Source organism: Agrobacterium sp. DSM 25558, from assembly GCF_900100825.1.
Lineage (GTDB): Bacteria > Pseudomonadota > Alphaproteobacteria > Rhizobiales > Rhizobiaceae > Agrobacterium.
On the sequence record NZ_FMUD01000019.1, the window covers coordinates 1 to 56975 of the forward strand.

The following is a 56975-nucleotide window of genomic DNA, read 5'->3' on the forward strand; positions in this document are numbered from 1 at the left end:
CCATTGCAGCCCTTCTGGGCGTTGCTCCCCATGCGCCATTGCAGCCCTTCTGGGCGTTGCTCCCCATGCGCGCCAATCCGGCAGTTCGAACCGCAGAGGCAAATGCTCTGGAGGACGCAAGCATCTGCGCGACATTGCCTACATGGCCGCGCTGAGCGCAATCAAGATCAAGGATCCCATTCTCGGCACTTTCTACCAGCGCCTGCGCAGCAACGGAAAAACCTTTAAGATCGCCATCGTCGCAACAATCCGAAAGCTCATAACCATCCTCAACGCAATCGCAAAAACAGACCCTGCTTTTACTTGATCGTCAACGGTTGCTTGATGCGGGGTCAAGCAGACGCGCGCCTGCGCGTCGAGAAGAGTTCTTTCAGCCCAAGGACTTGGGCTTGCTGCGGGATGACGGAAGGAGGATATGTCCCAGACCTTCGAAACGAAGAAGGGAAAGGTACGCCTTTCCAAACAACGATCAATGTTCAGATTTGGCTGGCTCTTGTGCTTTGTCAGGTGCGGCTTCGTCATGCGCGGCAGGCTCTTCCGCAACTGGTGCCTGCCCCTGAGCTGGTTCTGCGGCCACGGCCTCTGTCGGGCCTTTACCGAAGATCAGCGACTTTACATAGGCTAAACTGAATATGCTAACGCTATCATGTTCAGGCGTTGAGGTCAGAAGTGCGGGATCGTCCACTGCCGCAGGCGCTGCTTCATGCGGTGCACCCTCGGCGGATTCAGGGGCGTGCTCGGCCTTGGCGGGTGGCGTTTCTCCGTGACCGCCAGCTTCACTCTCCGGTTTGTCGTGACCCTTGGCAGGGGCATCATGACCAGACGGCGTTTCTTTTGCGGCGAGATCGATGCAATCGGTAAACTCGTTCAGACCGGTCGCCAGTTTTTCAGTGTCTTCCAGCGGCAGATCGACCCGCAATCCGTAGAAAACGCCATCGGCGCTGGGCGCGCCATCGTAATAATAGGCGGAATAGGTTTTCGCACCCGCATCATCGGGCAGCTTCTTCACGTCGGGAATGAAAACGATCTGTGCAGCAACGGCCCGCCCACGCATATCCGAGCGCATGGTTGGACCTTTTTGGTCCAGGACGGACACCTGCACGAGATCCGGCTTCTGCTTGTCATAGACGGCTTTCGCCACGCGCAACGCTGTCTTTATGCGCTCAGGACCATCCCCGCCATCCGTGCGAATGAATTTGCGGACCCAGACGGAGCCGTTTTTCTTGATGCTGACGGATTGCACCAGCGTGCACTCCAGACCGTTGAGAGATACGCTGGAGGTGCCGAACAGGCGCTCTTTACCGACAAAAACGGCGGCCATGCCGGATGCTCCCCCGAGAAGGAGGACAACACTGCCAATCAATACGAACTTGCGAGAAAACCGTATTCTTTTGAACACTGCTTTCACGTCGAACGTTCCGACATTCACTACCTCGTTTCATGTCCATCATCCCAACATCGCCAAAGCAGCCGTACTGGCGAGCGATATCGGGTACACCAGCGGGTAAAACCACCGACATGCAGGGATCAATTCTGACGTGTTGTTGTTGAAGAAGATTTAACTCAGGCAAGAATCCGCCGCTAGGAGTGGACCATTTTTGGACTCCGTCAAAATTCATCAAAGTTTTTATTTTTGCGAACGATTTGCAATAGCGTTGACAAGGGCTAAAAATGCTCGCAAATTGATATTGCGAATTAATCGCATTAGGAGTTTGATTGGGCGATGATAGTATCGACACTTCGCAACGTCCTGGCCGCAGCGGCGCTTTTCCTGCCTTTTTCAGCCATGGCTGCTGAGAAACCGAAGGTCGTAACCACCTTCACCATCATCGCCGACATGGCGCGCAACGTGGCTGGTGATGCAGCCGAGGTGGACAGCATCACCAAGGCTGGCGCCGAAATTCACAACTACCAGCCTACCCCGCGTGACATCCTCAAAGCCCGTAATGCCGACCTTGTTTTGTGGAACGGCCTCAATCTGGAATTGTGGTTCCAGAAATTTCTGGCAAACCTTGCCGACGTGCCGAATGTGACGGTGAGCGACGGCATCAAGCCGATGTCGATCAGCGGCGGTGCCTATCAGGGCAAGCCCAACCCACATGCCTGGATGTCTCCAGACAATGCGCTCATCTATGTCGAGAACATTCGCAAGGCTTTGGCGCAGATCGATCCTGACCATGCCGATCTCTACGCCGCCAATGCCAAGGCTTACTCCGACAAGATCAAACAAGAGATACAGCCGATGCGCGATGCTATTGCCGCGCTGCCGGAGAATAAGCGCTGGCTGGTGACGAGCGAAGGCGCATTCTCCTACCTCGCCCGCGATTTCGGGCTGAAGGAACTGTTCCTGTGGCCGGTCAATGCCGACAGCCAGGGCACGCCGCAACAGGTGCGCGGCGTGATCGATGCCATGCGCGAACACAATATTCAGGTCATTTTCAGCGAAAGCACGGTGTCTCCCGACCCGGCCAAGCAGGTGGCCAAGGAAACCGGCGCTGCCTATGGCGGCGTCCTCTATGTGGATTCGCTGAGCGAAGCCGATGGCCCGGTGCCGACCTATCTCGACCTGCTGCGTGTAACGACGGAAACTGTTGTGAAAGGCCTTTCCAAATGATGATGGGAAAGCGAAAGGGCGCGGAAACCGGACTTGCCGTCGATGATGTGACCGTGACCTACCGCAATGGCCACACGGCGCTGCGCAGCGCCAGTTTTTCCATTCCGCGCGGCACGATAACCGCCCTTGTCGGCGTCAATGGCGCGGGAAAATCCACCATTTTCAAGGCTATCATGGGTTTCGTGCCGCTGGCAGCGGGCAATGTTTCGATCTTCGACCTGCCCGCCCGCGATGCGCTGAAAAAGAACCTCGTGGCCTATGTGCCGCAGGCCGAAGAGGTGGACTGGAGCTTTCCGGTTCTGGTGGAAGACGTGGTGATGATGGGCCGTTACGGCCATATGAATTTCCTGCGTATTCCCTCCAAGCGCGACCACCAGATGGTCGATGAAGCCTTGGCCCGCGTCAACATGGTGGATTACCGCAAGCGCCAGATCGGCGAACTCTCCGGCGGGCAGAAGAAGCGCGTGTTTCTGGCGCGTGCACTCGCACAGGAAGGCCAGGTTATTCTGCTGGACGAGCCCTTTACCGGCGTCGATGTGAACACCGAAGAACAGATCGTCACGCTGTTGAAGGCGCTGCGCGACGAAGGCCGCATCATGCTGGTTTCCACCCACAATCTGGGCAGCGTGCCGGAGTTTTGCGACCGGGCGGTTTTCGTCAAGGGAACCGTCATTGCCTCCGGCAAGACCGAAGACACGTTTACCGAAGAAAATCTGCAAAAAGCCTTTGGCGGCAGCCTGCGTCACTTCATTCTCGGCGGTGCCGACCTGCATGACGATGCCGATACGCGCCGCGTCAAGGTCATCACGGATGATGAGCGGCCTTTCGTGATCTACAGCAAGGACGGCACGGCGACCACGACACCGAGAGCGAAGAGCTATGATTGATACTCTTCTCGAGCCCTTTACCTATTCCTATATGCTGAACGCCATCTGGGTCAGCGCTCTCGTGGGTGGCGTCTGCGGTTTTCTGTCGTCCTATCTCATGCTCAAGGGCTGGTCGCTGATCGGCGATGCGCTGTCCCATGCCATCGTTCCCGGCGTGGCCGGTGCCTATATGCTGGGCCTGCCGTTCTCGCTTGGCGCATTTCTATCGGGCGGGTTGGCTGCGGGTGCCATGCTGTTTCTGAACCAGAAAACGCGGCTGAAGGAAGATGCGATCATCGGCCTGATCTTCACTTCGTTTTTCGGTCTTGGCCTGTTCATGGTGTCGCTATCGCCCACATCGATCAACATCCAGACCATCGTGTTGGGCAATATTCTGGCGATCACGCCAGAAGACACCATTCAACTGGCGCTGATCGGCGGCATCAGCCTGTTGGTGCTGGCGGTAAAGTGGCGCGATTTCATGGTGGTGTTTTTCGATGAAAACCACGCCCGCACCGTGGGCCTCAACCCCGAACTGCTGAAGATCATCTTCTTTACCTTGCTCGCCGCCTCCACGGTTGCGGCATTGCAGACCGTCGGCGCGTTTCTGGTGGTCGCCATGGTCGTCACGCCCGGTGCCACGGCCTATCTGCTGACGGACAGGTTCGAGCGGCTGATCGGCATGAGCTTCGGCATTGGTGCTGCTACCAGCTTCGTCGGCGCGTATCTGAGCTACTTCCTCGATGGTGCGACCGGCGGCATTATCGTCGTGCTGCAAACGCTGATCTTCCTGACAGCCTTTGTTTTTGCGCCCAAACACGGCTATCTCGCCTCCCGTGCGAAAGCGAAGTCCGCATTGGAAACCGCACCATGAGCGAGAACCTGCAACTGGCAATCCTGCCGTTCCAACTACCCTTCATGCAATACGCCTTCATCATCACCCTGATGATTGCCGTGCCGATGGCGATGCTGTCGTGCATTCTGGTGCTGAAAGGCTGGTCGTTGATGGGCGATGCGGTGTCCCATGCCGTGCTGCCGGGCGTGGTGATCGCTTATATCGTCGGCATTCCCTTTTCCATTGGCGCTTTCGTCGCGGGCATGATCTGCGCGCTCGGCACCGGCTTTCTGAAAGAAAACAGCCGCATCAAGGAAGATACCGTTCTCGGTATCGTCTTTTCCGGCATGTTTGGTCTGGGGCTGGTGCTTTATGTGAAAGTGCAGAGCGACGTACATCTGGATCACATTCTGTTTGGCGACATGCTGGGCGTCGCCGTGGGCGACATCATCGAGACCGGCCTGATTGCACTGGCAGCGACGCTGTTTCTTGTCATTCTTCGCAAGGATCTGCTGGTTCACGCCTTCGATGCGCAGCATGCAAAGGCCATCGGCCTGCCAGTGCGGCTGCTGCATTACGGATTGCTGGCAGTGCTGTCTCTAACGGTGGTTGGCGCTTTGCAGGCCATCGGCATCATTCTCTCGGTCGCCATGCTGGTGGCACCCGGGGCGATCGCCTTTCTGATCACTCGGCGCTTTTCCAGCATGCTGATTGCAGCCGTCATCATCGCCGTTTTCTCATCGGTGACAGGCATATGGGCCAGTTTCCTGATCGACAGCGCGCCCGCCCCGACCATCGTTCTCGTTATGACAGCGCTATTTATTCTGGCATTTTTACGCACGACGACAGAGGCGCGCGCCACCAACCGGGTGGAAACTGCGATTTGAAAGACAATTGTGCGCAATTGAAAAGATTCTTTCAGAGTCCGCGGAACCATAGGGGCGGGATTCGCGTCAATAGATGCAGGTCGATGGCGTGTGCGCTCGACCGCATCAATTGACGCAAAGGGAATGGCCATGCTGAAGTGGGCTCTCATATTTTTCGTAGTTTCGCTGATCGCCGGCGTATTCGGCTTTACCGGCATTTCAGCGGCGACCGCGGGCATCGCCCGTATTCTGTTCTTCATCGCCGTGGTGGTCTTCGTGATCTTCCTGGTGCTGGCACTGATGGCTGGCCAGGCTATCCTCTAAGTACAAGACTATGACCGAAAACGGCGGGCCTCAGGGTCCGCCGTTTTTTTGTTGTATCATGCCAAAGACTTCCGTCATGCTCGGGCTTGTCCCGAGCATCTACTACGTTGCGATTGCGGAGACGTGAGTGGATCCTCGGGACAAGCCCGAGGATGACGGAGTTCGGGATAGTTCTCCAAAATATCAAGCGTTTACGCCGTCCAACCGCCATCGATCACATTCGCCTGTCCGGTCGTAAAACCAGCCTCATCCGAAGCCAGATACGTCACCAGCGCTGCGATCTCTTCTGTCTTGGCGATGCGGCCCATGGGTTGGCGGGCGATGAAGTCTGCGAGCGCCTGTTCGTAATTGCCAGTGGCGCGCAAACGGTCGTGCAGGGACGGGCTGTCCACCGTGCCAGGGCAGATGGCGTTGCAGCGAATGCCTTTGGTGACGAAATCAGAGGCGATGGATTTCGTCAGGCCGATGACGGCAGCCTTGGATGCGGTATAGGCAAAACGGTTCGGCACGCCCTTCACGCTGGAAGCAACCGACGACATGTTGACGATGGCACCCTTGCCCTTTTCCAGCATGGCGGGAAGAAAGGCGCGGCAGGTTCGGTACATGGCCTTGACGTTGAGGTCGAAGGAAAAGTCCCAGTCTTTCTCATCGCAATCGAGAATGGTGCCGGAGTGTACGAAGCCGGCGCAATTGAACAGCACATCGGTATGGCCGACCTCTGTTGCAAAGGCTTTGACGGCATCTCCATCCAGAACGTTGAGGACGCGGGTCTCCGCCTGTGTCAGAGTGGCAAGCGCCGCCTCGTTGATATCCGTCGCGATGACGCGCGCGCCCAGTTCAATGAACCTTTCCGCCGTGGCACGGCCAATGCCCTGCCCCGCAGCGGTAATGACGACTGTCTGGCCGGTAAAATCCTGCGCCATGGTATTTCTCCTCCCGCCCATAGGGCACGTCTTCACGCCGAATATGGATCGACAATTCATATGTAAACAGTGTATTTATATTGCGTCAAGTAAACTCGGTAGCGGCGTGTTCGCCGTACCATGCAGAGGTCCGATGATCGAAGACGACAGCGATAAATACCGCGCGCCAGCCCTGGACAAGGGCCTGGATATTCTCGAGCTTCTGGCCAGCACGGATGGCGGCCTGACGCAGGTGGAAATCGCCAAGGCCATCGGCAAAAGCCCCAATGAATTCTACCGCATGCTGGACCGCCTCGTCCGCCGCGGTTATGTGGAGCGGCAGGACGGCGACCGGTTTTTTCTCACCTTGAAAATGTTCGGCCTTGCCCATTTTCATGCGCCGCTGCGCAGGCTCGTATCCTTTGCGGCCCCTGTCATGCGGGAATTTTCCAATAGCGCCCGGCAAGCCTGCCATCTGGCAGTTTATGATCGCGGCGTCGTGGCGGTGATTGCGCAGCAGGATTCGTCCACCTACTGGGCGCTGTCGATCCGTGTTGGGGCGCAGATGAGCCTGTTCAACACAGGCTCCGGCCATGTGCTGCTGGCCTTCCAGACGGATGCGCAACGCGAGATCATGATTGCCGAACAGCTTCGAGGTGGCGATGAAAAATCCGTGCCGGAAGGGCTGTTCGAGCGCCTGACACAGATCAGGACCGATGGATACGAGAGCATGAACAGCCTTCAAACCGCCGGTGTTCGAAATATTTCTGCGCCGATCCTGACGCTCGATGGAACGGCACTTGCCGTTGTGACCTGCCCCTACATTACGCCCCTGAACAGCGATGCGCCGAGCGCGGATGATTGTGCTGAGCTTATTTGCGACGCTGCCCGCAAAATCTCCGGAGTGGCTGCCGGACAATAAAAAACGCGACCGGCAGGGGACCGATCGCGTTTTCTTGACTGGAGGTATTATACTTTAATAACGAGCAACCATCGCTAAGGTTCCAGAATTCTTTAAGCGACCAGTTGCTTGCGGATGATGCCACGCAGGGATTCGAGATCCTTGGCGAACTGACGAATACCTTCCGACAGCTTTTCAGTTGCCATGGCGTCTTCGTTGAGGTGCCAGCGGAAGGCCTTCTCATCGAGAGACTGCAAGGGCTCGGCTTTGGCATCGTCAGCAGACAGCTTGCGCTCAAGCGTGCCGGTGTCTTTTTCCAGCTCTTCCAGCAGCGCCGGGCTGATAGTCAGGCGGTCGCAACCGGCCAGTGCTTCGATTTCGCCGACATTGCGGAACGATGCGCCCATGACAACGGTGGAAATGCCGTTTGCCTTGTAATAATTGTAGATTTTGCGAACGGAAACGACGCCCGGATCGGTCTCAGCCGTGTACTCTTCGCCGGTGGACTTCTTGTACCAGTCCAGAATACGACCGACGAAGGGCGAGATGAGGAAGGCTTTGGCTTCCGCACAGGCAATGGCCTGAGCCTGCGAGAAGAGCAGCGTCAGATTGCAATCGATGCCCTCGGCCTGAAGCACTTCGGCCGCCTTGATACCTTCCCATGTGGAAGCAAGCTTGATAAGGATGCGATCACGCTCGATGCCGCGTTCCTTGTAACCGGCAATGATCTGATGCGCCTTGGCGATGGAGGCTTTGGTATCGAAAGACAGATCGGCGTCCACTTCGGTCGAGACACGGCCTGGAACGAGTTCGACAAGCTTTGCACCGACGGAAATCGCCAGACGGTCAGCAATCGCGCCAACCACGGCATCGGAATCACCGCCCTGCTTTTTACCCCAGGAAACGGCTTCCTTCACGGTATCGGCAAACATCGGCGTGCCGAGCGCCTTCAAGATGATCGACGGATTGGTGGTGCAATCCACCGGCTTCAGGCGCGCGACGGCCTCGATATCGCCGGTATCGGCAACAACCGTCGTGATTTTACGGAGTTGGTCAAGTTTGGATGTCATGCTGATTGATCCTCGTCATCTTTGAAAACCGTTTCAGCCGGGTTTCGTTCCTGCCCTCGCTTGCGCGCGATGTCGGAACCAAGCTGTTTTCTCATTGTTAAGTATCGCGCGGTGCCAATCCCAAAGTCAAGACATTTGCGCAATGCAATTGACATAAGTTTCACGCCTGCCATAGTGACGGCTTCCTCCAAGCATGGCGAAAACAGTGGCGAAACTGCGAAGAGACACCCATACAGCCTATTCTGAAGCTGCATCCCTGCGGCTGCGGGCGGCGTGGCTCTACTACAATCAGGGCATGACGCAGAAGGACGTGGCGGAAAAACTCGGCATCAGCCGCTCCACCGTCATCCGCCTTCTGGACGAGGCGATGAAGCGATCCGAGGTGCAAATCTGGATCAATGAAGGCATCGAGGACTACGTCGAACTGGCGATAAAGCTGGAGGCTGCCTACGGACTGGATGAGGCGATCATCATTCCCTCAGCCTCCGCCAAGGCAGAGGATATCGCCAAGGCCGTGGGCCTGGCACTCGGCCAGTTTCTGTCGGAAGCCGTACCAGACAATGCCACCATTGGCGTCGGCTGGGGCCGCACCATGACGGCATCGCTCTCCAGCTTCCGCCCGCCGCGCCGGGAAAACTGCAAGGTGGTGTCTTTGCTGGGTGGCATTGTAGCGGTCCATCAGACCAACCCGCTGGATTATACGTGGCGGCTGGCCAGCGCGCTGGGTGCGGAATGTTACATGTTCCTCGCGCCACTTCTGGTGGATAGCGCCGAGACCCGCCGCGCCCTGATAGAAAAATGCGGCCTCAACACGCTGTTCGAGCTGGCCGAAAATCTCGACCTCGCCATCGTCAGCTGCGGCGATATCGGCCCGCATTCCACCTCGCTATCGGAAGGCTTCATTTCCAAACAAACGCATGACGAGTTGGTGGCGGCGGGTTGCGTCTGCGACACCATGTTCAATTTCATCGACGCTGAAGGCCGGTCCGTCGATCATCCCATCAACCAGCGCGCCATGGCCATTGGTCTGGACACACTGAAGAAGGCCAAACACATCGTTCTCGCCTCCGGCGGCGCACACCGCGCCACCGCCATCCGCGCCACGATAAAACGCATTGGGTGTAATACGCTGATTACGGATGAGGCGGCGGCACGGGCATTGCTGGAGTTGGGGGAAAGTGCAGTGGCATCATCAACACTTTAGCTCCATATCCGGCCTCTCTTCCCTCATTCCTGTGCTTGTCACAGGAATCTAGTCAGCCCAAGTCCTTGGGCTGAAAGGGGTCCTACGCCGCGCAGACGCGCGTCTGCTGGATTCCTGTGACAAGCACAGGAATGAGGGTCCGAGGCGTAACATCAAACCTTACCCGTCTCCCACCCCAACATAGCCCGTTTGCGGGTTAGCCCCCAATGATACCCCGTTAGCGCTCCGCTTTTGCCCACTGCCCGGTGGCAGGGGACAACGAAGGAGATGGGGTTGGCGCCGATGGCGGCACCGACGGCGCGGGATGCCGTGGGTTGGCCGATATCGGTGGCGACGTGGGAGTAGGTCACGGCTTTGCCAAGCGGAATTTTTAAGAGGCTCTGCCAGACGCGGACCTGGAAATCCGTGCCGAGCAGGACGACGCGCAGGGGCTGCTCGCTTTTCCATTTGGCCGGATCGAAGATGCGGGATGCGTAAGGAGCGGTGGCGGCGCTGTCTTCGACATAGTCGGCATTGGGCCAGCGGCGCGACATGTCCTCGAAGCAGGCTTTTTCTTCGCCCGCATCGGCAAAGGCGCAGCCGGCCAGCCCGCGATCCGTGATCATCACGAGCGCTAAGCCGAAGGGAGACGGGTGGAAGCCGTAGCGGATTTGCAGGCCCGCACCCTTGGCTTTCCATTCCCCCGGCGACATGGCCTCATGGGTCACGAAAAGGTCATGCAGGCGGCCGGGTCCAGACATGCCGACCTCGATGGAGGCTTCCAGCAGCGGCAACCGCTCTTGCCCCAGCAGCCGCTTGGCATGATCCAGCGTTACCGCTTGCAGAAACGCCTTCGGAGACAGGCCCGCCCAGCGAGTAAAGGTCTTCTGCAACTGGGTTGGCGATTGCGAAAGTTTCGCCGCGATGGTTTCCAGTGATGGCTGATCGCGATAGTCGAGTGTCAGAATTTCGATGACCTGCCGCACGGTCTCATAGTCAGACCCAACCGGGGTAATGTCTTCCTTCAGCATGATATTGGCGTTCATGGCGTATCTCCTTGGGGGACACAAAACCACGACGCCTCGCCCATCTCCACCCGTTTCTTGCACGACCAGCTAGATTTTCAACCGAACCGTTGCGAGCGCACCGCGAAACGCCTTGGCAAAACTTTCGCGATCATCCGGATTGAGGAAGGAGCCGATGTCGGTCACCCGCCCCTCACCTGAAACATGCATGGAGGTAATGCCAATGTCATCGCGGCGCTGGACCTGAAACCGCGCCCAGAACGGGTTGAAGCGATGCTCCACCATTTGGCCTGCCGGGGAGAATTTACGGATGGAGAGGTTGGTGCGCGACACGGTGACTTCTTCGCGCGCTTTGGCAGCCCTGTAGTTCGCGCGGAAGGCAACATAAAGCAGCAGAAAATCCAGGCCTAGAAACAGGCCGATCGGCCATGCGCCAGTGACCATGAAGAAGATGCCGTAGAGAAGGCAGACGGCACCCGTGAGCACGAGAAGAATGCGAAAGCCCTTGCGTCCAAGGGAGCGATGAGGAACAAGTTCCGCTGCAAAAACCGGCTGCTCGTTTACCCTGTCCACGTTGCCGTCCTCAATAGCGCGAAACCACAGCTGACCATGACAATTGCCAAGAAGAAATCCAGCACCCAAATTGTGAAAAAGTCAAATACGACGTCACGTCGCAAGCCGGCGCGCGTCAAGACGCTCTATTCGCAGGACGAACTCAAGGAGATTTTCCGGCGTTTTTCCATCCAGCGGCCGGAGCCGAAGGGGGAACTGGAACATTCCAACCCATTTACGCTGGTGGTGGCCGTCGCATTGTCGGCGCAGGCCACGGATGTTGGCGTCAACCGGGCCACGCGCGGCCTGTTTGCTATCGCCGATACCCCGCAGAAAATGCTGGAGCTGGGTGAAGAGCGGCTGATCGGCTACATCAAGACCATCGGTCTTTACCGCAACAAGGCAAAGAACGTCATCGCGCTCTCGCAGATGCTGATCGATGATTTTGGTGGCGAGGTGCCGCGCACCCGCGAAGAGCTGATCAAGCTGCCGGGTGTCGGCCGCAAGACCGCCAATGTGGTGATGTCGATGGCCTTCGGCGTACCGACCCTGGCGGTGGATACGCATGTGTTTCGCATCGCCAACCGGCTCTGTCTGGCACCGGGGAAAACCCCGGATGAGGTGGAAGACCGTTTGGTGCGAATCATCCCGGACGACTATCTTTTTCACGCCCACCACTGGCTGATTCTGCACGGGCGTTACTGTTGCAAGGCGCGCAAACCGGAATGCGAGCGCTGTGTGATTGCAGATCTATGCAAATCACCTGAAAAAACCTGCGATATTCCAGCCCCGCTTGTCGAGCTACCGGCCCAATTGACGGGTGAATGACGGGTCGCGGCGGCTGATGGATTTGTGCAGATGGACCATCAGAGATGCGGCGAAAAGCGGCGTCAAAAGGTTGAGAAACGGGATTGCGAGGAAGGCCGCGATGACCAGACCGGCCATGAAAACCGTCGTGCCGTGCTTTGAGCGGAAGGCGCGTGCATCCTCAGGTGTGCGGAAGCGCATGGCCGCGAATTCGAAGAATTCCCGACCCAGCAAATAGCCGTTGACCAGAAAAAACGCGATAAGATTGACGCCGGGAACCAGCAGCAGCATGAGCGCGATCAGGTTGCCCAAAATGACGATGCCGAAGAACTTCAGGGATGACGGAATGGCCTGCGCCAATGGCATGGCGGTGCCCTGCGGGTCGTTGGGATAATCTTTCTTTTCAATGACTTCGGCAACATCATCCAGAAACAGACCGGCGATGACGGCAGTGACCGGCGAGATCAGCAGAGCCAGGGCGAGCGCAAGCCCGATGCCGGCGATGATGGCCAGAATGAAGCTCATCCAGCCCACCCATTCCGGCATGCTGGGAACGAGCGAATCAAGCCATGGCAATGCGAGCCATATGAAGACGCCACGGATGGCAAACCAAAGGCCTACAAGCACCAAAATCGTCAGTCCGAGAGACTTCCAGAACACCGATCGTGTCTCTGGAGCAAAAAGATTCGTGAAAGCATCTCGCGCCGCACCAAAAATCATCAACTGCCTCCCTTTTGGCGGATTTACAGGCGATCCCGATTCGCTTGCATGTGGACGTGGAAATAGGGGCCAATGCTCCATTTAACAAGAATCCACCACTTTCCCGCAAAGAAAAATTTCAACCCGTCATTTTGCACTTGAAGGAAAGCAACTACTAAACTATAAAAACAAACAGGCAAAAAGTCGTATATTCTCGTCGGAGTGGGGATCAACGGGATGACACTTGGCCTTTTGTACAACCTAGTCGTCACGAATGGCAGCGGGAAATCTCGCTTGAGTACCATCGTCCGCTAAAGACAAGAAAAAGAGGCGTCGTTGGAAAAATTGCTGATTGATCTCACCCGTTCGCTCAAGACCGGCACACCGTCTGAGCGACGTATTGCGAAATACCTTATCGAGCATCTGGCCGAACTGCCGTTCGAAACAGCCGCGACACTGGCAGAAAAGCTGAGCCTCAGCCCGATGACCGTTGGTCGTTTTCTGCGGTCCTTAGGTTACAGACAGTTGAGCGACATTCGCGAACATTTGCGCGACGAATCGCACATTGCCGACACAGCCCCGGCTGTTGCGCAGGAAGCGCCGCAAACACCGCTGTCATCGCTGATGCTGCAACAGATTCAAGCGGTTCAGGCGGTCTATGATCTGGCTGGCCAATCCGTTTGGAAAACCGCGCTCAACAACATTGCCGAAAGCAAGAAGGTGTTTGTGGCCTCGTCGGCGGAAAGTTTCGGCATCTGCCGTTACTTCTACACCAAGCTTTTGGAATCGCGTGAGAGCGTTCATTATCTGCAACGTGATGGCGCAACCTACATCGCGCTGATGGATGAGCCCGTCGAAGGCACACTTCTGATCCTGATGGACTGTGGTGGCAATCTCGCCGCTTTGCAGCGCCTGGCGAAGATGGCTATGAAGGCTGGTTACAAGACGGTGCTGATCACCACCCGGTTTTACGAGTGGGGACCTGACAGCGCAGACATCTGCCTGACCATTCCGCTAGCGCAAAATGGCGGACACAGCATGCTGCAACTGGTGGCGATTACCGAATTCATGCTGCACTCGCTGTCTCAGAAAAGCGAAACCGGCCGCAGAGACCGGAACCGCCGCATCGGTGATATGCAGCGCGCGCTGAATGGCTGAATGACCCGGAGCGGCGCTTGCGCCGCTCTTTTTTTGTGTCGTCAGATGGCTTCGAGTTCGGTCCTGTGGCGGTACATGGCGAGAAAACGCTGATAGTCTCGCTCATAACGCTGTTTGCGTTCGCCACTCGATGTCTTCTCTTCACCGCCCGAATACATGGCCGCACCGGCAGCGGCGAGCCCTTCATGCACCCCGCCAGCAGACGCCGCCGTCATGGCCGTGCCGAGCAGAACCGCGTCTGCGGTGGCGGGAATGACGATGCGTTTTCCGGTGACATCGGCGTAGAGTTCCATCAGCAGCGGATTGTGCACGTGACCGCCCGTTACATGCAGCGTTTCCACCCTATAGCCAAATCCCTCCATGGCATCCAGCACATGCCGTGCGCCGAGCGCGATGGCGACGGCCGTGCGCCAATAGAGGCGGCAGAGGCTGTCGAAGGAGGTGTCGAGCGTCAGGCCGCTGACGACACCACGGGCATGCGGATCGGCCAGCGGTGAGCGATTGCCGTGAAAATCCGGCAGGACGTGCAGGTGATCGGCGAAGTCCTCACCTTCCGTGCGGCGCAAATCCAAAACGCGTTCCACGATGCGGGCATGGAGTGCCGAGGTCGGCTCGCCACCTGCGGCATGCATGCGCACGACGTGGTCAAGAAGCGCGCCAGTGGCCGATTGCCCACCTTCCACCAGCCAATGACCGGGCAACACCGCCTGCCAGTATGGTCCCCATAGGCTGTGGCCGGGCATACGTTTCGGCGTCAGCGTCACGAGGCAACTGGATGTCCCGGCAATCAAAGCGACATTGCTGCCGACATCCGATTGCAGGCTACCGCCGAGAGCGCCGAGAGCACCGGCATAAGCATCAATCATGCCTGCTGCGACGTCGCAGTCCGTATCGAGGCCTAACTCTTCAGCCGCTTGCGCTGAAAGCTTGCCGACGCTCTGGCCGGGCGCTACGGTTTCTATGGGCAGGTTGCCGCGTTGCAGGAGGTCGCCAAGGCCTGCCATTTCAAGATAATCCTGGCTCCAGCCCTGCCCTTCATGCGCCAGAAAATTCCATTTGGCCGTCAGCGTGCAGTTGGAACGCTGGGCACTGCCGCTGGCCTTCCAGGTCAGAAAGTCAGCCAAATCGAAAAAATATCCGGCCTTGGCCCAGCTCTCCGGCAGATGTTTTTTGAGCCACATCAGCTTTGGCATCTGCATCTCAGGCGAAATCGATCCGCCTGCGAAATCCAGCACGGGGTGGCCGGAGCTGCTGAGAAAATCCGCTTGCGCGATGGCGCGATGATCGAGCCAGACGATGGTATCGAAGCGCTCTTCACCTGTGGTGGACACCGTGACCTGCTCGCCCTGCGGCCCGCGCACGACCAACGAGCAGGTGGCATCGAAACCTATTGCCGCAACCGAGGATGCCGGGATATTGGCATCCGCCATGGTCTGGCGCACGGCGATACAGACAGCGTTCCAGATATCGGCGGAATCATGCTCGGCGTGGTTTTCCTTCGGCCTTTGCATGATGATGGGGTGGGTCGCGCGCGCAATCAGCCTGCCGCTCGCATCGAAAACGCCAGCGCGGGCGCTGCCCGTGCCGACATCGACAGCAACAAGATGTTGACGCATGCCCCTCATTCCTGTCCTTGTGACGGGAATCCAGTCGACGCGCGTCCGCGCGGCGGAAAGAGTCCTTTCAGCCCAAAGACTTGAGCTGGCTGGATTCCTGTGACGAGCACAGGAATGACGGAAGAGTATGTGTCATTGCGCACGTCAATCAGCCTTCATTCCAAAACCGCCGGGTATCTTGTGGTCCTCCACAAGTTGGACCAAATCCGGCATGGCGTCAAACACCAGATCGGGTTTCAGGCTGGCAATATGTTCACGAAATGCCGGGAAACGGGCATGCGAGCCGCCGGTAAAGGCAAACACGCGCATCCCCGCCGCCTTGGCAGCGGCAATTCCGGCGGGGCTATCTTCGATGACGATGCAGTCTCTCGGATCGACCTGCATCTGGCCTGCCGCATGCAGAAAGAGATCCGGTGCAGGCTTGCCGTTTTTGACCATTGTTGCGCTGAAAATGTGAGGTTCAAGTTTATCCAACAGACCCGTCAGCCCCAGGGAATAACGAATGCGCTCCGGCTGACTGGAGGAGGCGACGCAGCGCGGCACCGACAGACGATCCAGCGTCTCGGCCATGCCATCGATTGCCTTCAGCTCATCGCGAAAACGCTGGAAAAGTTCGCTGCGCATATGTTCGAGGAAATCGATATCGGTTTCGATACCATAGTCGTCCCACAACGTCGCCGTCATGCTGGCGACGCTGCGGCCGAGGAAACGCTGATAGGCTTCCTCTTCGGTGATCTGGACGCCCTGATGGGCGACCATGTCGATCAGCACCGCGATCGAGACCGGCTCGCTATCCACGAGAACGCCGTCGCAATCAAAGATCAGCAGAGGCGCGTTCCCGGTTTGCATGGCACATCTCTTTTCGTCAGCTGACGAGTTTGTTTTGCAGGTAAAGTTCAAGCGTCTCGGCTGTACCCTTCTCCCACAGCGTCTTCAAGGCATGGGCGAAGCGTTTGCGGAAGAGTTCAGACTTGGCGACCTCGCCGAAAATATCGTCCAGCGCGAGAAACGCCATCGGATCGTCCTTGGCCTTGATGGCAGCGGCCTGAAGACGCTCGGCGCTGGCATCGTTGAAGACGATTTTCGCGCCGCTATCGGATGTGCCTGCAAAATAGCGGCACCAGAGCGCAGACACCAGCGAGAGACCGACGATGTCATCGCCCTTTTCAAGACGATCCGCCGTGGATGGCAGGATGAATTTCGGCTGGCGGTTGGAGCCATCCTGCGCCAGGCGCGGAATGGTATCGCCGATCTTGGGGTTAAGGAAACGCCGCTCGATCAGATCAAAATACTCGTTGAGGTCCGTATTCGGCACCGGCGGAATGATCGGGATGATCTCTTCCTTCTCCAGCTTGGCGAGGAAAGCGCGGATCAGCGGATGCTCCATCGCCTCATGCACGAAATGGATATCGAGAAGGGCTGCCGGATAGGCAATCGCCGCGTGGCCACCGTTGAGAATGCGGATCTTCATATGTTCATACGGCGCAACTTCGGGCACGAACTGCACACCGACCGTTTCCAGTGCCGGACGACCAGCGGGGAAATTGTCTTCCATCACCCACTGCTTGAACTCTTCGCAGAAGACCGGCCAGTTATCGTCGATGCCGAAATCGTCTCGGGCGATATCGCGTTCGCGATCACCCGTGGCAGGCGTGATACGGTCCACCATGGAATTGGGGAAAGAAACGGTGTCGCTGATCCAATTGGCGAAAGCGGGATCGGAGAGTGCCGCGAGCCCGACGACGGCGTTCTTCGTGACCTTGCCGTTATGCGGAATGTTGTCGCAGGACATGACGGTGAAAGGCTGGATGCCCTTATCCTTGCGGGCTTTCAGGCCAGCGACGATGAGGCCGAAAACCGTCTTGGGGGATGCAGGGTTCTTGCCGTCTTCGGCAATGGCCGGGTGCTGCGGATTGAACGTGCCCGAGGCATCGATGAAATATCCGCCCTCGGTGATCGTCATCGAGACGATGCGGATTTTCGGATCGGCCAGTGTCTCGATGGTGGCGGCGGTGTCACCGATCTTCAAGATGTCGATCATCGGGGCGGTGACGCGCGCGCTGGTGCGGTTGTTGTCCTGCTCCACCACGGTCGTCAGAAAATCCTGTGCCGCAAGCTTCTCGCGCATGACGGTGTCCGACGGCAGAACGCCCGCGCCGATAATGGCCCAGTCATGATCGGCACCGGTGTTGAACAGATCGTCCAGATAGATGGCCTGATGGGCACGGTGGAAATTGCCCACGCCGAAATGCACGATACCGGCAGAAAGGTCGTCACGCGAATAGGACGGAACGGACGCCGTTGCCTTGACCTGATCGAGCGTTGCGAGCGAGAGTTTTGATGTCATGAGACGATCCTCGAATTTCCTGTCATGGAGCAATCGCCTAGGCTGGCCGCTGATACGGCCAGCCATCCGGCGATGCGGTCTGGCGCTTAGATGGCCAGGCCGTTGCTATCGAACTTGTGGATTTTGGTGTCATCCGGCGTGATGAAAACGGTATCGCCATGCTGACACGCAAACTCACCGCCGGCACGGGCAGTGATCATGCCGATCTCATCGACATTGATGTGGATGAAGGTGTCGGAGCCCAGATGTTCGGCAACCGTGACCTTACCCTGCCATAGACCGCTTTCCTTGGACAGCAGCAGATGTTCCGGGCGAACGCCGACGGTGTCGCCACCCTTGGCGGCAGCATAGGCACCCTTGACGAAGTTCATGCGCGGTGAGCCGATGAAGCCTGCCACGAAGAGATTGCGTGGCGTCTTGTAAAGCTCCATCGGCGAGCCGACCTGCTCTATGTTGCCGCGATTGAGCACGACGATCTTGTCGGCCATGGTCATGGCTTCGACCTGGTCGTGGGTGACGTAGATCATCGTCGTTTTCAGTGTATTGTGCAGCTCGGAAATTTCCAAGCGCATGGTGCCACGCAGGGAGGCATCGAGGTTCGACAAGGGCTCATCGAACAGGAAAGCTGAGGGTTCACGCACGATAGCGCGACCGATGGCAACGCGCTGCCGCTGACCGCCTGATAGCTGCGAGGGGCGACGGTCGAGATAGTCGGTGAGGTTCAGCACGCCTGCGGCATCATTGACCTTCTTGTCGATCACAGCCTTGTCGAGCTTGGCCATTTTCAGGGGAAAGCCGATATTGTTGCGCACGCTCATATGCGGATAGAGCGCGTAGGACTGGAACACCATGGCCAGGCCCCGTTCTGCCGGGGCGCGCTCGCTCACATCCTTGCCGTCGATGATGATCTGACCGCCGGTGACATCCTCAAGGCCTGCGATGAGGCGCAAAAGTGTGGACTTGCCGCAGCCGGAAGGGCCGACGAAGACCACAAACTCACCATCTTCGATATCGAGATCGATGGAGGGAATGACCTTGGCTTCACCAAAGACCTTGGAAACTTTTCTAAGGGAAATGCTGCCCATTTTCTTATTCCTTATTTGACCGCGCCGAAGGTCAGGCCGCGAACGAGTTGTTTCTGCGAGAACCAGCCAAGCACGAGGATCGGCGCAATAGCCATCATCGAAGCGGCAGACAGCTTCGCCCAGAACAGACCTTGCGGGCTGGAGAAGGAGGCGATGAATGCCGTCAGCGGTGCTGCGTTGGTGGTGGTGAGACGAATGGTCCAGAAGGATTCGTTCCACGCCAGAATGATATTGAGAAGAAGCGTCGAGGCAATGCCGGGGATCGCCATCGGCGTCAGCACATAGACGATCTCGTTCCACAAGGACGCACCATCCATGCGGGATGCTTCGAGAATTTCACCCGGAATTTCCCGGAAGTATGTGTAGAGCATCCACACCACGATCGGCAGATTGATGAAGGTGAGCATGATGGTGAGACCGATGCGCGTATCGAGCAGACCGGCATTGCGGAAGATGAGATAGATCGGCACCAGCACCGCCACCGCAGGCATCATCTTGGTGGAAAGCATCCACATCAGAATATCCTTGGTGCGTTTGGTGGGCGAAAACGCCATGGCCCACGCAGCGGGTATCGCGATGATGAGGGCCACGATGGTGGAGCCCACCGACAGGATGACCGAATTCATGAACGGCTTGAAGTAATCACGCTGCGTATTGACCGTGATGTAGTTTTCAAACGTACCCGATGGCCAGAGGCTGAAACCCGCAATCGCTTCCGGCTCCGTCTTGAGCGACGTCAGGAAAGCATAGAGGATCGGGAAGAACAGCAAGAGGGCAATGACCCAGGCGGCAATGGTGAAGCCGATTTTGGAGCGCGTCGAGACTTTACGAGCCATGATCCTGTCTCCTATCGATCGAGGTTCTTGCCGACGGCGCGCATCAGGAAGATGGCGACGACGTTTGCAAGGATGACGGCGATGATGCCACCGGCGGACGCTCCACCCACATCATAGCCCAGCAGCGCCGTGCGATAGATGAGGAAGGCGAGATTGGTCGAGGCGTAGCCCGGGCCACCATTTGTCGTGACGAGGATTTCCGCGTAGACTCCGAGCAGGAAGATCGTCTGGATGAGAATGACAACGGTGATGGCACGCGCCAGATGCGGCAGCGTCAGATAGATGAAGCGGCTGAAGAAGCTTGCGCCGTCCATTTCGGCGGCTTCCTTCTGCTCGCCATCCAGCGACTGCAGTGCCGTCAGCAGAATGAGCGTTGCAAAGGGCAACCACTGCCATGCGACGATGATGACGATGGACAGAAGCGGAAACTGCGAGAACCAGTCCACCGGTTGAAGCCCGAAGAACCTGCTCAGGTCCGCCAGCACCCCATAGCCGGGATGCATGATCATGTTCTTCCAGACGAGGGCGGCAACCGGCGGCATAACGAAAAACGGTGAGATGACGAGGATGCGCACGATGCCCTGCCCGAAAATGGGCTGGTCCAGCAACAGCGCGATGCCGATGCCGCCAATGACAGTGATCATCAGTACGCCGCCGACAATGACGAGCGTATTCCAGATGGACTGGAAGAAGGCCGGGTCGGTGTAGAAATACTGATAATTGAACAGGCCAGCGAAGCTGACATTGGCCGGGTTCAGCAGATTGTAATTCTGGAAAGAGAACCACAGCGTCATCGCCAGTGGCACGATCATCCAGACCAGAAGCAGAATGACCGACGGTGCCATCATAACCCGCGCCAGATTTTTTGTGTTTTGCGTCGCCATCGGATGGCTTCCTCCCGAAGCTTTATACTTCTAGAAACCCCTTCCCCAACGGAAGGACTATCTTGCGTGAACCGGAAGGGCGCTGTTTACGCCTTCTCCCCGCCGGGGAGAAGGTCGCGGCAGCGGGATGAGGGGGCTAGGGTAGCGATAAATAGATAGGTTGCCCCCTCATCCGACCCTTCGGGCCACCTTCTCCCCGGCGGGGAGAAGAAACGCACAGCATCCCCGTGCCAGATGAGAATACCCGCCGCCCGGCCCTTAAGGCCGGACGGTGGTTCTTCGGGAGGATTACTTGATGTATCCCGAGCGCGTCATTTCACGCGTGGCCGTGGACTGTGCGCTGGCAAGCGCGTCATCGACGCTGGACTGACCGGCAACAACCGCCGAGAACAGCTGACCGACCGTGGTGCCAAGGGACTGGAACTCAGGGATAGCCACGAACTGGCCGCCTGTGTAGGGCACCGGCTTGACGGTTGGCTTGGTGATGTCAGCCGCGTTCATGGCAGCGAGCGTCGGCGCTGCAAAGCCAGCCGCCTTTTCGTAATCCGCGTTCTTGTAGAGCGAGGTACGGGTGCCCGGAGGAACGTTGGCCCAGCCGTCCTTGGATGCCACGAGCTGCGTGTATTCCTTGCTGGTTGCCCAGGCGATGAACTTTTCAGCCGCTTCTGCCTTCTGCGAGCTCTTCGGAATGGCGAGGTTCCAGGACCAGAGCCAGTTGCCGTGGTTCTTCAATTCGCCGTGCGTCGGGAACAGCGCGTAGCCAACCTGATCGGCAACCTTGCTGTCTTTCGGGTTCGACACGAAGGATGCCGCTACAGTAGCATCGATCCACATGCCGCATTTGCCCTGCTGGAACAGCGTCAGGTTTTCGTTGAAGCCGTTGGAGGAAGCACCGGACGGACCGGTATCCTTCATGAGGTCAACGTAGAACTGAAGGGCGTTCTTCCATTCCGGCTGATCGAACTGCGGCTTCCAGTTTTCATCGAACCAGCGGCCACCGAAGGAATTGGTGAGAGCTGTGATGAAGGCCATGTTTTCGCCCCAGCCGGCCTTGCCACGAAGGCACATGCCGTTGATGTCACCCTTGCGGTCGGTGATCTTGCGGGCTGCATCGCCAATGAATTCCCAGGTCGGGTTTTCCGGCATCTTCAGGCCTGCTTTTTCAAAAAGGTCCTTGCGATACATGATCATGGCGGATTCGCCGTAGAACGGTGCAGCGTAAAGCTTGGAATCGACAGTCAAACCACCCTTGATGGATGGCAGCATGTCAGCAACATCATAGTTGTCGCCGAGCTTTTCGAGCGGCAGAAGCCAGCCCTGCTTGGCCCAGATCGGAACTTCATAGTTGCCGATGGTCATGATGTCGTATTGGCCGCCGTTGGTGGCGATATCGGTGGTGACGCGTTCGCGCAGGACGTTTTCTTCCAGCGTAACCCATTCAACCTTGATATCGGGATTTTTGGCGGTGAATTCGGATGTCAGTCCCTGCATGCGGATCATATCGCCGTTGTTGACGGTGGCGATGGTCAGCGTTTCTGCGGAAGCGAGGCCCGAAAAGGCGAGAGCCGAGCACGCGCCCAGCAGAAGTGTCTTCAAAGTCATGATCTTCCTCCCAGAAGAAGTTTGTGAGCATTCGCTTTGCTCTAGGGCAATTACTCACTTATGGGAGATGAAAGTCAAGCACCTACCTGCGCTGCGATGCACAAGGAATAGCTAACATACTGGTTTTAAAGTGATATTTCTGCTCAGTTTCTGAGCAAATATTCGGCGGAAGCCTCATCGGTGATAACACCGTTCAGGAGCCCACCGCGTAATGCAGCCAGAATAGCAGGTGATTTTTGCTTGCCCTGGGCAATGCCGATCACCGTGCTGGTCTCACGCGGCGGCAGGGGAACGGAGGCGACACGGTCATTGATCGGCGTGTCGAGAATCTGGCCATCGCGGTCAAAGGACCAGCCGCAGATTTCGCCCGCACCACCCTTGGCGATGAGGTCGCGCATTTCTTGAACCTCCAGAAAACCATCGACGCACAGCGGTGCATCCTCTGCCAGTTGACCGACGCCGACGAAGGTCACATCGGCAGCGGCACCCAGTGCCAGCGTGGAGCGCACCATGGACTGATCGTGCAGCAATTCCCGCTCTTCCGCAGAGGAACAGAGAACCGGCAAAGGCATTGGGAAATGCCGCGCCTTGATGGCATCGGCCATGCTGAAGATGACGTTGTAATAGGCCGCAGACCCATCCGGCCCGATATTGCCGGTGAGCGACACGATACGGTGTTGCGGACATTCCATTGGTGGTAACTGATCGACCGCGGCTTTCAGCGTTCGGCCTGTACCGATGGCGAGCACGATGGGATCGGTCTTGCGCAACCAGCGTTCAATCTCCGCCGCCCCCGCCTCGGCAATGCCGACAGTGGAGGATGTGCCTGCCGGATCGCTCGGGACGACCTCGACATATTTCAGCGAAAACCGCTCCCGCAGGGCTTCGCTTTTTTCCAGGCAGGCGGCAATGGGGTGATCGAGCCGGACCTTGATGAGACGTTCGGCAACGGCCAATGACACGAGGCGCTGCGCGGACTGGCGGGAGATGCCCATGGCGCTGGCAATCTCATCCTGCGTGCGACCGGCAACGTAATAGAGCCACCCGGCCCGCGCCGCGTCATCTAGCCGTCCACCTGTTTCGGATCGTTTGGCCATGTGCCTGCCCTTAGGTCATTTCCACTGTGCTGACATTTTTCTAGAGCCCGTGTCAAACAAGGCAAGGTACGCTCACCCCAACAATGGTCCTACCACGAAATAAAGCGTGGCCTTTGCGATGCCATAGATCACACCGCTGACGACCGCCACCGAGATCACCGAGAGAACCCCGCCGATGAGAGCGAACAGACCATCCCGTTCCAGAAGAGCGAAGGAGAAACAACAGATTGCGATAGCGGGCAGGATATTGCCGAGCGGGATGGGCAAGGCCAGAATGACGGCAAGAAGCAGACATACGAGGCCGATCAGCCGTTCGCAAACCGGAGAAAGCAAGACTTCCATGCGCGGTTTCAAAAGCTTTTGAACCCACAGCAAAACAGGGACGATCTTTTGCACCACACGTGCAAAATCTTCCCGCGCCAGCGAACGATCCGCAATGACGCGCGGCAGCCGCGGGCTTTTGCCCGCAAAAAGCTGGGCGGCGAGAAAGACCAGAGGTGTGCCTGTTATGGCCGATGTACCGGGGGGTGTCGGCACGATATTCGGCAGCGCAAAGACCAGCATCAATGCGCCAAAGGCGCGGTCTCCCATGGCGGAGAGAAGATCGCCGACAGCAATGCGTGCGCGGCTTTCATCGCCAGCCAGCGCTTGCAGAATATCGACAAGACCGACTTTGGGCGCATCGGGTTCCGCCAAGGTCGGCTCGACATCATCGACCGATAGAGCGGGATTGTCCGACAGGCGCAGCATAGGTTTCAACTCCAGAATTGTGGCTCCGCTGTAACAGACCAATGGCGGCAGCAATACGACATTTGCCTCACATTGTCGTTGTTTCGCTAGCGGCGCAGCTTGGGGTCGAGCAGATCTCGCAGGCCATCGCCCAGGAGATTGAAGCCCAGAACCGCCAAGGCGATTGCCAAGCCGGGGAGGATCGCGAGCCAGGGAGCGGCGGAGAGATAGGTCTGCGATTCCCACAACATCCGCCCCCATGTGGGTGCGGGTGGTGGCATGCCGAGACCAAGGAAGCTGAGGCCAGCTTCGGTCAGGATGGCAAGCCCTAGCTGGATGCTGACCTGCACGATGATGAGGTTGGTGAGGTTCGGCAGAATGTGGGTGAAGGTAATGCCGCCCCTGCTCCGCCCTAGGCTTTCCGCTGCCAGCACGAAATCCCGCGCCCATAATTGCAAGGCAGCCGCGCAGGTCAGCCGGGCAAACACCGGCACCATGAAGGTGGCGATTGCGAGGATGGCGGTGAAGCGACCGGAGCCGATGAAGGCACCCAGCATCATTGCCGAAAGGATGGGTGGCAGCGCGAAGGTGATGTCGCAAAGCCGCATCAGCAAAGCCTCCACGATACCGCGTTGCGCAGCGGCAAATATGCCGACCAGCGTGCCAATGGTCGCGCCGATGGCCACGGCCATGACGGCGGTGGAGAGCGAATTCCACGCCCCGACCATCAGCAGGGAGAGAATATCTCGGCCAAAGTGATCCGTGCCCAGCAGGCCTTGCACCAGCGGCGGCTTCAGCTTGGCGACGATGTGCATTTTTGTCGGCACCTGCGGCGTCCAAACAAGGGAGAGCAGCGCAATGGCCAGCAGAGCGCCGGTGATGGTGGCACCGGTCAGGAGGATGACACCGCGGCGATTAAAGCGTCTCATGCGGCACGCGCCCGCAAACGCGGGTCGATCAGCAGATAGGCCATATCGACAAGGAAGTTCATGGTGATGACGAGCGCGCAGAAGAACAGCACGACAGACTGCATGACGACGATGTCACGCTGTGTCAGCGCCTGATAGGCGAGACGCCCGAGGCCGGGCAGATTGAAGACATTTTCCACCAGCACTGTGCCTGCGATCAGGAAGGTGAATTGCAGGCCGATCATGGTGATGACAGGGATCAGCGCATTGGGCAGAACGTGTTTCCACAAGGTCGCGGTCTCACCAATGCCCTTGGCGCGGACAGTCCGCACAAAATCCTCGCTCATCACCTCCAACATGGCCGAGCGGCAGACCCGCGTCAGCACACCCGCTTGAGAAATGGCCAGCGCCACCGCCGGAAGCACGAGCGCCTTCAATGCCGCACCCGCCCCTGCCTGCCAGCCGGGAAAGCCGCCAGCGGGCATCCAGCCGAGCGTGCTAGAGAAGAGCAGGATCAGCAGTAGCCCGACCCAGAAACCAGGAACGGCAATGCCCGCATGGGAAAACAGACCGCAGAGAAAATCGATGGCGCCACCTCTGTAGCGCGCGGCAAGGACACCGAGTGGGAGCGCCATGAGGATGGACAGGCCGACGGCGATGAGGGCGAGTGGGAGGGTGACGATGAGCCTGTCGAGGATGAGCCCGGCCACTGGAACGCCGTAGGTATAGGATTGTCCAAGGTCACCTCGGGCCATGGCGACGAGCCATTGCAGGTAGCGTAGGGCCAGAGGCTGATCGAGGCCCATCTGTTTTTGCAAAGCCGCGAGTGTATCAGGGCTGGCCGAGGTGCCAAGCATGATGGCGGCTGGGTCGCCGGGAAGCAGGCCCATGACGAAGTAGATGAGGAAGGAGACGGCCAGCAGGGTGATGAGAAGGGTGAGGATGCGTTTGGCGATGAGGGCGATCATGTTGAGGCCCGGTATATAGGGCGATGGGTGTGGCTTACCCCCCTCTGTCCTGCCGGACATCTCCCCCTCAGGTGGGGAGATCGACTCGTTGAGACCTCTTGCCCATTCTGAACGTCGCTAATGGAGTGAGGAGCATGCCTTTGGCCGATCTCCCCCCTTGAGGGGGAGATGTCCGGCAGGACAGAGGGGGGTAAGCCCCACCCGCCATCACTATACGACAAACACAACATCACTCTTCCCAATGCACTTCCGTCAGCACATTCGACGGGATCGGCTCGTTCTCCCACAGCCCCTGAATCTTCTTGTCCCAAACCCCAAGCTTTGGCATGACGAAGAGAAACAACGCCGGCACATCCTGCGCCAAAATCTTTTGCGCGTCCCGATACAAGTCTTCCTGCTCCACCGGATCGGCGGTCAGTTCGACGTTCTTGATGATCTCGTTGAAGGTTGGGTTCTTGTAGTTGAAGTAATAGGGATCGCGGGAAAAGATATCGATATCCATCGGTTCGGCATGGGCGACGATGGTCATTTCGTAATTGGCACCTTTCAGAACATCCGACACCCATTTGGCTGGAAATTCCGTTGTTTCGATGGTCATCGTCACGCCAATTTCGGCAAACATGGCTTGCAGGACCTGCGAGGTGCGCTGTGAATAGGCCATCTGCGGAGCCTTGATGGTAAAGGAAAGGCCGTTGGGGTAACCCGCTTCAGTCAGCAACGCTTTCGCCTTTTCAGCATCATAGGGCAGCGTGCCGGTGGTATCGACATAGCCGCGATCATTGGGGGTATAATGGCTGCCGATGGCCGTGCCGAAGCCTGACCATGCGCCCTCGATGACGGTTGCGCGGTCCACCGCCATCATCAGCGCCTGCCGCACGCGCTTGTCGTTGAAGGGTTTGACGGCATTGTTCATGCCCGCGACGACCTTCAACTCCGTGTTGCCGATGAAGGTGCCGAGCCGCGCATCGCCATCGAAGGAACCCATCAATTCCGGTGCCCCGAACTCGGGAAAGGCATCGACATCGCCGGATTTCAGCGCTGCGGCCTGCGCCTGCGGATCTGGAATAAAGCGGAAGGTTGCCTTATCCAGCGCAACGGTCACGGACCTGTTCCAGTAGTCCATGTTGCGCGACAGCTCGACCTTTTCGCCCTTGGCCCAATTGACGAATTTAAACGGTCCGGTGCCGATGGGTATCGTCTTGTTAGTCTCGGCAGATTTGGTGCCGACCATGACAGAGGCGGGCCAGCCGAGCCAATAGAGCAGGCTGCCGGAGGGTTGCTTCAGTTTGAGGACCAGCGTCGTCGCATCTGGCCTTTCGATGCTGGCGATGGCTGAAAAGAAGCGTTTCTGCGGATTGATGGACGCTTCGCCGCGCGCGCGTTCCAGCGACGCCTTGGCAACAGAAGAATCGAAAGTCTCGCCGTCGTGGAATTTAACGCCCTCACGCAGCTTGAATGTGTATGTCTTGCCGTCTTCGGAAATCTCCCAGCTGTCTGCCAGTTGCGGCTGGATTTTGCCATCCTTGTCTATGGTGACGAGGCCTTCAAAAATATTCTGCCATGTGACTTGGCCGATGAAGACGTTAGCGCCAGCTGTCGGGTCAAGCCCTGCGGGCTCTGTGCCCATGCCTATGGTGATGGAATTTTTAGCAGCCGCAAAAGCCACCGTGGCGGGCAGCATGGCTGAAAGCGTGGTGGCAACGGTAAGGCCCAAGGCCAGGCGGCGTGTGAGGTTTACCGATTGCAAAAGCATGCTGCGCATCATCATCGTCTCCGGTCGAGTGGCGCAAACATTTTGTGTTCAGCGCGTTGCGAAAATCGCTACACGACATCAAGGGTAAAAATCAACCGCCTATTTCGACAGATTGCCCATAAAGGTCTCAATAAAGCTGGCAAGCATTGCGGCGGCGAAGGACAATTCACGGTCCGGTGCAACACACAGCTCCATGTTTGTGCGCACGCCCTTGGTGCCACTCAGGGGGATCGCGACCATCTGGCCGGACTTAATTTCGCGTGCAATCGCAAGGGCTGGCAGAAGCGTCACGGCGGCTTGGTCCAGCACCAGTTCTTTCAGCAGTTCCAGTGAGCTTGCGGTGAAGACCGGGTCCAGCGCGATACCGGCTTGCGCAAACAGCGCATCGAAGGCCTGCCGTGCCGCGAAGGTTTTTTCCGGCAGCGCCATGGGAATCGTGGCAAGTTCCTTCAATGAAATCTTAGGTTTACTTGCTAGTGGGTGCGCTGCGGGAAGGATGACATCATAGCCAATCTCTCGCTTTGCGAGGATTTTGACCTCTGATGTTTTGGGCGCAAACAGCGTGATGGCGATATCAGCCTGCGCTGAGACCAGCGCATCGATGGCCTGACGAGCGCTGGTGATATGCACCTCGAAACGCAGTTTCGGGTAGGTCTGGCTGAATTGCGAGAGCGCCGGCGCCAGCAGGCTGGCGACGGTTGCGCCGTTGGCATAGATCGTGGCACGCCCGCGCTCCAGCCCCTTGAGATCATCGATCAACTGGTGGACGTGACCGAGCTCACGCAGGGTCTTTCCGGCACGTTCCGCCAGAAGCTCCCCCGCTGCCGTCAAGGTCACGCCGCGGCTGGAACGCTCCACCAGCGGCGTGCCGAAATACTCTTCCAGATTTTCGATCTGGCGGCTGACGGCGGTTGGCGCAACATTGAGATTTTCCGCCGCCGCGCGCATGGAATTGGTGCGGACGAGCTCATCGAAATACATCAATGCGCGTAGGTTCATGGTGACGGTGCCCCCTCATTCCTGTGCCCGTCACAGGAATCTAGTCAGCCCAAGTCTTTGGGCTGAAAGAACTCTTTCGCCACGCAGACGCGCGGCACTGGATTCCTGTGACAAGCACAGGAATGAGGGAGGTTGTAGCAGCATCACCGCCACGCCTCAATCGCGGACAAATCCCTCACTCGCCACCAGCAACTGCCGCGTATAATCCGCCTCGAACGTCCGGCTTTCCAGCGCCTCGACATCCAGCATCTCCACCACCTTGCCGCTTTTCATCACCGCAAGCCTGTCGCACATGTGGCTGATGACGCCGAGGTCGTGGCTGACCATGAGGAAGGTGAGGTTGCGGTCCTCGCGGGCCTGTTCCAAAAGGTTGAGGATTTCGGCCTGGATGGAGGCGTCGAGCGCCGATGTAGGCTCATCAAGCAGCAGGATTTTCGGCTCGAGGATCAGCGCGCGGGCAATGGCGATGCGCTGGCGCTGACCGCCGGAAAGCTGGTGGGAATAGCGGAAACGGAAGCCGGTTCCCAAGCCCACCTCATCCAGCGCGCGGGTAATGCGGCCTTCCTTATCGTCCATACCGTGGATTGTCAGCGGCTCCAGCAGCAGCGCATCCACAGTCTGACGCGGATGCAGCGAACCATAGGGGTCCTGAAACACCATCTGCACATCGCGGTAGAAGCTCTTCTCGCGGAATTTGCTTTTGTAGGCCCGCCCCTCCACCATGAGGCTGCCCTCATCGAAGTGGTTGAGACCGGCAATGGCGCGCAAAAGCGTGGATTTGCCCGAACCGGATTCGCCAACGAGGCCGAAGGATTCGCCTTGGGCGACATCGATGCTGACACCATCGAGCGCGATATGGCCGTCGAAATCCACCAGCAGATCGGAAACGGAGAGAACTGTGGTCATAGGCGCCACTCCACCTGGCGTTCCAGAACCGGCAGCGGATGCCTGTTTTCCCCGATCTTCGGCAGGCAGTTGAGCAGACCGCGCGTGTAGGGATGCTGAGCATTGTCGAGATTGGCTGCCTGAAGTTCTTCCACCACGCGGCCCGCATACATGACGATGACCCGGTCGCAGAAGGATGAGACCAGTCGCAAATCGTGCGAGATGAAGATGAGGCCCATGCCGCGGTCACGCACCAGCCTGTCGAGAATGCCGAGCACCTCCAGCTGTACCGTCACATCCAGTGCCGATGTCGGTTCGTCGGCAATCAGCAGTTCCGGGCCGCAGACCAGCATCATGGCGATCATGACGCGCTGTCCCATGCCGCCGGAGACTTCGTGCGGATAGAGCTCGTAGACGCGCTCCGGCTCGCGGATCTGCACGGCCTCCAGCATGTCGAGCGCGCGCTGTTTGGCCACCGATGTGCTGATGCGCTCATGCGTCTGCAGGGTTTCCACGATCTGGCGACCGATAGGCATGACCGGGTTCAGCGAATATTTCGGGTCCTGCAGGATCATGCCGATGCGCTTGCCACGAATGCTGCGGCGCTGCTTGGCCGACGCTTTCAGCAAATCGATATCGCCAAAACGCAGGGCATCTGCCTCGATTTTCGCGGCAGACGGTGTCAGCCCCATGATGGCGCGGCCGGTCTGGGATTTGCCGGATCCGGATTCGCCGACGATGCCGAGACGCTCCTTGCCGAGCGTAAACGACACGCCGCGCACGGCTTCCACCAGCCCGGTGCGGGTGGGAAAGGAGACGCGCAGGTTTTCGACGGTCAGAAGCGGCGCACTCATTGGCCTGCCTCCTTCGGGTCCAGCGCATCTCGCAGACCATCGCCCAACAGGTTGAAGCCCAGGCTGACGATGAGAATGGCAATGCCCGGCATGGCCGCAACCCACCATTGATCGAGAATGAAGCGGCGACCGGATGCGATCATCGCGCCCCATTCCGGCAAGGGCGGCTGTGCGCCAAGGCCGAGAAAGCCGAGACCGGCGGCCGTCAGAATGATGCCCGCCATATCCAGCGTCACACGCACGATGAGCGATGACATGCAGAGCGGCATGACGTGTTTGAGCACGATGCGCCACGGCGACGCGCCCATCAGTTGCACCGCCGCGATGAAATCGGAATGGCGGAATGTCATGGTTTCGGCGCGGGCAATGCGGGCATAGGGCGGCCATGAGGTGATGGCGATGGCCAGCACCGCGTTCTCGATGCCCGGCCCGAGCGCGGCCACCAGTGCCAGCGCCAGAACAAGTTTGGGGAAGGCCAGAAAGATATCGGTGATGCGCATCAACACGGCATCCACCCAGCCACCGGCGTAACCGGCCACGGTGCCGACGATGAGACCAACGGGGGCGGCGATGATGGCAACCAGCAGAACCACGAACAGCGTCAGCCGCGAGCCATGAATGAGGCGCGAGAGAATATCGCGACCCTGATCATCCGTGCCGAGTAGGTAGCCTGCACTGCCGGGTGGTAGCAGGCGGGCATTGCGCAGATCACCTTGCACAGCAGAGTGCGGTGCCAGTACATCGGCAAAAATGGCGACCAGAACCAGCGCGAGAATGATGCCTAGCCCGGCCAAAGCCAACCGGTTTTCCGAAAACCGCCGCCAAATGACATAGGCACGGCCAAGCCGGGCCTGCCCGCGCGAGGCGGGGCGGTCGGACAGCAGCCATTCGCGGCTATAGGGTTTTAGTGGTGTCGAAGCTGTCGTCATCGGCTGCGCGTCCTTGGATCGAGCGTCCGGTAGAGCAGATCGGACAGAAGATTGATGCTGATGAAGACAGCGCCAATCACGATGGTGCCGCCGAGAACGGCGTTCATATCCGCATTCTGCAAGGAATTGGTGATGTAGAGGCCAAGCCCCGGCCACGAGAAGATGGTTTCCGTCAACACCGATCCTTCCAGCAACCCGGCATAGGACAGCACGATGACCGTCAACAGCGGCACGGCGGCATTGCGCAGCGCGTGAAACCAGATGATGCGGGTTTCCGACAGGCCCTTGGCGCGGGCAGCGACGATGTACTCCTGGCTCAGCTCATTGAGCATGAAGGAGCGCGTCATGCGGCTGATATAGGCCAACGAGAAATAGCCCAGCAATCCGGCGGGCAGAATGATGTGGCGGAAGAGGTCCCACAGCACATCCCATTGCCCCTGCCAGAAGGCATCCAGCAGGTAAAAACCGGTGACCGGGGTGAAGGTAAATTCGTAGACGATATCCATACGACCGGGATAGGCGACCCAGTTGAGCTTGGCGTAAAACACCAACAGCGCCAGCAGGCCAAGCCAAAAGATCGGCACGGAATAACCGACAAGACCGATGATGCGCACGATCTGGTCGATGATGCTGCCGCGCTTGACGGCGGCGAGAACACCCAGCGGAATGCCGAAGACGGCACCGATCAGCGTGCCGATGGTGGCAAGCTCTATGGTGGCGGGAAAGACGCGGATGATATCGGTCATCACAGGATTGGTGGTCAGCACGGACGTGCCGAAATCACCAGACAGCGCCTGCTTGATATAGAGGAAAAACTGCTGCCAGAGCGGCAGGTTGAGGCCGAGTTCTTCGCGCACCCGCTCCACCACATGGGCAGGCGCACGATCCCCCACGATCGCGAGAGCGGGATCGATGGGGATGACGCGGCCAATAAAGAAGGTCACCGCCAGCAACCCCAAAAAGGTGGTGATGACGGTGACGAGGAAGCCGATGACGGCAGTCAGGCGCTTGTTGGCGCGGCTTTTGCCGCGCCTTGGCCTTGGCACTGTTTCAATGATGGTCACTGGATCAATCCTGCCGGACTATTCCTTGGAGACCGGGTAGACGTAGTTGGTATCGAAGCTCGGTCCAAGCTTCAAACCTTTGACCTTGTTGGAGAAACCGGCAATTTCCGTCTTCTGCTCGATGACGACGAACGGGCCGCTTTCCAGAACCTTCTTCTGAAGGTCCTGATACATGGCGGCGCGCTTGGCGTTGTCTTTCTCCAACAGCGCAGCCTGCGTTTCCTTCGTCAGTTCAGGAACGTCCCAGGCATTGCGCCATGCCAGCGTCTTGTTCTTGCCTTCGTCGGAATTGTCATAATTGATGGTGAAGGTTTCGGCATTGGAGTTCGGGTCGAAATAGTCGGAACCCCAGTCACCGATGTAGATGTCGTGCTGGCGCGCACGATATTTCGTTAGCGTCTGCTTGCCATCGCCGGGAATGATTTCCAACTTGATACCGACCTGCGCCAGGGTCTGCTGAATGTTCTCGGCAATGCCTGTGACCGGCTGGGTGTTGCGCACATCCATGGAGACGGTGAAGCCGTCCTTCAGTCCTGCCTTTGCCAGCAATTCCTTGGCTTTGGCGACATCCAGCTTGAAGGGATTTTCATCCAACGCACCCAATTGGCCCTTTGGCAGGAAGGTCTGGTGGACCTCTCCGATACCCTTGATAATGGTCGCACCGAGACCTTCATAATCAATGAGATATTTGAAGGCTTCAACGACCTCAGGCTTTTTCAGATACTCGTTCTTCTGGTTCAGGCCGAGATAATAGACCGTACCCTTTGGCGCGGAAATAACGGTAAAGCCATCCTTCTTGGAAACGGCGTCCATGTCACCGGGCTCAAGGTTGCGGGCAACATCGATATCGCCATTTTCCAGCGCCAAACGCTGACCGGAGCTTTCCTTCATGTGACGATAAACGACACGCTTCAGCTTTGGCTTTTCTGCGTAATAATTCGGGTTGGCTTCCAGAATGACCGCTTCGTTGGCCTTCCAGCCAAGGATTTTGTAAGGGCCGGAACCGGCAAAACCGGTCTTGAGGAACTCGTTGCCGAAATCGCTGTCATATTTGTAATCGGCGCTTGGCGTAACGGTCTTGGCCTTTTCCATCACCAGCTTCTTGTCCACCACGGAGGCAACGGTTGCCGTCAAAACGTTGAGAACGAAGCTTGGCGCATAGGGCTTATCGACCGTCAGTACGAATGTGTTGGCGTCAGCAGCTTTTGCCTTTTCCGTGACGTTATCGCCCTTGAGGCCGAACTGCGTCAGAAGGAATGCAGGCGATTTGTCCAGCTTGACGGCACGCTCGATGGAGAAGGCAACGTCATCAGCCGTCAGCGGATTGCCGGAGGCGAATTTGAGGCCCTGCTTCAGCTTGAATGTGTAGGTCAGACCATCTTCCGATGTCGTCCAGCTCTCGGCCAGATCGCCTTTGACCTTGGATGTATCAGCGATATCGATGGATACGAGCTTGCTGTAGGTGTTGCCGGTGACTTCTGCTGTCGTGATCTCGAACGCCTCGCCCGGATCAAGCGTGATGATGTCGTCGATGGCGAAACCTTCAACCAGTGTATCGGCAGGCGTTGCCGCAAAGGCCTGTGGTGCCGCAAGAGAGAGCATCGAAAGGGCCACGCTGGTGGCAAGGATGCGGGCGGCTTTGTTGAGCGATTTGTTCATCGTCTTCCCCTGTTTGTGTCTTTGTGTCTACCCGGTCTCAGGCCGGCTCGTGCCATGCCTGAGCCAAAACGCGCAGCCAGTTTTCCCGGCAAATTTTAGCAAGGTCTTTATCAGCGTATCCTGCAGATTTGAGTGCCGCAACAAGATTATTGTTGCCCTTAGCATCGCGGATTTCCGCTGGAACCGTCGCTCCATCGAAGTCTGAACCCAGTGCCACGCAATCAATGCCCATGCGATCGACCATGTAATCGATATGCTGGACCATGGCGGAAAGCGGCGTGTTGGCGTCATCGCGCGCATCCGGGCGCAGCATGGTCACGGCGTAGTTGAGGCCAACAAGTCCGTTGCTTTCCTTGATGGCGTCCATCTGCTTATCGGTGAGATTGCGCGCCACGGGCGTCAGAGCATGGACGTTGGAATGGCTGGCGATCAAGGGCTGATCGGTGGTTTTTGCCACGTCCCAGAAGCCTTTTTCGGTGATATGTGCGAGATCGATGAGAATGCCGAGCTGATTGCAGCGTTTCACCAGCTCAAAACCGGCATCGGTCAGGCCGGGTGCGGTATCCGGCGACATGGGATAGGCGAAGGGCACGCCGTGGCCGAAAATATTGTGGCGGCTCCAGACCGGGCCGAGCGAGCGCAGGCCTGCGGCATAGAACACATCCAGCGCATCGAGATCAGCGGCAATCGCCTCGCAGCCTTCCATGTGCAACACGGCGGAGAAGATACCGTTGGCCATGGCTTGGCGGATTTCAGCAGTCGAGCGGCAAAGCCTCCAGCCGCCCGCCTGATCGAGACGCAGCGCAATGGCGGCTTTTTCCAGCGCGATATCGAGCGATGGCTGGCGCTCCAGCGGGGCTGCAAGCGGGGTGACGTAATGGCCTGAAGCATCAGGCTCCTGAAGGATCAGATCGCCGGAGGGAATGTAGATGGCGCAGATGCCACCGGCCAACCCGCCCGCCTTGGCACGCGGCGCATCGATATGGCCCTCATACGTGCCCTGCATGAATTCGGCGACGGGATCGCTCCCCATTTTGGCATTGCGCCAGAGACGCAGGAGCACATCATTATGACCGTCGAAAACAAGTTGCATGCAGACATTCCAAACGGCGCGGCCGTTTTTTTATTTAAAGCCATGGGCTTACTCAATCGGTGACGATCCTAGGCCCATCGCCCAAGGCTTCGCAAGTCAGAAATTGAGCAGGATGAAAAAATAGCCATTCAACGACTACCGCCGATTGGTACCCGTCAGAAAATCCAACCGTCGCCTGCCTTTTTCAGCAGAGGTGTGGTGAAAACACCCTGCACCCTGCCCGGCCACTGGGTGCCGAAATCTGCCAGTCTTTCGCGCCACCTATCCGATTGCAACATGGCGGCACCGATGACCACGGGCACGATGTTGGAGGCAGCGAGAAGCGACAAACCGGCAACGATAGAGGTACCGCTGGAGATAACATCGTCCACCAGAGCAACCCGCCTACCCTCCAGAAGTGGAAGCATGCGCGGGTCGATATAAAGACGCTTCTGCTGTTGGGTGGTGATGGAGGACATGGGGACGGAGAGTTCGTCCAGGTACCAGAATTTCCGTGACGTCCCGAGCGGCACATAGCGGCTGTGACCGAGGCGACGCGCGACCTCTGCCGCAAGCGTGAGGCCTAGCGTCGGAAGGCCGACGACGACGTCCACATCGAAGTTTGCAAGCTTTTGCGCCAGATCATCCGCCAAAGCTTCTACAACGAGAAAAGACGCCTGATTGATGATGAGCGATGCGAGCGCGTGTTCCCCATCGGCCAGCGGGCGGATCGGCAGGCGCAATTGCCTGCCATCATCGAGCGTGACCGGGAAGAAACCGGAATGGGGACCGGCAAGATCGAAGCTGCCGGGCGCGTGGATTTCCTGCCAGAACTCGTGCGGCTTCATGACCATTCCTTTCACTCCGATATTATTTCCGTTTTCCCAGTCGGTCCTATTAATTTTCAGGGTCTTCTGCACTAGAAAAAGAAGACCGTTTCGACTTTGCAAGGAAAGACCGCCCATGACCCCGCTCGCCCGGTTCGGAAACGACCTGCCCTTTCTGACCGCTTTGCGGCGAGACCTGCATGCTCACCCCGAACTCGGCTTCGAAGAAGAGCGCACCAGCGCGCTGGTTGCCAGGCATCTGGAGGAGGCCGGGATCACGATCCATCGCGGTCTGGGCAAAACCGGTGTCGTCGGCACGCTTCAGGTCGGCAACGGCACGCGCCGCATCGGGCTTCGGGCAGACATGGATGCGCTCGCCATGCCTGAGATGGCCGACCGCCCCTATAAATCGACTATAGCAGGCAAGATGCATGCCTGCGGCCATGATGGGCACACGGTGATGCTGCTGGGTGCTGCCCGGCATCTGGCCGAGAGCCGCAATTTTTCCGGTACCGTGCACTTCATCTTCCAGCCAGCCGAAGAAGGACGCGGCGGTGCGAAACAGATGGTGGAGGACGGGCTGTTCGAGCTTTTCCCCTGCGATGCCGTCTATGGCCTGCACAACATGCCGGGGCTGGATGTGGACGAGATGGCCGTGGTCGAAGGGCCGCAACTGGCCTCTTCCGATAGCTGGCGGGTGACATTCAAGGGTATCGGCACCCATGGTGCAAAGCCACATCTGGGGCGCGACCCGATCACGGCGGCAGGTAGCTTTTTGGCCGCGCTGCAAAGCATCGTCGGTCGCGTGGTCGATCCGCTGCAACCCGCTGTCGTCAGTGCCTGTTCGGTGCAGGCGGGTGATCCGAAAGCGCTGAACGTTATTCCGGATATTGTCGAAATCGGCGGAACGGCGCGGGCTTATTCGGCGCATGTCCGCGACCAGCTGGAAGAGGAAATCGGACGGCTGGCAAAGGGAACCGCTGCCATGTTCGGCATCGAGGCAACTTACGACTTCATCCGCCGCATTCCGCCCGTGATCAATGATGCGGACGCGACCAGCCGTGCGCTCAAAGCGGCACAAAGCGTTTTCGGCGAAAAGGTACGGACGGCCTTCCCGCCATCAACGGCTGGCGATGACTTCTCGTTCTTCGCGAGTAAAGCGCCGGGCTGTTACGTCTGGCTCGGCAACGGACCTGCGGTTGACGGCGCGCTGCACCACAACACGTCCTATGATTTCAACGATGACGCGATTGCATCGGGTGTGGCCTTCTGGACGACTCTGGTGGAGCAGGAACTGGCGGGAGAATAGACGCAATAGCTTCCCTCTAGCGTCATCCTCGGGCTCGTCCCGAGGATCTAACGAACCGCCGACATTCAACGTGATTAGATACTCGGGACAAGCCCGAGCATGACGGACGTGAGGACGGAGTACGCCTTTAAGCCAAAATCTCCAGCACCGGCGTTTCCATCACCCTGCCCGTCAGCACATCGGCAATGCCCATATCCGTCTGGTGCGGGCCGATGTTGCACGCAAGTGTTGCACCGAAGCAGGCCTTGAATACCAGATAAGGTGGCTGCCATTCCACGATTTGGCCGACCGCATCGCGCACGGCTTCAAAACCCGACGCGACATCTTCCAAACCTGCGTCCGAGACGAGGCCGGAGAGTGATAACGGCAACAGCGCCGTGACCTTACCGCCGGATGCGACGGCCATGCCGCCGCCTGTCTTGATGACGGCGTTCGCGGCAACTGCCATATCATCCGCATTGCCGCCGAAGACTGTCAGGTTATGGCTGTCATGCGCGACCGTCGTGGCGAAGGCACCAACCCATTTTCCCCAGCCGGTGAGGAAACCGGTTCTGGTGACGGGATCGGCTTTGCCGTGACGGTGGGTGACGGAAATCATCGTTGTGCCCTCGGGCGGCACCACGAAACCGTTTTCGACGGCAGCTTCCGCCTCTCCCCATTGGGTGAAACGCGGCTTGTCGATGGTAGCGAGCTTGACCCTTTTGCCTTCGGACTTGACATTGAAATCTGAGGGCGAACGGGGCGTGAGCTTCACAGAATGCTTGAGCGGTGCCGCGTCCATTTCGGTTAGATCGACCAGCATTTTGCCACTTTCAGCAACCGGCGTGCCGCTGGCCAGCACATGGCGTGGGGCAAATTGCGACAGGTCTTCGAAAACGGCGATATCGGCCCTGCGACCGGCGGCGATGAGGCCGAGATCGTTGCGTTGCAAACGCATGGCCGCATTCAGCGTGGCCGCGCGCAATGCCCATTCGGGTTTCAGGCCATAACGCACCAGCCGCCGCACGACATCATCCAGCCCGCCGTTCTTAGCGAGATCGTCCGGGAAAACATCGTCGGTGCACAGCGTCAGCGTTTGCGGCAGGTGGCCGAGCGCGTTCAAGGCTTGCACGAATTCCGGCAGGAGGTGGTCGTGTGAACCGCGCAGCTCGATGGTCAGCCCGGCCCGCAGCTTTGCCATGAGATCGGCGGCGGATGTCAGCTCGTGATCGGAGGTGATGCCCGCCGCCATGAAGGCGTTGAGATCGGCACCATCAAGACCGCGGGCATGGCCGCAGATCAGCTTGTCGGAAAACAGGCCTTCCTGAAGAATGGCGCTCATGCGCGGATCGCGCTCGATGACGCCGCGCATGTTCATGACTTCGGCAACGCCGCCGACTTCTGGCCAGAACAGCATTTCCGCCATGGCGGAAGCGTCGAAATCTCCGCCCGCCTGTTCCAGTCCCGGCGCTGACGGCACCGACGATGGTGCCAGCAGTATGGCCCGCAACGGCAGCCCTTTGCTGGCTTCCGCCGCCCAGCGCACGCCATCGATGCCGTGGACGTTGCCAAATTCATGCGGGTCCCAGACGATGGTTGTCACCCCGCGTGGGACAACGGCACCGGCGTAGGCGGCGGGCGTCACCATGGAGCTTTCGACATGCATATGCGTGTCGATCAGCCCCGGCGAAACGTAAGCGCCCGTCGCATCCAGAATCTGTGCGGCATCTGTGCGGCTTCCAGCCTCGTGGACGCTGGCAATCAGCGGGCCGACAATGCCGATATCGGCCAGACGAAGCTCGCCTGTGACAACATCGACAAGCGTACCGCCGCTGATCAGGATATCGAAGGGCTGGTCGCCACGCGCTGCCGCCACGGTGCGGGCGCGTAACGCGTCATCGATCATCCCGTCACGATCAACGATAATGGTCTGTTGTTTCATCGGCTTGCCTCCTGACGCAGGGCATCGAGAATGATGGATTTGGCACTGATAGCATCGACCGTTTCGGCAAATTGCGCGTTGAAACGCTCCGCATGGGCGGCACGCGCTTCGACCACGGTTCGACCACGCGTGAGAGTGCCGTGGAGCTCGACATCGATGCACGCCTTTTTCCAGCCGATGCAATCCGGAGCCACGAGGGCAACGGCTGCACAGGGGTCATAAAGCGCCATCGCATTTCGCCCGCGGCTGGTGGCAATGTTGATGAAGCCTTCCAGCATATCGGCGATCAAGCCTGCATTCTTACCACCGGCCGCGCGAATGGGCGCAACATCGGATAGCCCGGCCGTGACCTTGCGGCAGAGATCGAGATCGACCATGCGTAGGGGCAGACCGTGGGCGATTACGATGGCTAATGCCTCAGGATCAGCAAAAGCGTTGAATTCCGCAGATGCCGTGTGATTGCCAGCTGTGACGCCGCCACCCATCCAGATGAGGTCTGTGATGCGGGCGGCAAGGTCTGGCTTCGCGAGGCAGATGGCGGCGATGTTTGTGAGGGGGCCGAGCGCAAGAATGCGCTTGTCCTGGCCGCCATTTTCCAGCCAATCGCAAAGCGACTGAAACGCATCGCTGTGCGGCAGATCGGCAGCGTCGGGCAGGCCTGTGCCAACCGTTGGAATGCCGGTATCGCCGAGAATGGTTTGTGCGGTCTCCAGCTTTCCAAGAACGGGATTTTCGCGGCCCGTGTGGATGGGGAAGTCCCAGCCAAAAGCCATTTTCGCGCTGGCAGCATTTCGGCGCACCTGCGCAAGCGGTGCGTTGCCGAACACCAGCGAGAGTCCATCTATCTGAAGCCCTTGAGACGTCGCCACCATGATGGCGGCGATGTCATCGAAGCCCATATCGCAATCGATCCAGATACCCATGATCAGCTGAACACTTTCAGGCTGGCTGCTTTCCTGACCGGGAGGTCGAAGGCAAGCGGTGTACCGATGTCCTGCACAGGCAGTCCGGCATCGACCTCGGCCTTAATCGGCCCAAGCGGTGTATCCAGCAAATATTCGCGCGTGTTGCCCGCAAAAGACGTGCCGCGCACGGTTCCCTCGAAAGGTCCTGAACCGAGGGTCACCATGCGCGGCCTCCAGGCAAGTCCCGCCGTACTCGGAACCTGACCGGAAAGGGCAATGCGGCCATTGTCTGTTTTCAGTTCGTCACCTTCCAGACGAAAGATGTTTTCAAAGCCAACGAAGTCAGCCACGAAGGACGAGACAGGTGCGTTGTAAATCTCTTCCGGCGTGCCGATCTGCTCGATCGCACCATTCTTCATCACCACGATGCGGTCCGCGAGCGCCAGAGCCTCGACCTGATCATGCGTGACGAAAATCATGGTGACGCCGGTGGCCTTCTGGACACGCTGAAGTTCGGTACGCATTTCAAGCCGTAGTCGCGCGTCGAGGTTCGACAGTGGTTCGTCCAACAGCAGGACCTTGGGGTCCATGACCATGGAGCGAGCCAGCGCCACGCGCTGCTGCTGGCCGCCGGAGAGTTCCGCCGGTTTGCGCGAGGCGAAAGCGGACAGGCCGACGGATTTCAGGCCGGATGCGACTTTGTCATCCAGCACAGAACCCTTCATCCCCTTCAGCTTCAAACCGAAGGCGACATTTTCGTAGACCGTCAGATGCGGAAACAGCGCGTAGGACTGGAACACCAGCCCCACCGCCCGCTTGTTGGCGGAAACGCGGGTAATATCGGCACCGTCAAGATCGATGCGCCCGCCCGCAACCGGCATCAACCCGGCGATGGCGCGCATGGTCGTGGTCTTGCCGCAGCCGGAGGGGCCAAGCAATGCCAGCAGTTCACCCTTGCGGATATCGAGGTTCAGGTCTTTCACGGCAACGGAGTTGCCATAGGCCAGCGACAGGTTCTGGAGCGAAAGGTATTTTGCATCAGACATAACGAGAGAACCCCAGAAAACGTTCGGCCATGAAAACAATGCCGATGGACAGGAAGGCGAGCAGCGAAGAGAGGGCTGCAACGGATGGGTCGAAGACGATTTCCATATAGCCCAGCATATCGATGGGCAGGGTGCGCACGCCGGGGCCGGAGAGGAACAGCGACACCGGCACCTGATTGAAACTGGTCACGAAGCCCAGAATGAAGGCCGAGAGAATGCCGCCCCTGATATTGGGCAGCACGACGCGGAAGAATGCGCCCAGCCGCGACGAGCCGAGCAGCACGGCTGCTTCCTCGATATCCGAGCGCAGATTGGTGAGACTGGCCGACACGACGCGCACCGCGTAGGGCAGAATGAGCGCCGTGTGCGCGAGGAACAGCGCCAGCGTAATTCCAATGCCGAAGGGCACGACGAAATAACGCAGCAGCGCCAGGCCGACGATAATGCCGGGGACGATGATGGGGGCCGAGACGATGGTGCGGATGGTTTCCGAAAAGGGGAGCTTGTAGCGCGACATGGCGTAGGATGCGGGCACACCGAGGATCAGCGCTGCGAATGTGCCGCCAATGGCCAGAAACATCGACATTGCAAAGCTTTCGCGGAAACTTTCGACCGTGAAGACCTTGGCGATCCACTTCAGGGAAAAGCCCTGCGGCGGAAAGGCCAGCGTATCGCCCGCCGAAAAAGAGGCCGCGACGATGATGAGGAAGGGACCGATCAGAAAGCCGATGACCAGCGCCAGCGTGAGCGGAATGAAGAGGTGCCGGGTCATTTCTTGTTCCTTGCCGTGGCGATGCGCTTGAGCAGGATATTGGCCGCAAAGCTCATGACGATCAGAATGAAGGCGATGACGCTGGCGGCAACGAAATTGTTGGAGACCGTAACCTGCTGATAGAGCAGCGTTTCCAGCATCAGAACCTTGGAGCCGCCGAGAATGGCGGGCGTGATATAGGCCGTCAGCGAACCGGTGAAGACCAGCGTGCCGCCAACGACAAGACCTTCCTTGGTCAGCGGCAGAATGACCTTCCAGAACACCTGCAACCAGTTGGCCCCGAGCACCCGCGAGGCGGCGATGACGTCTTTCGGCATGTTTTCCAGCGCGCTGATGAGCGAGATGATCATCAGCGGCAGGAACAGTTGCAGAAGGCCAATGAAAACGGCGGTTTCGGAAAACAGAATGCGGATCGGTGCATCGGTGAGGCCCACCAGCTTCAGCAACTCGTTGACCATGCCGGTGCGTCCGAGAATGACGATCCACGCATAGGTGCGAGCCACGGGCGAGATCATCAACGGCAGAATGACGAGGTTGATCATGTGGCCTTTGGAGTTGGCTGGTAGGTTGACGATGGCGAAGGCCGCTGCGTATCCGATGATGGCGGAGACGACGGTGACGAGCGCGCCGAGCTTCAGCGTGCGCAGGAACACGGCCCGGTTCAGCGGATCGAAAAAGAAATCCACATAGGCCTGAAATGTCCAGCCATCGGCGGTGCGAAACCCTTCCGACAGCAGAATGAACACGGGCACAAGAAACACCGCCGCCGCAAAGATCGCGGCGGGCAAGGCAAGCGCCAAGGCTTCAGCCCGGTTTTGAAACATGGAGTCTTCTCCGGTGTTGAAATGTCTCCGCCTGCGTACAGATGGAGTGTTTTGTTATTCAGCGTCGGTGGGTGCCGGCCCCCTCTGCCCTGCCGGGCATCTCCCCCTCAGGTGGGGAGATTGGCTGGGCGCGCCGTCACAGTCCAACCGCGACGTTCACTGGAAGAGGAAGGGTTGCCCAGGGTCGATCTCCCCCCTTGAGGGGGAGATGTCCGGCAGGACAGAGGGGGGTGACGTGCGCCAGCACGTAACAACCACACCCAGCAACCGTCCTTACTGACCAACCTTCGCATTCCACTCCGACAACCACTTATCGCGGTTATCCAGCGTCGCAGCAGACGGAATGAGCTGGAGGCTTTTGGCCGTCTCATCGCCATAGGTGATGTTGTTGGCTACCTCGTCAGAGACCTTCACCTCCTTGTTGGTCGGGCTATCCACCAGCTTTTCGGCCAGCGCCTTCTGCACATCCGTCGAGAGCCAGAAGTCCATGAACTGAAGCGCCAGGTCTTCGTTCTTGCCATTCTTCGGCACCACGAGAACATTCATGCCGCCGGTCTGACCTTCCTTGGGCGTTGCCCATGCCAGTGGCAGGTCAAGCTTGGTGAACGGCGCCCAGGAGAAACGACCGATGGGGGCTGCCCAGATTTCTTCCTGCTGCATCAATTGCACCAGCTGTGAGGACTTCACGTAGAAGGTGACGATCTCGTCCTTCTTTTCGCCAACCGCCTCGATAGCGCCGCTGAGATCAGCCGTATCCTTGCCGATGGCCTTGCCCAGCATATAGAGCGCGGGCGGGCCCTGATTGGTGGTGACGTTCGGGAAGGCGACGTGATCGACCACGCCATCCTTCAACAGGTCTGCCCATGACTCGATCTTCATCTTGTCGGTGCGGTAGACGATGGAGGTGGCGTAGAAGTTGACGCCCACGCTCATGCCATCGCCATTCGGGTCCTTGGCGATGTCATAGAGCTTGCCGACATTCGGCACCTTGGAGGTATCGATCTTCTGGACCAAGTCCTTGCGGGCGGCGGACAACGCGTCGGCCATGGAAACGATGGCGAGATCGATGACCGGGCTTGCCTTGTTGGCTTCCATCTTGGCCAGACGCTCGACGCTGTTGCCGGTTTCGACCACCAGCTTGCAGCCGCACTTGGCTTCGAACGGCGTGTAGACCAGTTCCTTGAACTCGTCCTGCGCGAAGGCGTAGACGGAAATCGTCAGCGTCTTGTCCTGCGCCTGCGCGGCACCCATGGACAGCATCAGCGCCGTACCGGATGCCAGAATGATCTTCTTCATGATGTGAGTTCTCCTGCTGTCGAGGTTTTGTTGGATGTCTGCTTCTTATGATTGGGTCCGCAAGAGCTTCTGATGATGAGCTGCATTGCGACTTTCGAGACATCGGCGACGACGCCTCCCGAAACGGGGCGGTCTTCGGCATCGATGCTGCGCACCAGAGCGGTGACGGCCAGATCGGCGACACGCGCCATATCCATGCGAATGGTCGTCAGCGCCGGCGTGACGACAGGCGCCCAGATGAGATCGTCAAAGCCTGTGACGCTGGCCTGTTCCGGCACGGTCACGCCATCACGCTGCAATTCGGTCAGAACGCGCAGCGCGTGAAGATCCGAAACCGCTGCAAAGGCGGTGGAGCCCTGCGCCACCTTCTGCGCGACGCCCAGGGGACACCCTGCCCCACCCTGTTTCTCCACAGACGCAATCCACAGCGTCTCTGTCCGCGCCGCGCTGCCAAGCCCGGATCTGATGCCGCCGATGCGGTCGTTCTGGACGTTGGAGTCGGGATTGTTGCCGATGATGACCACCTTGTCGTGGCCCAGTTCCGCCAGATGCCGACCGATCTGAACGCCACCATCCCAATGATCGGCGGAAACCGTATTGCCAGGGGTGGAGGGAGAATCGATGACGGCCACGGGGCAATCGACATTGCCGATGCGGGTACCGCGCCGTGGCACGATGACCATGCCTTCGACGCCGCGTTCGATGAGGCGGTTGATCGCTTGCGTCTGCTTGGCGACATCGCCATGGGAGTCCGCAATCAGAACACCATAACCGGCATCGTCAGCTGCCTTTTCGATGGCTTGGGCGATCTGCGGGAAGAGCGGATTGGCGATATCCGGTAACACCAGACCCAGAACGCCGCTTCTGCCCGTACGCAGGGCACGACCGGCGATGCTTGGCACATAGCCCAGTTCTGCTGCCTTCAAGCGTATCTTATCTGAGAGTTCTGCGGACACGCGACCCTTGCCGGAAAGCGCATTGGAGACCGTCGCCGCAGACACACCCAGTGCCGAAGCGATTGCCGTCAGATTTGCGCCTGCACGACCAGAGGTCATGGCTTATCCATCCGCATGATTAAACGTTTAATCAGCGTAATTCGAAAGCGCGTTTTTGTCGAGTCGGTTACGGGTGAATTTCTGCGGGAAAACTCTAAGTGGCGAAAACAAGGGAGAAATTATTATCAATCCCTAGTCCAAAACGCCTCGACCTCAGCCAGAAGCCACTGCTTGAACAGCACCACGGGCGCATGGTTGATGCGCGAAAGCGGAGCGACGGCATAGTAAGAACTGGGGCTTTTGACCTGATGGGCGAAGGCAGCCACCAGTTGCCCGGCTTTGAGTTCGATATCGATCAGAAACAACGGCATCAGCGCCACACCCAAGCCTGCGATGCAGCCCTGCGCCACGCTGGAGAATTGTTCGAACCGCATGGCGGGTGCGTTTTGTGCGCCAAGCCCGAGGCTCTGGAACCAGTGGTCCCATGCACCGGGTCTCGACGCCATATGCAGCAGCGGCAGGGTCGAGATATCCTGCGCCTTGGCAATGGGGTGCGTCGCCAGAAAGGATGGGCTGCACACCGGTGCCACCATCTCATCCATCAGAAACGTGCTTTCCGCCGCTGGCCAATCCGGCTGGCCGATATGGATGGCCATATCGAGGCCTTCCTTTTCGAAATCGAACTGGCCGATACGGGTGGCGAAATTGAGCGTGATTTCCGGGTGTGCCGCCACGAATTTGGGAATGCGCGGCAACAGCCAGCGCGTGCCGAAGGTGGGCAGCATGGCAAGGTTCAGCGTGCTGCCATGCGTTTTGGTCATAATCTGCAAGGATGCGGAGCGGATATCGCCCAGCGCCGTGCCGATGGCTTTGGCATAGGTCTGGCCCTCGGCAGTCAGCGAAACACCGCGCGCTCCACGATCGAACAGCCGAACGCCAAGCTGTTCTTCCAGCGACAGAACCTGCCTGCTGATGGCCCCTTGCGTCAGCGAAAGCTCATCTGCGGCCAGCGAAAAACTGCCCAGCCGCGCCACGGAATCAAAGGCGGCGAGTGCGCTGGTGGAGGGCAGAAGTTTGCGGCTGAGCGAGGTCATGGCGCATTCCTATCGGTAATAGCAAAATGAGTAAACATGGCTTGCCGCGACGCTGCCAAATGCCAATAATCGACACAGCAATTTTGGAGATTTACCGTGAGCGAACGCACAGCATTCAATTGGCAGGACCCGTTTCTTCTCGAGGACCAACTGACCGAAGACGAGCGGATGATCCGCGATACGGCAGCGGCCTTTGCCCAATCGGAGCTTCTGCCACGCATCAACGAAGCCTACCTGTCGGAAACATCCGAGCCTGAACTGTTCCGCCTGATGGGTCAGACCGGACTTCTGGGCGTCACACTGCCTGAAAAATATGGTGCCGCCGAAGCCAGCTATGTCGCCTACGGCCTCGTGGCCCGCGAAGTAGAGCGCATCGATAGCGGCTATCGCTCGATGATGAGCGTGCAGTCCTCGCTCGTCATCTACCCCATCTTTGCCTATGGCTCGGAAGAGCAGAAGGACAAGTATCTGCCCGGCCTCGTATCCGGTGAGCTGATTGGCTGTTTCGGCCTGACGGAGCCGGATGCCGGTTCCGACCCGAATGGCATGAAGACTCGCGCCGAAAAGATTGCAGGCGGATACCGCCTGCGTGGCTCCAAGATGTGGATCTCCAATTCGCCGATTGCCGATGTCTTTGTCGTCTGGGCAAAATCGGAAGCGCATGACAATCATATCCGCGGCTTTGTGCTGGAAAAAGGCATGAAGGGCCTGTCCGCACCGAAGATCGGCGGCAAGCTGTCGCTGCGTGCGTCGATCACTGGCGAAATCGTTATGGATGGTGTCGAAGTGGGCGAAGATGCGTTGCTGCCTGGCGTTTCTGGCCTCAAGGGTCCGTTTGGCTGCCTCAACCGCGCTCGCTACGGCATTTCCTGGGGTGTGCTGGGTGCTGCCGAAGACTGCTGGTTCCGCGCCCACCAATATGGCATGGACCGCAAGCAGTTCGGCAAGCCGCTGGCGGGCATGCAGCTTTACCAGAAGAAGCTGGCCGATATGCAGACGGAAATCACGCTTGGCCTTCAGGCGTCCTTGCGCGTCGGTCGTCTGTTCGATGAGCACCGCATGGCCCCGGAAATGATCTCCATCGTCAAGCGCAACAATTGCGGCAAGGCGCTGGATATCGCCCGTCAGGCCCGCGACATGCACGGCGGCAACGGTATTCAGATCGAATATCACGTTATGCGCCACGCCCAGAACCTAGAAACGGTCAACACCTATGAGGGAACGCATGATGTGCACGCTCTGATTTTGGGTCGCGCTCAGACGGGCATTCAGGCGTTCTTCTGAGATTAACAATCAGAACAACCGGCGGTGCCATGCTGCCGGTTTTTGCTGCGATGCGAAATAAATAATACTTTTTAATGGGCTGACCGGTTGAAACCGCCGCCGCACGAATTAATATAGAGATGTCATCATCGTCTCTGGCAATCCATTTGCCATATCCGGTATCGCTGCCCTCGATTGTCCCGCCACGGAAGACACGTCATACAGCGCCGGTAAATTCCGAGACCGCAATTAAACGAAGCATCGGCACCGTGCCGGTCGGTCAAGTCACGAAGGTATTTCACATGCACAGCTATCCCGACGTCAAACTCCTCATCAACGGCGAATGGCGCGATGCCCTTTCCGGCAAGACCATTGCCGTTTCCGATCCGGCAACCGACGAAGTTCTAGGCCAGATTGCCCACGCTGAAAAGGCCGATCTCGATCTGGCGCTGGATGCTGCCGACAAGGGCTTCAAGGTATGGCGCGAAACATCCGCCTATGAGCGTTCCAAGATTATGCGCAAGGCTGCCGACCTGTTGCGCGAGCGCAAGGACACGATTGCCTGGCTGATGACCCGCGAACAGGGTAAGCCACTGGCGCAATCTGCCATGGAAGTCATGGGCGCTGCCGACACCATCGACTGGTTTGCCGAAGAAGCCCGCCGCACCTACGGCCAGGTCATCCCTGCCCGTGCCACCGGTGTTTCGCAGCTTGCCATCAAGGTTCCCGTCGGCCCAGTTGCCGCCTTCACACCTTGGAACTTCCCGATCAACCAGATCGTGCGCAAGCTCTCCGCTGCACTGGCTGCTGGCTGCTCCATCATCGTCAAGGCACCCGAGGAAACACCGGCATCGCCTGCCGAACTTATCCGCGCCTTCGTGGATGCAGGCGTTCCCGCTGGCGTCGTCAACCTCGTTTACGGCGTGCCATCGGAAATTTCCGAATATCTTATTCCGCATCCGGTCATCCGCAAGATTTCCTTCACCGGCTCCACGCCTATCGGCAAGCACCTCGCAGCCCTTGCTGGTAAGCACATGAAGCGCGCAACGATGGAACTGGGTGGCCACGCGCCTGTCATGATCTTCGATGATGCCAATATCGAAAAGGCCGTCGAAATCATGGCCATGTCGAAGTTCCGCAATGCCGGTCAGGTCTGCGTCGCACCGACACGTTTCCTCGTGCAGGAAGGCGTTGCCAGCCAGTTCCTAGACGGCTTCGTTAAAGCCGCTGAGGCCGTCAAGGTCGGCAACGGCCTGGAAGACGGCATCACCATGGGCCCGCTCGCCAATGAGCGCCGCATCCCGGCGATGGAAGCGCTCATTCAGGATGCCGTCACACACGGCGCGGAACTGAAGACCGGCGGCAAGCGCATCGGCAACAAGGGCAACTTCTTCGAGCCGACAGTGCTGGCCAACGTTCCGACATCTGCCAAGATCATGAACGACGAACCGTTTGGCCCGGTTGCCATCGTCAACACGTTCAAGTCCTTCGATGACGCGATCTCGGAAGCCAACCGCCTGCCATTCGGCCTCGCATCCTTCGCCTTCACCGGCTCGGTCAAGACGGCGCACGAGCTTGGCCGTCAGGTGGAAGCTGGCATGCTGACCATCAACCACAACGGCCTTGCTTTGCCGGAAGTGCCATTCGGCGGCATCAAGGATTCGGGCTACGGCACGGAAGGTGGCTCGGAAGCCGTCGGTGCGTATCTGGAAACACGCTTCGTCAGCCAGATGAACTGATATCCAGTTGAATTGAGCTGAAGTTTTAAAGCCCGGTGTTTTGCGACGCCGGGCTTTTCATTTGCAAAAATCAGCGGCTTTCGGTAAACGAACAAATAGTGAACGATGAAGCAAATGGATGGCAGAGATTAGCGACACCACAGCACCTGCATTGAAGGAAATCTTCAACCGCGCCCGCCTGCAATCCATCGCTGCTGAGACAAAAGCCGTTTATCCACCCTTTGATGAACAGGCATTTCTGGCACTGGCCGAGACCAACCTCGATACACTCGGCATCATGCAGCGCATGCGTCAGGTGGCGACCAGCCTTCATGCCACGCTGCCCGGTGACTATGCCCGCAATCTCGAAATCCTGATGGCGCTGGCACCGCGCATCAACCACGGCTTTGTTTCGATTTCCCTATCGGAATATGCCGCGCTCTACGGCTTGGAACATTTCGATGCCTCAATGGATGCGCTCAAATTTTTCACCCGCTTCGGCTCGTCGGAATTCGCGATCCGTCATTTTATCCTCGCGGATATGCCGCGCGCATTGGCGACGATGGAGGAGTGGTCGCGAGATGACAACGAGCATGTACGCCGATTGGCCAGCGAAGGTTGCCGCCCGCGCCTGCCTTGGTCGTTCCAGATCAAGGCGCTGATCGATGACCCCTCGCCCGTCGCGACCATTCTTGAAAACCTGAAAAGCGATGACGCACTCTATGTGCGCAAATCTGTGGCCAACCATCTGAACGATATCACCAAGGACAATCCGCAATGGGTTCTCGACCGTATCTCCACCTGGCCGAAAGGAAACAAACACACGGCATGGATCATCCGGCAGGCACTGCGAACGCTGGTGAAGAAAGGCGATGCCTCGGCGCTGGCGCATCTCGGCTCAAATGGAAAAGCGGATATTGCGATAGAGGCGTTTAATGTGTCACCGAACGCTTTGCCGCTGGGTGGCAATGTGCGGATTTCGGCATCGCTTCGCTCGACATCCGAGAAGCCCCAAAAGCTGGTGATCGATTACGCCGTTCACTACGTGAAGAAGGGCGGCGGCAGTTCGCCTAAGATTTTTAAATGGAAAGAGCTGAGCCTTCAACCGGGTGAAGGCTGCACACTCTCTATCAGCCGCGCCATCCGCGATTTCACCACCCGCAAGCATTATCCCGGCCTGCATCTGATACAGCTGATGGTGAACGGCGAAGCGCTGGCGGAAACGGCATTCGAACTCAGCGTTTAACCCGCCGGGAAAATCTTTGCTCTGCGAATGACGATATGGCCGTGGTCGCCTGCCTCGACGGCTGTTTCCGGCGGGACGTCAAATTCCAGGAGATCGCCTTCCGTTGTTGAGGCAATGACACGGCGGTCGCCTGCGCGGTCCAGCACGCGGGTGACCTGCGCCGGAATGCCATCATGAAGGTCTTCCCATTCCAGATCATTGGGGCGGGCGTAGATATCGACCGGGCCATCGGCTTGACCATAGGCGAAGGGTACTTCGGCTGAACCAACGTAGACCTTGCCTGCGCGGGCCGTCCCGGAAATGCGATTGGCATCACCCAGGAAACGCATGACAAACGAAGAATTCGGCTGGCGGCAGACCTCTTTCGGGGTACCTTGTTGGACGATTTCACCCTGATTGAGAATGACGACACGATCTGCCAGATCGAGTGCTTCTTCCTGATCATGGGTCACGAAAATGGTGGTAATACCAAGTTCGTTATGGATTTCGCGCAGCCAGCGGCGCAGATCTCGGCGCACATTGGCATCCAGCGCGCCGAAGGGCTCATCCAGCAGCAGCACCTTCGGATCGACGGATAGAGCTCGGGCCAGTGCAACGCGCTGGCGTTGACCACCGGATATCTGCGCCGGGAACCGTTCGCCGAGACCATCCAGCTTCACCAGCCGCAGCAGGTCATCCACCCGCGCATCGATGGCGGCCTTGTCGCGTTTGACCTTGGAAACCTTCATGCCGAAGGCGATGTTTTCGTGCAGCGTCATATGCGGGAAGAGCGCATAATGCTGAAACACGAAGCCGACGCCGCGGTCGCGCACCGGAATATTGGTGGCGTCCTCGTCGCCGAAATAAATCTGGCCACCATCGGTATATTCCAGCCCGGCGACCATGCGCAGGATCGTGGTTTTGCCGGAACCGGAAGGGCCGAGCAGCGCCAGCAGTTCTCCGCTTTCGATATCCAGCGACACATCGCGCACCGCACGAAAATTATCGAAGGTCTTCACCACATTTTCGAGGCGGATTTTCATGCGCTTGTCTCCGGCATAGCGGCGGTTTTCTTGGCGCCACGCCCTGCCCCGCGCTTTTCGAGCGCGACCTTGGCAATGATGGTGACGACGGCGAGAGCCGCGAGAATGGATGCCGAGGCGAAAGCGCCAGCGGCCTGATAATCGTGATAGAGAAGTTCGATATGCAAAGGCAGGGTGTTGGTCTGGCCGCGAATATTGCCTGATACGATCGAGACCGCGCCGAACTCACCCATGACGCGCGCATTGCACAGCACAACACCGTAGAGCAGCGCCCATTTGATATTGGGCAGGGTCACGGACCAGAAGGTGCGCCAGCCGGATGCGCCAAGCGACGTCGCCGCCTCTTCCAGATCACGCCCCTGCGCCTGCATCAGCGGGATTAATTCGCGCGCCACGAAGGGTGCGGTGACGAACATGGAGGCGATGACGATGCCCGGCAGGGCAAACAGCACCTTGATGTCATAAGCCGCGAAAAACGGGCCGAGCAGACCTTGCAGGCCGTAAACGAAGAGATAGGCCACGCCCGCCACAATGGGTGAGATGGAGAAGGGTATTTCGATGAGGACCAGCAGAAAGCGACGGCCCCGGAAATCGAACTTGGTAATCGCCCACGCGGCGGCAATGCCGAAGGCGGTGTTGACGGGCACCGCGATCAGCGCCGTGATCACCGTCAGCATGATGGCGTGGCGCGTATCGGGGTGATTGATGGTCGCCGTATAGGTCTTCCACCCCTGGGAGAAGGCTTCGACGCCGATGATGAGCAGAGGTGCGACGACGAGCAAGGCACCGATCACCAGAACGAACGCAATCAGCGAGCGACGCACCCAGGGGGCATCACCCACACGGGGTGGCTTACGAGCGGAGGAATGAGCGCTCATCGGTTAGCTCCTCACCGTGTAACGCAAGGCGCGCGTCTGAAGGTAATTGGTGACGGCGAGCATGACGAAGGCCGTGATCAGCAGCACCGAGGCAATGGCGGCGGCGGCCTGATAATCATATTCCTCCAGCCGTATGAAGACGAGAAGTGAGGTGATTTCGGTCGAAAACGGCTGGTTGCCAGCGATAAAGATGATCGCGCCGAACTCGCCAAGGCTGCGGGCGAAAGAGAGCGACAGGCCCGCCAGAATGGCAGGCGTCAGCAAGGGCAGAATGACCTTTCGGAAAATCTCGAAATCCGAACCACCCAGAGACTGCGCCGCTTCTTCCAAGGCTGGGTCCAAATCCTCCAGCACCGGCTGTACCGTGCGAACGATGAAAGGCAGGCTGGTAAATGCCATGGCAATGATGATGCCGAGCGGGGTATAGGCAACCTTGATGCCGGCATGGGCAAGGATCGATCCGAACCAACCATTTCCCGCAAACAGCGCTGTCAGCGCAATACCGGCAACAGCCGTGGGCAGCGCGAAGGGAAGATCGACAATGGCATCGACCAGACGCCAACCGGGAAAGCGGTAACGGGTAAGCACCCACGCCAATGCCAGCCCGAAGACGACGTTGAACAGCGTGGCGGCAAGCGCGCACAGCACGGTAACGCGGTAGCTTGCCACCGCACGCGGCGAGGAAATGATCGCCCAATATTCGGCAGGACCGAGGCTTGCCGCCTTGAAGACAAGCGCGGCCAGCGGCAGGACGACGATGATGCCGACATAAAGCAGGGTAACGCCAAGCGACAAGCGCAGCCCCGGCAAAACATTGCGTCTCACACCCGTCCCCTATCATGAAAGATCGACCCGGCGGGAGGCCCACCGGGTCGATGTTATCTCAACCAATCAGCGATTAGCGGTTGCCGTAAAGCGTATCAAGCACGGCACCGGATGCGAAGTGTTCTTTCTGGACTTTATCCCAGCCGCCGAACACGTCGTTGACGTTGACGAGACGGATTTGCGGGAACTGGTCCTTGAACTCGGCTCCGACTTTTTCATTGTGGACGCGGTGACCGAACTGGGCAGCAATGCGCTGGCCTTCCTCGGTGTAGAGGAAATCGAGATAGGTCTTCGCCAGTTCGCGCGAACCGCGCTTATCGACAACCTTATCGACAACGGCGACCGGGAATTCCGACAGAAGGCTGACCGAGGGAACGACGCTTTCGACCTTGCCCTTGCCATATTGCTTGGCGATGCCGCGTGTTTCGGCTTCGAAGGTGATCAGCACGTCGCCGACTTCACGCTCGACAAAGGTCGTGGTCGCCGCACGGCCTCCGGTGTCGAAGACAGGCGTGTTGGCGAATATCTTCTTGATGAAGTCCTGAACCTTGGCGTCATCGCCGTTGAACTTTTCCTTCGCGTAAGCGGTCGCTGCCAGATAGGTATAGCGGGCGTTGCCGGATGTTTTCGGGTTCGGGAAAACCAGTTTCACATCGTCCCTGACAAGATCATCCCAGTCCTTGATGTTCTTGGGGTTTCCAGCGCGAACCAGGAAGGACGGGAAGGAATAAAAGGGCGACGCATCATTGGCAAAATTTTTCTGCCAGTCTGCCGAGACAAAACCCTGCTTCACCAGAAAATCGATATCCGTCACCTGGTTGAAGGTGACGACGTCGGCCTCGAGACCTTCAACGATGGCGCGCGCCTGCTTGGAGGTTCCGGCATGTGACTGGTCGATGGTAACGCCCGGATGCAGCTTGATGAAGGCTTCGTTTTCGGCGGCAAACACTTCACGCGCGACGTCATAGGACGCGTTGAGAAGCGTTTTCGGCTCCTGCGCAAAAGCAGACGTCGACAGAAGCGCCGCAATGGCAGCACCGATAAGCATGATACGTTTCATGGAATTCCCCACAGCACAAAATTGTACCGGCAAGATACGGAAACCTGCCGGCAGTCGCGAGGAACGGGACTCTCCATCTCAAGTCGAACTTAGAATGTTTTACTCCCTGGGTCAGTAAAATTCGGACGCATGTTCGCGAGCGAGACGTTAGAGGCGATGATCGCGAAACAGCGGCGGTTTGACGGAAACGAAATACCGATCCAAATCCTCCTCCGTCACGTCGCCAAGCGTGTCCGGATGCCATTTGGGATTGCGATCCTTATCGACGAGTGCGGCGCGTACGCCCTCATAGAAATCATGATTGCGCAGCACTTCGCAGCCCGCGGCAAACTCCCGTTCCAGACATTCGATCAGTCCGGAACTTTGCCGCCCTGCGCGCAAAAGCCGCAAGGTCAATTTCAGGCTGGTCGGAGATCTCGATTGCAAAACCGAAAGCGTTTCCATGGCGAAATCACCCTTAATGGCCGCAAGTGCAGCAATGATCTCCTCAACCGTGTCGAAGCGGAATGCGGTATCGATCGAGCCGCTGTTGGCGGCGAGAACAGCAGGGGTTTCCGGCCTCACCGAAAACGTCTCGATGACGGCTCCGACATCGGCAGCGAACGCGGTTTGCGCCAAGGCATGCACCAGTTCCGTTAGGCGGTGCGAGAGAATGTGATAATCTGCAAGACCCGCATATATCGCGTCAGCCGCACCAACTTCACGGCCCGTCAGGCCCAACCATGTTCCGGTTTCACCCGGGGCTTTGGGAAGCAGCCATGTTGCGCCCACATCCGGAAAATAGCCGATGGCGGTTTCCGGCATGGCGAGCCGGGTTCGCTCAGTCACGATGCGATATCGGCCATGGGCGGAAATGCCGACGCCGCCGCCCATGACGATGCCATCCATCAAGGCGATATACGGTTTCGGATAATGGGAAATCCGTTCATTCAACGGAAATTCCTCACGCCAGAAACGCGTGCGGCTAATGTCGTCGCTGGATCGCGCTTGATAGATCAGGCGCACATCGCCACCGGCGCAAAGGCCGCGTTCTCCCTCTCCGAACAGGACCACACTTGTCACATCAGGGTCGTGGACAAAGAGGTCCAGCCCGGCTTTCATGCCGGAGACCATGGCTTCGTTGAGGCTGTTGATGGCTTTGGGTCTGTTGAGGCGGATTAGGCCGACGCTGCCATTTTTCTCGATAAGAATGTCATCCGTTACGGAACCGTTCTGCATCATGCCTCCTCAGTCACAGTGCATTCTTGCGCAGTGTGAAGGTCTCGGCAACATCACGCAACATTTATCGCTGCGGCGTGAAACATGGCCTTTTCCCGAGCGTTGATATCACTCGAAAAAGGAACAACCATAGCGTTTTGCGGTGCAGCAATTTCACTTGACGCCTCCGCGAATCGTGGCATGTAATGAGTTGGTAAAATACCGGCACCAATTCCTGTCCAGCGTTCCAGCCGGACCACACAGACGGCCCTTTTCGGGCGATGACGTCGTAACAGGAGATCAATATGCAGGTTTCATCGCAAGAATGGATTAGCAAACGTGCCTACACCCTGTGGGAAAGCGAAGGGCATCCGCATGGACGGGACGCCGACCACTGGGAACAGGCAAAACACGAATATGCGCTGCTCGAAAATACCCGGGCCACAAAGCCCGCGACCCGCAAGAAATCAGACGTGAAAGACATCGCTGCCCAGGAAGCAGCGAAACCCAAGGTGTCTGCACGCAAGAACGGTAAAAAATAAACCGACCACCCCAAGCAAGGTCAGGTCAATAAAAAGCCCCGGCATGCGGGGCTTTTCGCTGTCATCTGTGTGCGGATCAGAATGTCAAAGCGCGGTCGCCGTTCTCATCCTTGATGCGGCTTGGCAGGCCGATCTTGTTGAGAATGTTGAGGAATGGCTGCGGCGGAAGTTCTTCCACATTCGCCATCTGCTTCACATCCCATTCGCCAGTGGCAATCAGCATGGCCGCAGCAACTGGCGGGACGCCAGCCGTGTAGGAAATGCCCTGAGAGCCGACCTCATTGTAAGCGTCCTTATGATCGGCCACATTGTAGATGAAGACTTCACGCTCTTTGCCATCCTTGATGCCCTTCACGACATCGCCGATGCAGGTCTTGCCGACATAATCGGGTGCCAGCGAGGATGGATCGGGCAGCACGGCCTTGACCAGTTTCAGCGGTACGACTTCCAGACCTTCGGCGGTCTTGACCGGTTTTTCGGAGAGCAGACCCAGGTTTTTCAGCACGGTGAAAACGTTGATGTAGTGGTCACCAAAGCCCATCCAGAAACGCACATCTGCACCATCCATGTTCTTGGACAGCGAATGCACCTCGTCATGGCCGGTCATATAGGCCTTCTGCTTGCCGACGACAGGCAGATCGAATTCCTGGCCGACTTCGAACATCTCGTTCGTCTGCCACTGGTTGTTCTGCCAGGAATAGACGACGCCGGTGAATTCGCGGAAGTTGATCTCGGGGTCGAAATTGGTCGAGAACCAGCGACCATGGCTGCCGGCATTGATATCGACGATATCGACCGAGGTGACCTTGTCGAAATACTCATCCTTGGCCAGACGCGCATAGGCGTTGACCACACCCGGATCGAAGCCGACGCCGAGAATGGCGGTGACGCCCTTTTCCTTGCATTCGGCCGCGCGCTGCCACTCGTAGTTTCCATACCAAGGCGGATTTTCGCAAATCTTGGTCGGATCCTCGTGAATGGCGGTATCCATATAGGCAACACCCGCATCCATGCAGGCGCGAAGAACGGACATGTTGACGAAAGCCGAACCGACATTGATGACGATCTGAACGCCGGTCTTTGCGATCAAGGCTTTCGTTGCTTCGATATCCATCGCGTCAAGCGCATGGGCCTCAAGTTTTACGT

General features: G+C 58.3%; 56 protein-coding genes (1 of these 56 running past the window's edge). 15 read left to right on the forward strand and 41 right to left on the reverse strand.

Annotated elements, in window-relative coordinates:
• Positions 1-307, forward strand: a 307-nt coding sequence (locus DSM25558_RS27840; RefSeq protein WP_143240137.1) for a transposase, incomplete at its 5' end; no start/stop codon positions are given.
• Between the two features lie 162 nt (positions 308-469).
• On the opposite strand, the gene DSM25558_RS16450 is transcribed toward DSM25558_RS27840, so the two are convergent.
• A complete protein-coding gene (locus DSM25558_RS16450; RefSeq protein WP_077105862.1) occupies positions 470-1387 on the reverse strand; it encodes a hypothetical protein in 918 nt (305 codons plus the stop codon).
• Between the two features lie 336 nt (positions 1388-1723).
• Between DSM25558_RS16450 and DSM25558_RS16455 the strand changes: the two genes are divergently transcribed.
• The 5 genes from DSM25558_RS16455 to DSM25558_RS16475 all read left to right on the forward strand — a co-directional run bounded on the left by DSM25558_RS16455 (position 1724) and on the right by DSM25558_RS16475 (position 5505).
• A complete protein-coding gene (locus tag DSM25558_RS16455; protein WP_077105784.1) occupies positions 1724-2614 on the forward strand; it encodes a metal ABC transporter substrate-binding protein in 891 nt (296 codons plus the stop codon).
• On the forward strand, positions 2614-3501 hold the full coding sequence (locus tag DSM25558_RS16460) for a manganese/iron ABC transporter ATP-binding protein (protein ID WP_371480111.1): 888 nt from the start codon (positions 2614-2616) through the stop codon (positions 3499-3501). Before DSM25558_RS16455 ends, DSM25558_RS16460 begins: the two co-directional genes overlap by 1 nt.
• On the forward strand, positions 3494-4354 hold the full coding sequence (locus tag DSM25558_RS16465) for a metal ABC transporter permease (RefSeq protein ID WP_077105786.1): 861 nt from the start codon (positions 3494-3496) through the stop codon (positions 4352-4354). Before DSM25558_RS16460 ends, DSM25558_RS16465 begins: the two co-directional genes overlap by 8 nt.
• Complete coding sequence (locus tag DSM25558_RS16470; RefSeq protein WP_077105787.1) at positions 4351-5202, forward strand: metal ABC transporter permease; 852 nt, start codon at positions 4351-4353, stop codon at positions 5200-5202. Before DSM25558_RS16465 ends, DSM25558_RS16470 begins: the two co-directional genes overlap by 4 nt.
• 129 nt (positions 5203-5331) lie before the next feature.
• Complete coding sequence (locus DSM25558_RS16475) at positions 5332-5505, forward strand: DUF1328 domain-containing protein (RefSeq protein ID WP_077105863.1); 174 nt, start codon at positions 5332-5334, stop codon at positions 5503-5505.
• 191 nt (positions 5506-5696) lie between these two features.
• On the opposite strand, the gene DSM25558_RS16480 is transcribed toward DSM25558_RS16475, so the two are convergent.
• Complete coding sequence (locus tag DSM25558_RS16480) at positions 5697-6428, reverse strand: SDR family oxidoreductase (protein ID WP_077105788.1); 732 nt, start codon at positions 6426-6428, stop codon at positions 5697-5699.
• Between the two features lie 133 nt (positions 6429-6561).
• On the opposite strand from DSM25558_RS16480, the gene DSM25558_RS16485 reads away from it, so the two are divergent.
• The gene (locus tag DSM25558_RS16485; protein WP_077105789.1) at positions 6562-7329 is read left to right on the forward strand and encodes an IclR family transcriptional regulator; all 768 of its coding nucleotides are present in this window, start codon (positions 6562-6564) and stop codon (positions 7327-7329) included.
• A gap of 92 nt (positions 7330-7421) precedes the next feature.
• Here the strand turns inward: DSM25558_RS16485 and tal are convergent, their stop codons facing one another.
• Both tal and DSM25558_RS28860 read right to left on the reverse strand, forming a co-directional pair.
• Entirely contained in the window at positions 7422-8378 is a 957-nt protein-coding gene (tal, locus tag DSM25558_RS16490; RefSeq protein ID WP_077105790.1) for a transaldolase, read from the reverse strand.
• Positions 8375-8551, reverse strand: a complete 177-nt coding sequence (locus DSM25558_RS28860; protein WP_159442508.1) for a hypothetical protein — start codon at positions 8549-8551, stop codon at positions 8375-8377. The genes tal and DSM25558_RS28860 overlap by 4 nt, the downstream gene beginning before the upstream one ends.
• Positions 8552-8583: 32 nt before the next feature.
• On the opposite strand from DSM25558_RS28860, the gene DSM25558_RS16495 reads away from it, so the two are divergent.
• A complete protein-coding gene (locus DSM25558_RS16495) occupies positions 8584-9582 on the forward strand; it encodes a sugar-binding transcriptional regulator (protein WP_077105791.1) in 999 nt (332 codons plus the stop codon).
• A gap of 152 nt (positions 9583-9734) precedes the next feature.
• Here DSM25558_RS16495 and DSM25558_RS16500 read toward each other — a convergent pair whose 3' ends face one another.
• Together DSM25558_RS16500 and DSM25558_RS16505 are read right to left on the reverse strand one after the other, a co-directional pair.
• On the reverse strand, positions 9735-10607 hold the full coding sequence (locus tag DSM25558_RS16500) for a methylated-DNA--[protein]-cysteine S-methyltransferase (RefSeq protein WP_077105792.1): 873 nt from the start codon (positions 10605-10607) through the stop codon (positions 9735-9737).
• 69 nt (positions 10608-10676) lie between these two features.
• Entirely contained in the window at positions 10677-11159 is a 483-nt protein-coding gene (locus DSM25558_RS16505; RefSeq protein ID WP_143240140.1) for a DUF2244 domain-containing protein, read from the reverse strand.
• Positions 11160-11195: 36 nt separating this feature from the next.
• Between DSM25558_RS16505 and nth the strand changes: the two genes are divergently transcribed.
• Positions 11196-11966 carry an endonuclease III gene (nth, locus tag DSM25558_RS16510; protein ID WP_077105793.1) on the forward strand — a complete coding sequence of 257 codons (771 nt, stop codon included), beginning with the start codon at positions 11196-11198 and terminating at the stop codon, positions 11964-11966.
• On the opposite strand, the gene DSM25558_RS16515 is transcribed toward nth, so the two are convergent.
• Positions 11940-12665, reverse strand: a complete 726-nt coding sequence (locus DSM25558_RS16515) for a sulfate transporter family protein (protein ID WP_077105794.1) — start codon at positions 12663-12665, stop codon at positions 11940-11942. The two genes, nth and DSM25558_RS16515, sit on opposite strands and share 27 nt — an antisense overlap.
• Positions 12666-12980: 315 nt before the next feature.
• Between DSM25558_RS16515 and DSM25558_RS16520 the strand changes: the two genes are divergently transcribed.
• Positions 12981-13802: a MurR/RpiR family transcriptional regulator gene (locus DSM25558_RS16520; protein WP_153366705.1), complete on the forward strand. Its 822-nt coding sequence runs from the start codon at positions 12981-12983 to the stop codon at positions 13800-13802.
• 41 nt (positions 13803-13843) lie between these two features.
• On the opposite strand, the gene DSM25558_RS16525 is transcribed toward DSM25558_RS16520, so the two are convergent.
• From DSM25558_RS16525 to DSM25558_RS16620, 20 genes are all read right to left on the reverse strand, one after another.
• The gene (locus tag DSM25558_RS16525; RefSeq protein WP_077105795.1) at positions 13844-15418 is read right to left on the reverse strand and encodes an FGGY-family carbohydrate kinase; all 1575 of its coding nucleotides are present in this window, start codon (positions 15416-15418) and stop codon (positions 13844-13846) included.
• Between the two features lie 144 nt (positions 15419-15562).
• Positions 15563-16267: an HAD family hydrolase gene (locus DSM25558_RS16530; protein WP_077105796.1), complete on the reverse strand. Its 705-nt coding sequence runs from the start codon at positions 16265-16267 to the stop codon at positions 15563-15565.
• A 16-nt stretch (positions 16268-16283) separates the two neighbouring features.
• The gene (locus tag DSM25558_RS16535) at positions 16284-17765 is read right to left on the reverse strand and encodes a mannitol dehydrogenase family protein (RefSeq protein ID WP_077105797.1); all 1482 of its coding nucleotides are present in this window, start codon (positions 17763-17765) and stop codon (positions 16284-16286) included.
• Between the two features lie 86 nt (positions 17766-17851).
• Positions 17852-18850, reverse strand: coding sequence for an ABC transporter ATP-binding protein (locus tag DSM25558_RS16540; protein WP_077105798.1), 999 nt, complete (start codon positions 18848-18850; stop codon positions 17852-17854).
• A gap of 11 nt (positions 18851-18861) precedes the next feature.
• Positions 18862-19686 (reverse strand): carbohydrate ABC transporter permease, encoded by an 825-nt coding sequence (locus tag DSM25558_RS16545; protein WP_045228297.1) that lies wholly within the window; start codon positions 19684-19686, stop codon positions 18862-18864.
• Between the two features lie 11 nt (positions 19687-19697).
• Positions 19698-20570 (reverse strand): carbohydrate ABC transporter permease, encoded by an 873-nt coding sequence (locus DSM25558_RS16550; protein WP_077105799.1) that lies wholly within the window; start codon positions 20568-20570, stop codon positions 19698-19700.
• 288 nt (positions 20571-20858) lie between these two features.
• Positions 20859-22172, reverse strand: coding sequence for an ABC transporter substrate-binding protein (locus DSM25558_RS16555; RefSeq protein WP_077105800.1), 1314 nt, complete (start codon positions 22170-22172; stop codon positions 20859-20861).
• A gap of 143 nt (positions 22173-22315) precedes the next feature.
• Positions 22316-23269: a sugar-binding transcriptional regulator gene (locus DSM25558_RS16560; RefSeq protein WP_077105801.1), complete on the reverse strand. Its 954-nt coding sequence runs from the start codon at positions 23267-23269 to the stop codon at positions 22316-22318.
• A 72-nt stretch (positions 23270-23341) separates the two neighbouring features.
• Positions 23342-23923 carry an exopolysaccharide biosynthesis protein gene (locus DSM25558_RS16565; protein WP_077105866.1) on the reverse strand — a complete coding sequence of 194 codons (582 nt, stop codon included), beginning with the start codon at positions 23921-23923 and terminating at the stop codon, positions 23342-23344.
• 182 nt (positions 23924-24105) lie between these two features.
• Positions 24106-24927 (reverse strand): ABC transporter permease, encoded by an 822-nt coding sequence (locus DSM25558_RS16570; RefSeq protein ID WP_077105802.1) that lies wholly within the window; start codon positions 24925-24927, stop codon positions 24106-24108.
• Entirely contained in the window at positions 24924-25874 is a 951-nt protein-coding gene (locus tag DSM25558_RS16575; RefSeq protein ID WP_077105867.1) for an ABC transporter permease, read from the reverse strand. The genes DSM25558_RS16570 and DSM25558_RS16575 overlap by 4 nt, the downstream gene beginning before the upstream one ends.
• Positions 25875-26103: 229 nt before the next feature.
• A complete protein-coding gene (locus tag DSM25558_RS16580) occupies positions 26104-27642 on the reverse strand; it encodes an ABC transporter substrate-binding protein (protein ID WP_077105803.1) in 1539 nt (512 codons plus the stop codon).
• Positions 27643-27726: 84 nt separating this feature from the next.
• Complete coding sequence (locus DSM25558_RS16585) at positions 27727-28626, reverse strand: LysR family transcriptional regulator (RefSeq protein ID WP_077105804.1); 900 nt, start codon at positions 28624-28626, stop codon at positions 27727-27729.
• 156 nt (positions 28627-28782) lie between these two features.
• On the reverse strand, positions 28783-29532 hold the full coding sequence (locus DSM25558_RS16590) for an ABC transporter ATP-binding protein (RefSeq protein ID WP_077105805.1): 750 nt from the start codon (positions 29530-29532) through the stop codon (positions 28783-28785).
• On the reverse strand, positions 29529-30365 hold the full coding sequence (locus tag DSM25558_RS16595; RefSeq protein WP_077105806.1) for an ABC transporter ATP-binding protein: 837 nt from the start codon (positions 30363-30365) through the stop codon (positions 29529-29531). Before DSM25558_RS16595 ends, DSM25558_RS16590 begins: the two co-directional genes overlap by 4 nt.
• A complete protein-coding gene (locus DSM25558_RS16600) occupies positions 30362-31294 on the reverse strand; it encodes an ABC transporter permease (RefSeq protein ID WP_077105807.1) in 933 nt (310 codons plus the stop codon). Before DSM25558_RS16600 ends, DSM25558_RS16595 begins: the two co-directional genes overlap by 4 nt.
• Positions 31291-32358, reverse strand: coding sequence for an ABC transporter permease (locus tag DSM25558_RS16605; RefSeq protein WP_077105808.1), 1068 nt, complete (start codon positions 32356-32358; stop codon positions 31291-31293). Before DSM25558_RS16605 ends, DSM25558_RS16600 begins: the two co-directional genes overlap by 4 nt.
• Positions 32359-32376: 18 nt before the next feature.
• A complete protein-coding gene (locus tag DSM25558_RS16610; protein ID WP_077105809.1) occupies positions 32377-34017 on the reverse strand; it encodes an ABC transporter substrate-binding protein in 1641 nt (546 codons plus the stop codon).
• A gap of 37 nt (positions 34018-34054) precedes the next feature.
• On the reverse strand, positions 34055-35110 hold the full coding sequence (locus DSM25558_RS16615; RefSeq protein WP_077105810.1) for a dipeptidase: 1056 nt from the start codon (positions 35108-35110) through the stop codon (positions 34055-34057).
• A 155-nt stretch (positions 35111-35265) separates the two neighbouring features.
• Complete coding sequence (locus DSM25558_RS16620) at positions 35266-35943, reverse strand: phosphoribosyltransferase (protein WP_077105868.1); 678 nt, start codon at positions 35941-35943, stop codon at positions 35266-35268.
• Between the two features lie 109 nt (positions 35944-36052).
• Here DSM25558_RS16620 and DSM25558_RS16625 point away from each other — a divergent pair, with 109 nt between their 5' ends.
• Positions 36053-37225, forward strand: a complete 1173-nt coding sequence (locus DSM25558_RS16625; RefSeq protein ID WP_077105811.1) for a M20 aminoacylase family protein — start codon at positions 36053-36055, stop codon at positions 37223-37225.
• Between the two features lie 127 nt (positions 37226-37352).
• Here DSM25558_RS16625 and DSM25558_RS16630 read toward each other — a convergent pair whose 3' ends face one another.
• From DSM25558_RS16630 to DSM25558_RS16670, 8 genes are all read right to left on the reverse strand, one after another.
• Positions 37353-39146 carry an adenine deaminase gene (locus tag DSM25558_RS16630; RefSeq protein WP_077105812.1) on the reverse strand — a complete coding sequence of 598 codons (1794 nt, stop codon included), beginning with the start codon at positions 39144-39146 and terminating at the stop codon, positions 37353-37355.
• Positions 39143-40069, reverse strand: coding sequence for a nucleoside hydrolase (locus DSM25558_RS16635; RefSeq protein WP_077105813.1), 927 nt, complete (start codon positions 40067-40069; stop codon positions 39143-39145). Before DSM25558_RS16635 ends, DSM25558_RS16630 begins: the two co-directional genes overlap by 4 nt.
• 2 nt (positions 40070-40071) lie before the next feature.
• A complete protein-coding gene (locus DSM25558_RS16640; RefSeq protein ID WP_077105814.1) occupies positions 40072-41097 on the reverse strand; it encodes an ABC transporter ATP-binding protein in 1026 nt (341 codons plus the stop codon).
• Positions 41090-41869 carry an ABC transporter permease gene (locus DSM25558_RS16645; protein WP_045228261.1) on the reverse strand — a complete coding sequence of 260 codons (780 nt, stop codon included), beginning with the start codon at positions 41867-41869 and terminating at the stop codon, positions 41090-41092. Before DSM25558_RS16645 ends, DSM25558_RS16640 begins: the two co-directional genes overlap by 8 nt.
• Complete coding sequence (locus DSM25558_RS16650; protein ID WP_062452230.1) at positions 41866-42693, reverse strand: ABC transporter permease; 828 nt, start codon at positions 42691-42693, stop codon at positions 41866-41868. Before DSM25558_RS16650 ends, DSM25558_RS16645 begins: the two co-directional genes overlap by 4 nt.
• A gap of 273 nt (positions 42694-42966) precedes the next feature.
• The gene (locus DSM25558_RS16660) at positions 42967-43989 is read right to left on the reverse strand and encodes an ABC transporter substrate-binding protein (protein WP_077105815.1); all 1023 of its coding nucleotides are present in this window, start codon (positions 43987-43989) and stop codon (positions 42967-42969) included.
• The gene (locus DSM25558_RS16665) at positions 43986-45044 is read right to left on the reverse strand and encodes a LacI family DNA-binding transcriptional regulator (RefSeq protein WP_077105816.1); all 1059 of its coding nucleotides are present in this window, start codon (positions 45042-45044) and stop codon (positions 43986-43988) included. The genes DSM25558_RS16660 and DSM25558_RS16665 overlap by 4 nt, the downstream gene beginning before the upstream one ends.
• 125 nt (positions 45045-45169) lie before the next feature.
• Entirely contained in the window at positions 45170-46078 is a 909-nt protein-coding gene (locus DSM25558_RS16670; protein WP_077105817.1) for a LysR family transcriptional regulator, read from the reverse strand.
• A gap of 96 nt (positions 46079-46174) precedes the next feature.
• Here DSM25558_RS16670 and DSM25558_RS16675 point away from each other — a divergent pair, with 96 nt between their 5' ends.
• The 3 genes from DSM25558_RS16675 (at position 46175) to DSM25558_RS16685 (ending at position 50305) form a co-directional block, all read left to right on the forward strand.
• The gene (locus DSM25558_RS16675) at positions 46175-47362 is read left to right on the forward strand and encodes an acyl-CoA dehydrogenase (protein WP_077105818.1); all 1188 of its coding nucleotides are present in this window, start codon (positions 46175-46177) and stop codon (positions 47360-47362) included.
• 281 nt (positions 47363-47643) lie between these two features.
• Positions 47644-49080: an NAD-dependent succinate-semialdehyde dehydrogenase gene (locus DSM25558_RS16680; protein ID WP_077105870.1), complete on the forward strand. Its 1437-nt coding sequence runs from the start codon at positions 47644-47646 to the stop codon at positions 49078-49080.
• A gap of 127 nt (positions 49081-49207) precedes the next feature.
• Positions 49208-50305 (forward strand): DNA alkylation repair protein, encoded by a 1098-nt coding sequence (locus DSM25558_RS16685; protein WP_077105871.1) that lies wholly within the window; start codon positions 49208-49210, stop codon positions 50303-50305.
• Here DSM25558_RS16685 and DSM25558_RS16690 read toward each other — a convergent pair.
• The 5 genes from DSM25558_RS16690 to DSM25558_RS16710 form a co-directional block, all read right to left on the reverse strand.
• Entirely contained in the window at positions 50302-51327 is a 1026-nt protein-coding gene (locus DSM25558_RS16690) for a sulfate/molybdate ABC transporter ATP-binding protein (protein ID WP_077105819.1), read from the reverse strand. The genes DSM25558_RS16685 and DSM25558_RS16690 overlap by 4 nt on opposite strands.
• Positions 51324-52205: a sulfate ABC transporter permease subunit CysW gene (gene cysW, locus DSM25558_RS16695; RefSeq protein WP_077105820.1), complete on the reverse strand. Its 882-nt coding sequence runs from the start codon at positions 52203-52205 to the stop codon at positions 51324-51326. The genes DSM25558_RS16690 and cysW overlap by 4 nt, the downstream gene beginning before the upstream one ends.
• A 3-nt stretch (positions 52206-52208) precedes the next feature.
• A complete protein-coding gene (cysT, locus tag DSM25558_RS16700) occupies positions 52209-53030 on the reverse strand; it encodes a sulfate ABC transporter permease subunit CysT (RefSeq protein WP_077105821.1) in 822 nt (273 codons plus the stop codon).
• 73 nt (positions 53031-53103) lie between these two features.
• Positions 53104-54090 (reverse strand): thiosulfate ABC transporter substrate-binding protein CysP, encoded by a 987-nt coding sequence (cysP, locus tag DSM25558_RS16705; RefSeq protein WP_077105822.1) that lies wholly within the window; start codon positions 54088-54090, stop codon positions 53104-53106.
• 147 nt (positions 54091-54237) lie between these two features.
• Positions 54238-55308, reverse strand: coding sequence for an enoyl-CoA hydratase/isomerase family protein (locus DSM25558_RS16710; RefSeq protein WP_077105872.1), 1071 nt, complete (start codon positions 55306-55308; stop codon positions 54238-54240).
• Between the two features lie 284 nt (positions 55309-55592).
• Between DSM25558_RS16710 and DSM25558_RS16715 the strand changes: the two genes are divergently transcribed.
• Positions 55593-55829, forward strand: coding sequence for a DUF2934 domain-containing protein (locus DSM25558_RS16715; protein WP_077105823.1), 237 nt, complete (start codon positions 55593-55595; stop codon positions 55827-55829).
• A 76-nt stretch (positions 55830-55905) separates the two neighbouring features.
• Here DSM25558_RS16715 and DSM25558_RS16720 read toward each other — a convergent pair whose 3' ends face one another.
• On the reverse strand, positions 55906-56975 hold the 3' portion of the coding sequence (locus DSM25558_RS16720) for a saccharopine dehydrogenase family protein (RefSeq protein ID WP_077105824.1). The gene runs 169 nt beyond the window's last position; 1070 of the gene's 1239 nt are visible here — the last part of the coding sequence; its start codon lies off the right edge, out of view — the gene reads right to left on this strand; its stop codon occupies positions 55906-55908.

What these genes read in the sequence shown, in the direction of transcription:
- DSM25558_RS16455 (WP_077105784.1), top strand. Translation starts at nt 1,724, where the DNA reads ATGATAGTATCGACACTTCGCAACGTCCTGGCCGCAGCGGCGCTTTTC.
- DSM25558_RS16460 (WP_371480111.1), top strand. Translation starts at nt 2,614, where the DNA reads ATGATGGGAAAGCGAAAGGGCGCGGAAACCGGACTTGCCGTCGATGAT.
- DSM25558_RS16465 (WP_077105786.1), top strand. Translation starts at nt 3,494, where the DNA reads ATGATTGATACTCTTCTCGAGCCCTTTACCTATTCCTATATGCTGAAC.
- DSM25558_RS16470 (WP_077105787.1), top strand. Translation starts at nt 4,351, where the DNA reads ATGAGCGAGAACCTGCAACTGGCAATCCTGCCGTTCCAACTACCCTTC.
- DSM25558_RS16475 (WP_077105863.1), top strand. Translation starts at nt 5,332, where the DNA reads ATGCTGAAGTGGGCTCTCATATTTTTCGTAGTTTCGCTGATCGCCGGC.
- DSM25558_RS16480 (WP_077105788.1), bottom strand. Translation starts at nt 6,428, where the DNA reads ATGGCGCAGGATTTTACCGGCCAGACAGTCGTCATTACCGCTGCGGGG.
- DSM25558_RS16485 (WP_077105789.1), top strand. Translation starts at nt 6,562, where the DNA reads ATGATCGAAGACGACAGCGATAAATACCGCGCGCCAGCCCTGGACAAG.
- tal (WP_077105790.1), bottom strand. Translation starts at nt 8,378, where the DNA reads ATGACATCCAAACTTGACCAACTCCGTAAAATCACGACGGTTGTTGCC.
- DSM25558_RS28860 (WP_159442508.1), bottom strand. Translation starts at nt 8,551, where the DNA reads ATGGCAGGCGTGAAACTTATGTCAATTGCATTGCGCAAATGTCTTGAC.
- DSM25558_RS16500 (WP_077105792.1), bottom strand. Translation starts at nt 10,607, where the DNA reads ATGAACGCCAATATCATGCTGAAGGAAGACATTACCCCGGTTGGGTCT.
- nth (WP_077105793.1), top strand. Translation starts at nt 11,196, where the DNA reads ATGACAATTGCCAAGAAGAAATCCAGCACCCAAATTGTGAAAAAGTCA.
- DSM25558_RS16515 (WP_077105794.1), bottom strand. Translation starts at nt 12,665, where the DNA reads ATGATTTTTGGTGCGGCGCGAGATGCTTTCACGAATCTTTTTGCTCCA.
- DSM25558_RS16525 (WP_077105795.1), bottom strand. Translation starts at nt 15,418, where the DNA reads ATGCGTCAACATCTTGTTGCTGTCGATGTCGGCACGGGCAGCGCCCGC.
- DSM25558_RS16530 (WP_077105796.1), bottom strand. Translation starts at nt 16,267, where the DNA reads ATGCAAACCGGGAACGCGCCTCTGCTGATCTTTGATTGCGACGGCGTT.
- DSM25558_RS16535 (WP_077105797.1), bottom strand. Translation starts at nt 17,765, where the DNA reads ATGACATCAAAACTCTCGCTCGCAACGCTCGATCAGGTCAAGGCAACG.
- DSM25558_RS16540 (WP_077105798.1), bottom strand. Translation starts at nt 18,850, where the DNA reads ATGGGCAGCATTTCCCTTAGAAAAGTTTCCAAGGTCTTTGGTGAAGCC.
- DSM25558_RS16545 (WP_045228297.1), bottom strand. Translation starts at nt 19,686, where the DNA reads ATGGCTCGTAAAGTCTCGACGCGCTCCAAAATCGGCTTCACCATTGCC.
- DSM25558_RS16550 (WP_077105799.1), bottom strand. Translation starts at nt 20,570, where the DNA reads ATGGCGACGCAAAACACAAAAAATCTGGCGCGGGTTATGATGGCACCG.
- DSM25558_RS16555 (WP_077105800.1), bottom strand. Translation starts at nt 22,172, where the DNA reads ATGACTTTGAAGACACTTCTGCTGGGCGCGTGCTCGGCTCTCGCCTTT.
- DSM25558_RS16560 (WP_077105801.1), bottom strand. Translation starts at nt 23,269, where the DNA reads ATGGCCAAACGATCCGAAACAGGTGGACGGCTAGATGACGCGGCGCGG.
- DSM25558_RS16570 (WP_077105802.1), bottom strand. Translation starts at nt 24,927, where the DNA reads ATGAGACGCTTTAATCGCCGCGGTGTCATCCTCCTGACCGGTGCCACC.
- DSM25558_RS16575 (WP_077105867.1), bottom strand. Translation starts at nt 25,874, where the DNA reads ATGATCGCCCTCATCGCCAAACGCATCCTCACCCTTCTCATCACCCTG.
- DSM25558_RS16580 (WP_077105803.1), bottom strand. Translation starts at nt 27,642, where the DNA reads ATGATGATGCGCAGCATGCTTTTGCAATCGGTAAACCTCACACGCCGC.
- DSM25558_RS16585 (WP_077105804.1), bottom strand. Translation starts at nt 28,626, where the DNA reads ATGAACCTACGCGCATTGATGTATTTCGATGAGCTCGTCCGCACCAAT.
- DSM25558_RS16590 (WP_077105805.1), bottom strand. Translation starts at nt 29,532, where the DNA reads ATGACCACAGTTCTCTCCGTTTCCGATCTGCTGGTGGATTTCGACGGC.
- DSM25558_RS16595 (WP_077105806.1), bottom strand. Translation starts at nt 30,365, where the DNA reads ATGAGTGCGCCGCTTCTGACCGTCGAAAACCTGCGCGTCTCCTTTCCC.
- DSM25558_RS16600 (WP_077105807.1), bottom strand. Translation starts at nt 31,294, where the DNA reads ATGACGACAGCTTCGACACCACTAAAACCCTATAGCCGCGAATGGCTG.
- DSM25558_RS16610 (WP_077105809.1), bottom strand. Translation starts at nt 34,017, where the DNA reads ATGAACAAATCGCTCAACAAAGCCGCCCGCATCCTTGCCACCAGCGTG.
- DSM25558_RS16615 (WP_077105810.1), bottom strand. Translation starts at nt 35,110, where the DNA reads ATGCAACTTGTTTTCGACGGTCATAATGATGTGCTCCTGCGTCTCTGG.
- DSM25558_RS16620 (WP_077105868.1), bottom strand. Translation starts at nt 35,943, where the DNA reads ATGGTCATGAAGCCGCACGAGTTCTGGCAGGAAATCCACGCGCCCGGC.
- DSM25558_RS16625 (WP_077105811.1), top strand. Translation starts at nt 36,053, where the DNA reads ATGACCCCGCTCGCCCGGTTCGGAAACGACCTGCCCTTTCTGACCGCT.
- DSM25558_RS16630 (WP_077105812.1), bottom strand. Translation starts at nt 39,146, where the DNA reads ATGAAACAACAGACCATTATCGTTGATCGTGACGGGATGATCGATGAC.
- DSM25558_RS16635 (WP_077105813.1), bottom strand. Translation starts at nt 40,069, where the DNA reads ATGGGTATCTGGATCGATTGCGATATGGGCTTCGATGACATCGCCGCC.
- DSM25558_RS16640 (WP_077105814.1), bottom strand. Translation starts at nt 41,097, where the DNA reads ATGTCTGATGCAAAATACCTTTCGCTCCAGAACCTGTCGCTGGCCTAT.
- DSM25558_RS16645 (WP_045228261.1), bottom strand. Translation starts at nt 41,869, where the DNA reads ATGACCCGGCACCTCTTCATTCCGCTCACGCTGGCGCTGGTCATCGGC.
- DSM25558_RS16650 (WP_062452230.1), bottom strand. Translation starts at nt 42,693, where the DNA reads ATGTTTCAAAACCGGGCTGAAGCCTTGGCGCTTGCCTTGCCCGCCGCG.
- DSM25558_RS16660 (WP_077105815.1), bottom strand. Translation starts at nt 43,989, where the DNA reads ATGAAGAAGATCATTCTGGCATCCGGTACGGCGCTGATGCTGTCCATG.
- DSM25558_RS16665 (WP_077105816.1), bottom strand. Translation starts at nt 45,044, where the DNA reads ATGACCTCTGGTCGTGCAGGCGCAAATCTGACGGCAATCGCTTCGGCA.
- DSM25558_RS16670 (WP_077105817.1), bottom strand. Translation starts at nt 46,078, where the DNA reads ATGACCTCGCTCAGCCGCAAACTTCTGCCCTCCACCAGCGCACTCGCC.
- DSM25558_RS16680 (WP_077105870.1), top strand. Translation starts at nt 47,644, where the DNA reads ATGCACAGCTATCCCGACGTCAAACTCCTCATCAACGGCGAATGGCGC.
- DSM25558_RS16690 (WP_077105819.1), bottom strand. Translation starts at nt 51,327, where the DNA reads ATGAAAATCCGCCTCGAAAATGTGGTGAAGACCTTCGATAATTTTCGT.
- cysW (WP_077105820.1), bottom strand. Translation starts at nt 52,205, where the DNA reads ATGAGCGCTCATTCCTCCGCTCGTAAGCCACCCCGTGTGGGTGATGCC.
- cysP (WP_077105822.1), bottom strand. Translation starts at nt 54,090, where the DNA reads ATGAAACGTATCATGCTTATCGGTGCTGCCATTGCGGCGCTTCTGTCG.
- DSM25558_RS16710 (WP_077105872.1), bottom strand. Translation starts at nt 55,308, where the DNA reads ATGCAGAACGGTTCCGTAACGGATGACATTCTTATCGAGAAAAATGGC.
- DSM25558_RS16715 (WP_077105823.1), top strand. Translation starts at nt 55,593, where the DNA reads ATGCAGGTTTCATCGCAAGAATGGATTAGCAAACGTGCCTACACCCTG.